The organism is Mycobacterium sp. NGS33, assembly GCF_059812885.1.
In genome coordinates, this window is sequence record NZ_JCALDN010000024.1 from 1 (window position 1) to 56357 (window position 56357).

At 70.1% G+C, this 56357-nt stretch carries 55 protein-coding genes (1 of these 55 running past the window's edge); 16 read left to right on the forward strand and 39 right to left on the reverse strand.

What is annotated here, in order from left to right; genetic code table 11:
• The 3 genes from AC5Y5B_RS23265 to AC5Y5B_RS23275 all read left to right on the forward strand — a co-directional run.
• On the forward strand, positions 1 to 959 hold a 959-nt coding region (locus tag AC5Y5B_RS23265), incomplete at its 5' end, for an alpha/beta hydrolase (protein ID WP_500006925.1).
• A gap of 10 nt (positions 960 to 969) precedes the next feature.
• Positions 970 to 2466 (forward strand): flavin-containing monooxygenase, encoded by a 1497-nt coding sequence (locus AC5Y5B_RS23270; protein ID WP_500006927.1) that lies wholly within the window; start codon positions 970 to 972, stop codon positions 2464 to 2466.
• Between the two features lie 16 nt (positions 2467 to 2482).
• Positions 2483 to 3055 carry a pyridoxamine 5'-phosphate oxidase family protein gene (locus AC5Y5B_RS23275; protein ID WP_500006930.1) on the forward strand — a complete coding sequence of 191 codons (573 nt, stop codon included), beginning with the start codon at positions 2483 to 2485 and terminating at the stop codon, positions 3053 to 3055.
• Here the strand turns inward: AC5Y5B_RS23275 and metK are convergent.
• The 5 genes from metK to mihF form a co-directional block, all read right to left on the reverse strand.
• A complete protein-coding gene (metK, locus tag AC5Y5B_RS23280; RefSeq protein WP_500006933.1) occupies positions 3039 to 4250 on the reverse strand; it encodes a methionine adenosyltransferase in 1212 nt (403 codons plus the stop codon). The two genes, AC5Y5B_RS23275 and metK, sit on opposite strands and share 17 nt — an antisense overlap.
• A 96-nt stretch (positions 4251 to 4346) precedes the next feature.
• Positions 4347 to 5603, reverse strand: coding sequence for a bifunctional phosphopantothenoylcysteine decarboxylase/phosphopantothenate--cysteine ligase CoaBC (gene coaBC, locus AC5Y5B_RS23285; protein ID WP_112635545.1), 1257 nt, complete (start codon positions 5601 to 5603; stop codon positions 4347 to 4349).
• 21 nt (positions 5604 to 5624) lie between these two features.
• Entirely contained in the window at positions 5625 to 5951 is a 327-nt protein-coding gene (gene rpoZ, locus AC5Y5B_RS23290; RefSeq protein WP_067142516.1) for a DNA-directed RNA polymerase subunit omega, read from the reverse strand.
• A gap of 67 nt (positions 5952 to 6018) precedes the next feature.
• Positions 6019 to 6690, reverse strand: a complete 672-nt coding sequence (gene gmk / locus AC5Y5B_RS23295) for a guanylate kinase (RefSeq protein ID WP_112635547.1) — start codon at positions 6688 to 6690, stop codon at positions 6019 to 6021.
• An 88-nt stretch (positions 6691 to 6778) separates the two neighbouring features.
• Positions 6779 to 7093: an integration host factor, actinobacterial type gene (gene mihF / locus AC5Y5B_RS23300; RefSeq protein ID WP_007171927.1), complete on the reverse strand. Its 315-nt coding sequence runs from the start codon at positions 7091 to 7093 to the stop codon at positions 6779 to 6781.
• 898 nt (positions 7094 to 7991) lie between these two features.
• Between mihF and AC5Y5B_RS23305 the strand changes: the two genes are divergently transcribed.
• Entirely contained in the window at positions 7992 to 8414 is a 423-nt protein-coding gene (locus AC5Y5B_RS23305; protein WP_289176425.1) for a TOBE domain-containing protein, read from the forward strand.
• Positions 8415 to 8427: 13 nt separating this feature from the next.
• On the opposite strand, the gene pyrF is transcribed toward AC5Y5B_RS23305, so the two are convergent.
• The 8 genes from pyrF to AC5Y5B_RS23345 form a co-directional block, all read right to left on the reverse strand.
• On the reverse strand, positions 8428 to 9252 hold the full coding sequence (gene pyrF, locus AC5Y5B_RS23310) for an orotidine-5'-phosphate decarboxylase (RefSeq protein ID WP_289176426.1): 825 nt from the start codon (positions 9250 to 9252) through the stop codon (positions 8428 to 8430).
• Positions 9249 to 12599, reverse strand: coding sequence for a carbamoyl-phosphate synthase large subunit (carB, locus tag AC5Y5B_RS23315; protein ID WP_112635389.1), 3351 nt, complete (start codon positions 12597 to 12599; stop codon positions 9249 to 9251). The genes pyrF and carB overlap by 4 nt, the downstream gene beginning before the upstream one ends.
• Positions 12599 to 13732, reverse strand: a complete 1134-nt coding sequence (gene carA / locus AC5Y5B_RS23320; protein ID WP_112635387.1) for a glutamine-hydrolyzing carbamoyl-phosphate synthase small subunit — start codon at positions 13730 to 13732, stop codon at positions 12599 to 12601. Before carA ends, carB begins: the two co-directional genes overlap by 1 nt.
• A complete protein-coding gene (locus tag AC5Y5B_RS23325; protein ID WP_112635385.1) occupies positions 13729 to 14229 on the reverse strand; it encodes a PH-like domain-containing protein in 501 nt (166 codons plus the stop codon). The genes carA and AC5Y5B_RS23325 overlap by 4 nt, the downstream gene beginning before the upstream one ends.
• Positions 14226 to 15530: a dihydroorotase gene (locus AC5Y5B_RS23330; protein ID WP_112635383.1), complete on the reverse strand. Its 1305-nt coding sequence runs from the start codon at positions 15528 to 15530 to the stop codon at positions 14226 to 14228. Before AC5Y5B_RS23330 ends, AC5Y5B_RS23325 begins: the two co-directional genes overlap by 4 nt.
• Entirely contained in the window at positions 15527 to 16495 is a 969-nt protein-coding gene (locus AC5Y5B_RS23335; protein ID WP_112635381.1) for an aspartate carbamoyltransferase catalytic subunit, read from the reverse strand. Before AC5Y5B_RS23335 ends, AC5Y5B_RS23330 begins: the two co-directional genes overlap by 4 nt.
• The gene (pyrR, locus tag AC5Y5B_RS23340; protein ID WP_112635380.1) at positions 16492 to 17076 is read right to left on the reverse strand and encodes a bifunctional pyr operon transcriptional regulator/uracil phosphoribosyltransferase PyrR; all 585 of its coding nucleotides are present in this window, start codon (positions 17074 to 17076) and stop codon (positions 16492 to 16494) included. The genes AC5Y5B_RS23335 and pyrR overlap by 4 nt, the downstream gene beginning before the upstream one ends.
• A 545-nt stretch (positions 17077 to 17621) precedes the next feature.
• Positions 17622 to 18242 (reverse strand): MerR family transcriptional regulator, encoded by a 621-nt coding sequence (locus AC5Y5B_RS23345; protein ID WP_240631879.1) that lies wholly within the window; start codon positions 18240 to 18242, stop codon positions 17622 to 17624.
• 118 nt (positions 18243 to 18360) lie between these two features.
• Between AC5Y5B_RS23345 and AC5Y5B_RS23350 the strand changes: the two genes are divergently transcribed.
• From AC5Y5B_RS23350 to AC5Y5B_RS23360, 3 genes are read left to right on the forward strand one after another with little or no spacing between them, the layout of a single operon-like run.
• Positions 18361 to 18792, forward strand: a complete 432-nt coding sequence (locus tag AC5Y5B_RS23350) for a hypothetical protein (RefSeq protein WP_500006948.1) — start codon at positions 18361 to 18363, stop codon at positions 18790 to 18792.
• A gap of 32 nt (positions 18793 to 18824) precedes the next feature.
• Positions 18825 to 20039 carry a serine hydrolase domain-containing protein gene (locus AC5Y5B_RS23355; protein WP_500006950.1) on the forward strand — a complete coding sequence of 405 codons (1215 nt, stop codon included), beginning with the start codon at positions 18825 to 18827 and terminating at the stop codon, positions 20037 to 20039.
• A gap of 1 nt (position 20040) precedes the next feature.
• Positions 20041 to 20580 (forward strand): GNAT family N-acetyltransferase, encoded by a 540-nt coding sequence (locus AC5Y5B_RS23360; protein WP_500006952.1) that lies wholly within the window; start codon positions 20041 to 20043, stop codon positions 20578 to 20580.
• On the opposite strand, the gene AC5Y5B_RS23365 is transcribed toward AC5Y5B_RS23360, so the two are convergent.
• The 6 genes from AC5Y5B_RS23365 to AC5Y5B_RS23390 are packed head-to-tail and all read right to left on the reverse strand — an operon-like array spanning position 20581 to position 27312.
• Positions 20581 to 23295: a fumarate reductase/succinate dehydrogenase flavoprotein subunit gene (locus AC5Y5B_RS23365; RefSeq protein ID WP_500006953.1), complete on the reverse strand. Its 2715-nt coding sequence runs from the start codon at positions 23293 to 23295 to the stop codon at positions 20581 to 20583.
• On the reverse strand, positions 23292 to 24044 hold the full coding sequence (locus tag AC5Y5B_RS23370; protein ID WP_500006954.1) for an ABC transporter ATP-binding protein: 753 nt from the start codon (positions 24042 to 24044) through the stop codon (positions 23292 to 23294). Before AC5Y5B_RS23370 ends, AC5Y5B_RS23365 begins: the two co-directional genes overlap by 4 nt.
• On the reverse strand, positions 24041 to 24913 hold the full coding sequence (locus tag AC5Y5B_RS23375; protein ID WP_500006955.1) for an ABC transporter permease: 873 nt from the start codon (positions 24911 to 24913) through the stop codon (positions 24041 to 24043). The genes AC5Y5B_RS23370 and AC5Y5B_RS23375 overlap by 4 nt, the downstream gene beginning before the upstream one ends.
• Positions 24910 to 26298 (reverse strand): ABC transporter substrate-binding protein, encoded by a 1389-nt coding sequence (locus tag AC5Y5B_RS23380; RefSeq protein ID WP_500006957.1) that lies wholly within the window; start codon positions 26296 to 26298, stop codon positions 24910 to 24912. Before AC5Y5B_RS23380 ends, AC5Y5B_RS23375 begins: the two co-directional genes overlap by 4 nt.
• A gap of 25 nt (positions 26299 to 26323) precedes the next feature.
• Entirely contained in the window at positions 26324 to 26554 is a 231-nt protein-coding gene (locus AC5Y5B_RS23385) for a 4Fe-4S dicluster domain-containing protein (protein WP_324686874.1), read from the reverse strand.
• A complete protein-coding gene (locus AC5Y5B_RS23390; protein ID WP_500006960.1) occupies positions 26551 to 27312 on the reverse strand; it encodes a GntR family transcriptional regulator in 762 nt (253 codons plus the stop codon). The genes AC5Y5B_RS23385 and AC5Y5B_RS23390 overlap by 4 nt, the downstream gene beginning before the upstream one ends.
• Positions 27313 to 27541: 229 nt before the next feature.
• On the opposite strand from AC5Y5B_RS23390, the gene AC5Y5B_RS23395 reads away from it, so the two are divergent.
• Both AC5Y5B_RS23395 and AC5Y5B_RS23400 read left to right on the forward strand, forming a co-directional pair.
• Entirely contained in the window at positions 27542 to 28369 is an 828-nt protein-coding gene (locus AC5Y5B_RS23395) for a COG4705 family protein (protein ID WP_500006962.1), read from the forward strand.
• The gene (locus tag AC5Y5B_RS23400; protein ID WP_112635072.1) at positions 28369 to 29037 is read left to right on the forward strand and encodes a response regulator transcription factor; all 669 of its coding nucleotides are present in this window, start codon (positions 28369 to 28371) and stop codon (positions 29035 to 29037) included. Before AC5Y5B_RS23395 ends, AC5Y5B_RS23400 begins: the two co-directional genes overlap by 1 nt.
• On the opposite strand, the gene AC5Y5B_RS23405 is transcribed toward AC5Y5B_RS23400, so the two are convergent.
• A complete protein-coding gene (locus AC5Y5B_RS23405; RefSeq protein ID WP_112635078.1) occupies positions 29019 to 30401 on the reverse strand; it encodes a sensor histidine kinase in 1383 nt (460 codons plus the stop codon). The genes AC5Y5B_RS23400 and AC5Y5B_RS23405 overlap by 19 nt on opposite strands.
• 139 nt (positions 30402 to 30540) lie before the next feature.
• On the opposite strand from AC5Y5B_RS23405, the gene AC5Y5B_RS23410 reads away from it, so the two are divergent.
• A complete protein-coding gene (locus AC5Y5B_RS23410; RefSeq protein ID WP_112635071.1) occupies positions 30541 to 30825 on the forward strand; it encodes a hypothetical protein in 285 nt (94 codons plus the stop codon).
• A 4-nt stretch (positions 30826 to 30829) separates the two neighbouring features.
• Here the strand turns inward: AC5Y5B_RS23410 and AC5Y5B_RS23415 are convergent, their stop codons facing one another.
• From AC5Y5B_RS23415 to AC5Y5B_RS23440, 6 genes are all read right to left on the reverse strand, one after another.
• Positions 30830 to 33694, reverse strand: a complete 2865-nt coding sequence (locus AC5Y5B_RS23415) for an aminotransferase class I/II-fold pyridoxal phosphate-dependent enzyme (RefSeq protein WP_112635070.1) — start codon at positions 33692 to 33694, stop codon at positions 30830 to 30832.
• A 92-nt stretch (positions 33695 to 33786) separates the two neighbouring features.
• Positions 33787 to 34176 carry an antitermination protein NusB gene (locus tag AC5Y5B_RS23420; protein WP_112635069.1) on the reverse strand — a complete coding sequence of 130 codons (390 nt, stop codon included), beginning with the start codon at positions 34174 to 34176 and terminating at the stop codon, positions 33787 to 33789.
• Positions 34173 to 34682 carry a transcription antitermination factor NusB gene (nusB, locus tag AC5Y5B_RS23425; RefSeq protein WP_112635068.1) on the reverse strand — a complete coding sequence of 170 codons (510 nt, stop codon included), beginning with the start codon at positions 34680 to 34682 and terminating at the stop codon, positions 34173 to 34175. The genes AC5Y5B_RS23420 and nusB overlap by 4 nt, the downstream gene beginning before the upstream one ends.
• On the reverse strand, positions 34679 to 35242 hold the full coding sequence (gene efp, locus AC5Y5B_RS23430) for an elongation factor P (protein WP_066863465.1): 564 nt from the start codon (positions 35240 to 35242) through the stop codon (positions 34679 to 34681). The genes nusB and efp overlap by 4 nt, the downstream gene beginning before the upstream one ends.
• A gap of 127 nt (positions 35243 to 35369) precedes the next feature.
• On the reverse strand, positions 35370 to 35594 hold the full coding sequence (locus AC5Y5B_RS23435) for a hypothetical protein (RefSeq protein ID WP_133259302.1): 225 nt from the start codon (positions 35592 to 35594) through the stop codon (positions 35370 to 35372).
• A 49-nt stretch (positions 35595 to 35643) separates the two neighbouring features.
• The gene (locus tag AC5Y5B_RS23440; RefSeq protein ID WP_112635067.1) at positions 35644 to 36753 is read right to left on the reverse strand and encodes a M24 family metallopeptidase; all 1110 of its coding nucleotides are present in this window, start codon (positions 36751 to 36753) and stop codon (positions 35644 to 35646) included.
• Between the two features lie 33 nt (positions 36754 to 36786).
• On the opposite strand from AC5Y5B_RS23440, the gene AC5Y5B_RS23445 reads away from it, so the two are divergent.
• Complete coding sequence (locus AC5Y5B_RS23445) at positions 36787 to 37497, forward strand: B-4DMT family transporter (protein WP_205869221.1); 711 nt, start codon at positions 36787 to 36789, stop codon at positions 37495 to 37497.
• Here the strand turns inward: AC5Y5B_RS23445 and aroQ are convergent.
• The 4 genes from aroQ to aroC are packed head-to-tail and all read right to left on the reverse strand — an operon-like array spanning position 37494 to position 40747.
• Positions 37494 to 37940 carry a type II 3-dehydroquinate dehydratase gene (gene aroQ, locus AC5Y5B_RS23450; protein WP_112635066.1) on the reverse strand — a complete coding sequence of 149 codons (447 nt, stop codon included), beginning with the start codon at positions 37938 to 37940 and terminating at the stop codon, positions 37494 to 37496. The genes AC5Y5B_RS23445 and aroQ overlap by 4 nt on opposite strands.
• The gene (gene aroB / locus AC5Y5B_RS23455) at positions 37933 to 39021 is read right to left on the reverse strand and encodes a 3-dehydroquinate synthase (protein WP_112635065.1); all 1089 of its coding nucleotides are present in this window, start codon (positions 39019 to 39021) and stop codon (positions 37933 to 37935) included. The genes aroQ and aroB overlap by 8 nt, the downstream gene beginning before the upstream one ends.
• Positions 39018 to 39542 carry a shikimate kinase gene (locus AC5Y5B_RS23460; protein WP_112635064.1) on the reverse strand — a complete coding sequence of 175 codons (525 nt, stop codon included), beginning with the start codon at positions 39540 to 39542 and terminating at the stop codon, positions 39018 to 39020. Before AC5Y5B_RS23460 ends, aroB begins: the two co-directional genes overlap by 4 nt.
• Entirely contained in the window at positions 39542 to 40747 is a 1206-nt protein-coding gene (gene aroC, locus AC5Y5B_RS23465; protein ID WP_500006972.1) for a chorismate synthase, read from the reverse strand. Before aroC ends, AC5Y5B_RS23460 begins: the two co-directional genes overlap by 1 nt.
• A gap of 146 nt (positions 40748 to 40893) precedes the next feature.
• Here aroC and AC5Y5B_RS23470 point away from each other — a divergent pair, with 146 nt between their 5' ends.
• Positions 40894 to 41967, forward strand: coding sequence for an LLM class flavin-dependent oxidoreductase (locus AC5Y5B_RS23470; protein ID WP_112635806.1), 1074 nt, complete (start codon positions 40894 to 40896; stop codon positions 41965 to 41967).
• Between the two features lie 4 nt (positions 41968 to 41971).
• Here the strand turns inward: AC5Y5B_RS23470 and AC5Y5B_RS23475 are convergent, their stop codons facing one another.
• The 6 genes from AC5Y5B_RS23475 to AC5Y5B_RS23500 all read right to left on the reverse strand — a co-directional run bounded on the left by AC5Y5B_RS23475 (position 41972) and on the right by AC5Y5B_RS23500 (position 48205).
• Positions 41972 to 42409 carry a prepilin peptidase gene (locus tag AC5Y5B_RS23475; RefSeq protein WP_112635816.1) on the reverse strand — a complete coding sequence of 146 codons (438 nt, stop codon included), beginning with the start codon at positions 42407 to 42409 and terminating at the stop codon, positions 41972 to 41974.
• 10 nt (positions 42410 to 42419) lie between these two features.
• Positions 42420 to 43250, reverse strand: coding sequence for a shikimate dehydrogenase (locus AC5Y5B_RS23480; RefSeq protein WP_112635804.1), 831 nt, complete (start codon positions 43248 to 43250; stop codon positions 42420 to 42422).
• Positions 43225 to 44472 (reverse strand): endolytic transglycosylase MltG, encoded by a 1248-nt coding sequence (locus tag AC5Y5B_RS23485; RefSeq protein ID WP_289176430.1) that lies wholly within the window; start codon positions 44470 to 44472, stop codon positions 43225 to 43227. The genes AC5Y5B_RS23480 and AC5Y5B_RS23485 overlap by 26 nt, the downstream gene beginning before the upstream one ends.
• A complete protein-coding gene (gene ruvX / locus AC5Y5B_RS23490) occupies positions 44465 to 44983 on the reverse strand; it encodes a Holliday junction resolvase RuvX (protein ID WP_289176431.1) in 519 nt (172 codons plus the stop codon). Before ruvX ends, AC5Y5B_RS23485 begins: the two co-directional genes overlap by 8 nt.
• Positions 44984 to 47686, reverse strand: coding sequence for an alanine--tRNA ligase (gene alaS, locus AC5Y5B_RS23495; protein WP_500006976.1), 2703 nt, complete (start codon positions 47684 to 47686; stop codon positions 44984 to 44986). It abuts the gene before it with no gap.
• 129 nt (positions 47687 to 47815) lie between these two features.
• The gene (locus tag AC5Y5B_RS23500) at positions 47816 to 48205 is read right to left on the reverse strand and encodes a secondary thiamine-phosphate synthase enzyme YjbQ (RefSeq protein WP_205869162.1); all 390 of its coding nucleotides are present in this window, start codon (positions 48203 to 48205) and stop codon (positions 47816 to 47818) included.
• Between the two features lie 163 nt (positions 48206 to 48368).
• Between AC5Y5B_RS23500 and AC5Y5B_RS23505 the strand changes: the two genes are divergently transcribed.
• Both AC5Y5B_RS23505 and AC5Y5B_RS23510 read left to right on the forward strand, forming a co-directional pair.
• Positions 48369 to 48989, forward strand: a complete 621-nt coding sequence (locus tag AC5Y5B_RS23505) for a hypothetical protein (protein ID WP_205869160.1) — start codon at positions 48369 to 48371, stop codon at positions 48987 to 48989.
• Between the two features lie 153 nt (positions 48990 to 49142).
• Positions 49143 to 49766 carry a hypothetical protein gene (locus tag AC5Y5B_RS23510; protein ID WP_112634276.1) on the forward strand — a complete coding sequence of 208 codons (624 nt, stop codon included), beginning with the start codon at positions 49143 to 49145 and terminating at the stop codon, positions 49764 to 49766.
• Between the two features lie 8 nt (positions 49767 to 49774).
• Here the strand turns inward: AC5Y5B_RS23510 and AC5Y5B_RS23515 are convergent, their stop codons facing one another.
• Entirely contained in the window at positions 49775 to 50110 is a 336-nt protein-coding gene (locus AC5Y5B_RS23515) for a hypothetical protein (protein ID WP_500006977.1), read from the reverse strand.
• A complete protein-coding gene (locus AC5Y5B_RS23520; RefSeq protein ID WP_500006978.1) occupies positions 50107 to 51477 on the reverse strand; it encodes a replication-associated recombination protein A in 1371 nt (456 codons plus the stop codon). Before AC5Y5B_RS23520 ends, AC5Y5B_RS23515 begins: the two co-directional genes overlap by 4 nt.
• Before the next feature lie 154 nt (positions 51478 to 51631).
• Here AC5Y5B_RS23520 and AC5Y5B_RS23525 point away from each other — a divergent pair, with 154 nt between their 5' ends.
• Together AC5Y5B_RS23525 and AC5Y5B_RS23530 are read left to right on the forward strand one after the other, a co-directional pair.
• Positions 51632 to 52582 (forward strand): hypothetical protein, encoded by a 951-nt coding sequence (locus tag AC5Y5B_RS23525; protein WP_500006980.1) that lies wholly within the window; start codon positions 51632 to 51634, stop codon positions 52580 to 52582.
• Positions 52583 to 52732: 150 nt separating this feature from the next.
• Entirely contained in the window at positions 52733 to 55366 is a 2634-nt protein-coding gene (locus tag AC5Y5B_RS23530; RefSeq protein ID WP_500006982.1) for a circularly permuted type 2 ATP-grasp protein, read from the forward strand.
• 108 nt (positions 55367 to 55474) lie between these two features.
• On the opposite strand, the gene AC5Y5B_RS23535 is transcribed toward AC5Y5B_RS23530, so the two are convergent.
• Positions 55475 to 56357, reverse strand: partial view of a zinc-binding metallopeptidase family protein gene (locus AC5Y5B_RS23535; protein WP_500006983.1) — the 3' portion only. Its footprint extends 173 nt past the window's final position; the window shows 883 of its 1056 coding nt (coding positions 174-1056); the start codon falls outside the window, past its right edge; its stop codon occupies positions 55475 to 55477.

Sequence of the window (56357 nt, forward strand, 5' to 3'; positions counted from 1 at the left end):
GCGAGCCGTCCATCGCCCGCCCCGGCATCGATGCGACCTTCAAGGCGTTGCTCGACGCCTACCCGATGACATTCCGCGAGGCCGACGGCGTCGAGGTCGCCCGCAAGCGGCTCAAGCTGCTCAAGGTGCCGCCGACGATGCTGCCGGACCTGCGGATCGAGGACCGCACCATCGCCCACGGCGGGCGCACCGACATCCCGGTGCGCATCTACTGGCCCGACAGCGAGCTGCGCCCGCTGCCGGTGGTCGTCTTCTACCACGGCGGCGGGTTCTGCCTGGGCGACCTGGACACCCACGACCCGGTCGCCCGCGCGCACGCCGTCGGCGCCGAGGCCATCGTGGTGTCCGTCGGCTACCGGCTGGCCCCGGAGAATCCGTTCCCGGCCGGTGTGGACGATTGCTGGGCGGCCCTGCAGTGGGTCGGCGAGCACGCCGCCGAGCTCGGCGGCGACCCGCAGAGCATCGCCGTGGCCGGAGACTCGGCGGGCGGCAACCTCGCCGCGGTGGCCGCGCTGTTGGCCCGCGATCACGGCGGGCCGGCGCTGCGTTTCCAGCTGCTGTGGTACCCCACGGTCACCGCCGACCGGTCCCTGCCGTCGCACACCGACAACGCCGAGGCGCCGGTTCTGAACCGGGACGTCATCGACGCGTTCCTGTCCTGGTACGTGCCCGACCTCGATCTGACCGACCCGAAGGCGCTGCCCACCACCATGGCCCCCGCCAACGCCGCGGACCTGTCCGGGCTGGCGCCCGCCTACATCGCGACCGCCGAACACGATCCGCTGCGCGACGACGGCGCCCGTTACGCCGAGCTGCTGGGCGCCGCGGGCGTGCCGGTCGAGCTGACCAACGAGCCCACCCTGGTACACGGATTCGTCAGTTTCGCCCTGGTGATACCCGCCGCCGCCGAGGCCACCGAGCGCGGCCTGGCGGCGCTCCACAAGGCGCTGCACCCCTAGGCAGGCAACGATGGCCCCGCACGACGACGAAACCCCCGACTATCACACGCTGATCATCGGCGCCGGCTTCTCCGGCATCGGTGCGGCCATCAACCTCGACCGGGCCGGGCTGCCCGACTACCTGGTGATCGAGGCCGGTGACGGGGTCGGCGGCACCTGGCACTGGAACACCTATCCCGGTATCGCCGTGGACATTCCGTCGTTCTCCTATCAGTTCTCCTTCGAGCAGAGCCGGCACTGGTCGCGCACCTACGCCCCGGGCCGGGAGCTCAAGGCCTACGCCGAACACTGCGCGGACAAATACGGCATCCGGTCGCGAATCCGGTTCAACACCAAGGTGCTAACCGCCGAGTTCGACGACGAGCGCCGCCTGTGGCGGGTGCAGACCGACCCGGCCGGAGAAATCACCGCGCGGTTCCTGATCAGCGCCTGCGGCGTGCTGACGGTGCCCAACCTGCCCGACATCGACGGCGTGGACTCGTTCGGCGGCATCACCATGCACACCGCGCGGTGGGATCACGGCCAGGACCTGCGCGGCAAGCGCGTCGCGGTGATCGGCACCGGCGCCTCGGCCGTGCAGGTGATTCCCGAGATCGCGCCAATCGTCTCGTCGCTCACCGTCTTTCAGCGCACCCCGATCTGGTGTTTCCCGAAGTTCGACGTGCCGCTGCCCGCGCCGGCGCGCTGGGCCATGCGAATCCCCGGCGGCAAGTTCCTGCAGCGCCTGCTCAGCCAGGCCTACGTCGAGCTCACCTTCCCCATCTCGGCGCACTACTTCACGGTCCTCCCCCTGGCCAAGCGGATGGCCTCGCTGGGGAAATCGTATCTGCGGCAACAGGTTCAGGATCCGGCCGTGCGGGAACAGCTCACCCCGAAATACGCGGTCGGCTGCAAGCGCCCCGGTTTCCACAACGGCTACCTCGCCACCTTCAACCGCGACAACGTGCGGCTGGTCACCGAACCGATCGACAAGATCACCCCCGACGCCGTGGCCACCACCGACGGGGAGAACCACGAGATCGACGTGTTGATCCTGGCGACCGGCTTCAAGGTGATGGACCCCGACAACGTGCCCACCTTCGCGGTGACCGGAAGCGGCGGAAAGTCGTTGAGCCGGTTCTGGGACGAGCACCGGTTGCAGGCCTACGAGGGCGTCACCGTGCCCGGTTTCCCCAACCTGTTCACGGTGTTCGGTCCCTACGGTTACGTCGGCTCTTCGTATTTCGCGCTCATCGAGGCGCAGACGCATCACATCGTGCGGTGCCTCACGCGGGCCAAGCGCGTCGGCGCCACCCGCGTGGAGGTCAGCGAGGAAGCCAACGACCGCTACTTCGCCGAGATGATGCGCCGGCGGCCCCGCCAGATCTTCTGGCAGGACAGCTGCCGGCTGGCCAACAGCTACTACTTCGACAAGAACGGCGACGTGCCCCTGCGTCCGGGCACCACCCCGGAGGTGTACTGGCGCAGCCGGCGGTTCAATCTGGACGACTACCGATTCACCGGTTAGCCGCTACGCTGCACACGTGGCGAAGGAATTTTCTGACATCGACGAGCCGCTTCGCGACTTCATCCGCGAACAGGCCGTGTTCTTCGTCGCCACCGCGCCGTCCGAAGGCGGACGAATCAACCTGTCCCCCAAGGGATATCGCGACACCTGCGCGGTGCTCGACGAGCACACCGTGGCCTACCTGGATCTGTTCGGCAGCGGCGTGGAGACGGTCGCCCACCTGCGCGACAACGGCCGCATCACCGTCATGTTCTGCTCGTTCACCCGCAACTCGCGCATCCTGCGGCTGTTCGGCACCGGACGGGTTATCCGCCCCGACGACGCCGAATTCGCCGAGCTGATACGGCATTTCGGCGATCATCACGCCGGGGTCCGCACCATCATCGTGGTCGATGTGGAGCGGATCGCCGACGCGTGCGGATTCGCGGTGCCCTACTTCGAGCTGGTCGACGAGCGGCCCGTGCTCGACGCGGCGCACCGCAAGGTGACCGATGACCAGTACGGCCGGCTGATCAACCGCAACCGGCGCAGCATCGACGGGCTGCCGGCGCTCGAGGCCGACCACCCGGCGCCTAGATCGCGCGCTTGAGGTCGTCGACCTTGTTCAGCTGCTCCCACGGCAGCTCGACGTCGGTGCGGCCGAAGTGCCCGTAGGCGGCGGTCTGCGCGTAGATCGGCCGCAGCAGGTCCAAGTCGCGGATGATCGCGCCGGGCCGCAGGTCGAACACCTCGGGCACGATCTTTTCGATCTTGACCGGGTCGACCGTCGCGGTGCCGAACGTCTCGATGAACAGCCCGACCGGGGCGGCCTTGCCGATGGCGTAGGCCACCTGCACCTCGACCCGCTCCGCCAGCCCGGCGGCGACGATGTTCTTGGCCACCCAGCGCATCGCGTAAGCCGCCGACCGGTCCACCTTGGACGGATCCTTGCCGGAGAAGGCGCCACCGCCGTGACGGGCCCATCCGCCGTAGGTGTCGACGATGATCTTGCGGCCGGTCAGGCCCGCGTCGCCCATCGGGCCGCCGAGGACGAACTTGCCGGTCGGGTTGACCAGCACCCGCGTCGCCGACGAGTCCAGCGTGTCGTGGGCCAGCTCGTCCAGCACGGTCTTGAGCACGTGCTGGCGGATGTCGGGATCGAGCGTCTTCTCCAGGTCGATGCCGTCGGCGTGCTGGGTGGAGACCACCACGGTGTCCAGCCGCACCGGGACGTCGTCCTCGTACTCGATGGTGACCTGCGTCTTGCCGTCCGGGCGCAGGTAGGGCAGCGTGCCGTTCTTGCGGACCTCGGTCAGTTTGCGCGACAGCCGGTGGGCCAGCGCGATCGGCAGCGGCATCCGCTCGGGGGTGTCGTTGATCGCGTAGCCGAACATCAGGCCCTGGTCGCCGGCGCCCTGGGCGTCCAGCGGGTCCGCGGCGCCCTCGACGCGCGCCTCGTGGGCGGTGTCGACGCCCTGGGCGATGTCGGGCGACTGCGCGCCGATGCCGATGTTCACGCCGCAGGAGGCGCCGTCGAAGCCCTTGTCCGACGAGTCGTAGCCGATGTCGAGGATCCGCGCGCGAACCGTGTTGGTGATGTCGGCGAACGCCTCTTTGGCCGTCGTCGTCACCTCGCCCACCACGTGCACCTGTCCGGTGGTGACCAGCGTCTCGACCGCGACACGTGAGCGGGGGTCCTGGGCCAGCAGGGCGTCGAGGACGGAGTCGCTGATCGCGTCACAGATCTTGTCGGGATGTCCCTCAGTCACCGACTCACTGGTAAACAGGCGACCCTTTTCGCTCACAATGCCAATCCTTCCAATTAGTTAGTTAGCCGAATTATATCGGCTGGCGTCGGCCCGGCCAGCACCTGCCCCAGTGCCGAGAAGAACTCGACCGTTCTACCCGCTGCCCCCGTGCAGGAACGCGGCGATCGCATCCACGATACGACTGGCCATCAATGTCTTGGACCCGTGCTGCAGCGCGGACTCGGTCCCGTCGGCCGCCAGCAGCCAGCCGTCGTTGTTGTCCACCTCGAAGGCCCGGCCGTCGCCGACGGCGTTGACGACCAACAGGTCACAACCCTTGTTGCGCAGCTTCGCCCGGGCGTGGAACAACACGTCGCCGTTGGCGTCGCCGGTCTCGGCGGCGAACCCCACGATGGCGCGCATATGGGGCAGCTCGCCGTTGGCGCGCGCCCGCACGGCACCGGCCAGCACGTCGTCGTTGCGGACCAACTCGATCGTCGGCGGCCCCTCGACACCCTTTTTGATCTTGGCGGCCGCAACCTGGGCGGGCCGGAAGTCGGCGACCGCGGCGGCCATCACCAGCACGTCCGCCTCGGGCGCGTGCTTGGCCACGGCCTCGCCCAGTTGCTGGGCCGAGCTGACGTGCACCACCTCGACCCCGGCGGGGTCGATCAGCCCGGCGGTGTGCCCGGCGATCAGCGTGACCTCGGCGCCGCGCTGGGCGGCCACCCGCGCCACCGCGTAGCCCTGCTTGCCGGAGCTGCGGTTGCCGATGAAGCGGACCGGGTCGACCGCTTCCCGGGTGCCGCCGGCGGTGACCAGCACCTTGCAGCCGGCCAGGTCGTAGGGCAGCGCGTCGTGGCGGTCGAGCAGCAGGTGCGCCAGGGTGGTGATCTCCTCGGCTTCGGGCAGCCGGCCCGACCCGCTGTCCGTCCCGGTGAGCCGCCCGGCGGCCGGTTCGAGCACGACCGCCCCCCGGCGGCGCAGCGTGGCGACGTTGTCGACGGTGGCCGGGTGCAACCACATCTCGGTGTGCATCGCCGGGGCGAACAGCACCGGACAGCGCGCGGTGAGCAGGGTGGCGGTCAGCAGGTCGTCGGCCCGGCCGTGCACGGCCCTGGCCAGCAGGTCCGCGGTGGCGGGCGCCACCACGACCAGGTCGGCCTGCTTGCCCAGCTGGACGTGCGGGACCTCCGGCACGTCGGTGAAGACGCCGGTGTGCACCGGCTGGCCGGAGAGCGCCTCGAACGTGGCGGCGCCGACGAACCGCAGCGCGGACTCGGTCGGGATGACGCGGACCGAATGACCGGCCTCGGCGAGCTGGCGGACGACGGTGCACGCCTTATAGGCGGCGATACCGCCGGAGACGCCGACGATGACGTTCTTCGCGATCCGATCGCGGTTGTCCACAGCGCGCCCGGCCCGGCCCTGTTACTCGCCCTCGGTGTGCTCGAGCAGGTCGCCGTGGATCTCGCGCATCGCGATCGACAGCGGCTTTTCCTGCAGCCCCGGCTCGACCAGCGGACCCACGTATTCGAGGATGCCCTCGCCGAGCTGGTTGTAGTAGTCGTTGATCTGGCGGGCCCGCTTGGCGGCGTAGATCACCAGCGCGTACTTGCTCGAGACGCGGTCCAGCAGCTCGTCGATGGGCGGGTTGGTGATGCCCAGCGGGGTGTCGTAGGCGCCTTGTCCCCCGGCGGACGGATCGAACCGGTCGGGGACGGCGGCCAGCGCCGCGTCGGACTGCGGAATACTCACTTAGGTCAATCTCCTGGCGGATTGGAGCGGCTCGTCACCGCTGCAGAGGTGTTGAAAAATTCGGTGGTCAATCGTGCTGGGATGTGGTCCGGCTTTTGGTTTGGCCGGACGGATCAGGCCGGTCCGGCGCAGTTCCCACCAGCAAGGATACCAATTCGGAGCACGCTGACTCCAATTGACTGTTCACGACCACCCGGTCGAAGTCGTTTTGGGCCGCCATTTCGGTGCGGGCCGTCTCCAGTCGCCGCTGCATGACCTCCGGCGTCTCGGTGCCGCGGCCGATGAGCCTGGCCTCGAGATCTTCCCAGCTGGGCGGCGCGAGAAAGACCGCGAGGGCCTCCGGCATCGCCTTCTTGACGGCTCTGGCTCCGGCCAGGTCGACCTCGATGAGCACCGGGAACCCGCGGGCCATGGCGGTCCGGACCGGCTCGGCCAGGGTGCCCGACCGGTGCAGCCCCGAGTGGATTTCGGCCCACTCCAGCAGCGCACCCTCGTCGATCAGCTGCTGGAAGCGGGCGGGGGTGACGAAGTGATAGTCGACGCCGTCGACCTCGCCGGGCCGCGGCGCCCGCGTCGTGGCCGAGACGGAAAAATGCAGGTCCGGGACCCGCTCGCGCAGGCATCGGACCACGGTCGACTTGCCCACCGCGGAGGGACCGGACAGCACGACCACACGTCCGTCACCTGATGGTTCAGGACGTGTGCCGCGCTGGACGTCCGGTCCCCCGCCGGGGCTCACGGGCGCCCCTTGGGGGGTGCGCCCGCGGCTCGGGTCGGATTGCCCGCCTTCTCCTCAGGCCATTCGGCCTGCATCGTCGGCGGCCGGGTTAGGAGCCGAACTTTTCCAGCAGGGCCTTGCGCTGACGATCGCCGAGGCCGCGCAGGCGGCGGGTGGGGGCGATCTCCAACTCAGTCATGATTTCCTGCGCCTTGACCTTGCCCACCTTGGGCAACGCCTCGAGAAGCGCGGAAACCTTCATCTTGCCCAGGACTTCGTCGGTCTCGGCGTCCTTGAGCACCTGGGTCAGGTTGGTGCCGCCCCGCTTCAGGCGGTCTTTGAGCTCTGCTCGCGCTCGACGTGCGGCAGCCGCCTTCTCCAACGCGGCCGCGCGCTGCTCGTCGGTCAACTGGGGAAGGGCCACGATTCCTCCGTATCTGATCAATCAATTTCAATCGATCTCTTTTTGTCTCGCCGGTACTTCTGCCAGCGCAGACGACCGTACTCAGGCCTTCTGACGAAATCTAACCCGACCCCCTGCTTACGGGGACAAACTCCCAGCATGGACCGGCGCCTGGCACGCCAAAGCGGCGCTTCCCGGGGCGTCGGCGACGGCCCTCTTCGGGGTGGGCGGGGCGGGGTTTTTCGGGCCGGTTCCGCCCCGGATCGAGCCGTCTAGCTGCGGTTTTGGCGGCTGGGGGCGGCGCGCGGCGGCGTGGCCGGGCCGTCCGGAAACGCGCCGGCGGGCGGCCGCGGCGCCCGGTGCGAGGGATCACGGATTTGTTGCGGCGTGTCGCGCGTGTCGCGCCGGTGGTCAAAGGGCAGGCCAACGCCGCCGTTCGGCCCGGTCACCGGTCTCGGCGGGCGCCGAGCAGCCCGGCTCGGCCGCCATCGGTGCGCCGGGCGGGTGCGCGCCGGGCGCCCAGCAACGCGGCGCGCCGCGCCCCGGCTCGCCGGAATCGATGTCGGCGGCGCCGGCGGCGCAGGCCCGCGCGGCGCGACAGGCCCCGTCCGGTCAGGGCGCGTCGATCCGGTGCCGCGAGCGAACCGCGGGGAATGCCAACGGGATCCGCCCGGCCCGGCGCCACGATGACCTGTCACCAACCCTCAAGGGCCGCAGCGTCGTTGACCTACCGCGGTGGGCCGCCGCCTGCGGCTGGTGTCGGCGCGTTCGGCTGCCGTTCGCCGCGGAATCCGACAGATGACGTGGCTATCTCCGCACCCACGGACCAATGCCCTCTGCGCTTCCGTAACTGCGGGCGCGGGCGTCGCCCGGGGGCATTTCAGCTAATCGGCGAGCCGGAATCCGATACGATCGAGAGGTGTCCAACCTGCGAATTCGCCAGGCGGCTGAGCTGCTCGGCGTCAGCGACGACACCGTGCGGCGCTGGATCAACCAGGGCACATTGGCGGTCAGCCTGGACGCCGCCGGCCGCAAGGTGATCGCCAGCGAGGACCTCGCCCGCTTCTCCCGCACCAACGCGCCCGCCCCGCCGGCGGACCCGCTCAGCATCGGCAGCTCGGCCCGCAACCGCTTCGTCGGCCTGGTCACATCGGTGGTCAGCGACAAGGTGATGACGCAGGTCGAGATGCAGTGCGGCCCCTTCACGGTCGTGTCGCTGATGAGCACCGAGGCCGCCGAGGAACTGCAGCTGCGTCCCGGCAGCGTCGCGGTGGCCGTCGTCAAAGCCACCACCGTCATCGTCGAAACCGCGCGGCCCAGCACCGCGGTCGCGTCGGATTAGCCGCAGAACCCGCTCACACCGCCAGGTAGGCGACCGCGTCCAGCATGCGATCGGCCGCCGCGCGTAGCTCCGCCACGCCCGGGCCGGCCCGCAGCACCTCGCGGGCGACCGCGGGCAGCAGCTGGCCGGGTTCCGCGCCGCCCAGCCCGCCGAGCGCCTCGGGTCGCCCGCCCTGGACGCCGAGCCCGGGCACCAGCACCGGGCCGCCCAGGGCGCTGAGATCGGGCGCCTGCAGGACCGTCGCGCCGACGACCACGCCGACGTATCCCGGCCCCGATCCGGTGGCGGACCGATTCACCACCGCCGCCTGGTCGACCACCAGCTGGGCCACCGTGCGGCCGTCGAAGGCGGCGCGCTGCACGGTCGCCCCCTCCGGGTTGGAGGTGGCCGCCAGGACGAACACCCCGCGATCGTGCGCGGCGGCGGCTTCCAGCAACGGCCGCAGCGAGCCGAACCCCAGGTAGGGCGTGGCCGTCACGGCGTCGGCGGCCAGCGGCGAATCACCCGCCCAGGCGGCGGCATAGGCCGCCATCGTGGTGCCGATGTCGCCGCGTTTGGCGTCGGCCAGCACCAGCACGCCGGCCGACCGCAGCGCCGCGATGGTGCGTTCCAGCACCGCGAACCCGGCGGCGCCGTAGGCCTCGAAGAACGCGACCTGGGGCTTGACGACGGCGAGTCCGGAAAACGCCTCGATGCAGAAGTCGCAGAACGCGGCCAGCCCGTCGGCGGTGGTGGGCAGGCCCCAGGCGCGCAGCAGCTCCGGGTGTGGGTCGATGCCCACGCACAACGGGCCGCGTTCCGCTTTCGCGGCCGCCAGCCGGACGCCGAAGCCGGTCACCGCGCGCCCTTGTCCGACATCTGGCTGTGCAGCTCTTGCAGGCTGCGCACGCCGATGTCGCCGCGGATGCCCGCTTCGATGCCCTGGACGGCGGCCGAGGCGCCCTGCACGGTGGTGACGCACGGGATGTTGACCGACACTGCGGCCGAACGGATTTCGTAGCCGTCGATGCGTGGCCCGGAATTGCCGTAGGGCGTGTTGATCACCATGTCGATCTCGCCGGCCTTGATCGCGTCGACCGCCGACATCTCCGGGCGGCCCGGCTGCGGGTCCTCGAAGTGCTTGCGCACCTCGTCGCATGGAATCCCGTTGCGGCGCAACATCTCCGCGGTCCCCTCGGTGGCCAGCACGCGGAAGCCCAGGTCGGCCAGCCGCTTGACGGGGAACACCAGCGAGCGCTTGTCGCGGTTGGCCACCGACACGAAGATGGTGCCCTGGGCCGGTAGCGATCCGTAGGCGGCGGTCTGGCTCTTGGCGAACGCGCTGCCGAAGTCGCGGTCGATGCCCATCACCTCGCCGGTGGATTTCATCTCCGGGCCCAGCAGCGAGTCGATGCCCGAGCCGTCGGCCCGGCGGAACCGGTGGAACGGCAGCACGGCCTCCTTGACCGCGATCGGGGCGTTCTGCGCCGCGTGGGCGCCGTCGCCGGACTCCGCCAGCAGCCCCTCCTGCCGAAGCTGGGAAATCTTGGCACCCAACATGACCCGGGCGCAGGCCTTGGCGAGCGGGATCGCGGTGGCCTTGGACACGAACGGCACCGTGCGGCTGGCGCGCGGGTTGGCCTCCAGGACGTAGAGCACGTCGTCCTTGAGCGCATACTGCACGTTGAGCAGCCCCACCACCCCGATGCCGTGCGCGATGGCCTCGGTGGCGCGGCGCACCTTCTCGATGTCGCTGCGGCCCAGCGTCACCGGCGGCAGGGCGCAGGCCGAGTCGCCGGAGTGGATGCCGGCCTCCTCGATGTGCTCCATGATGCCGCCGATGTACACCTCGGTGCCGTCGCACAGCGCATCGACGTCGATCTCCACCGCGTCCTCGAGGAAGCGGTCGACGAGCACCGGGTGCTCAGGTGAGAGCTCGGTGGCGCGGGTGATGTAGCCGCGCAGCGTCTCCTCGTCGTAGACGATCTCCATGCCCCGGCCGCCCAGCACGTAGGACGGCCGCACCAGCACCGGGTAGCCGATGTCTTCGGCGATCCGCCGGGCCTGGTCGAAAGTGGTTGCGGTGCCGTACTTCGGCGCGGGCAGGCCGGCCGCGGTGAGCACGTCACCGAAGGCGCCGCGGTCCTCGGCCAGGTCAATGGCCTCCGGCGGGGTGCCGACGATCGGCACGCCGGCGTCGGCGAGGCGCTGCGCGAGCCCGAGCGGGGTTTGGCCGCCGAGTTGCACGATCACCCCGACGACACCCGGGCCGTCGCCGGCGGACTGCTGTTCGGCGCGGAACACCTCGAGGACGTCCTCGAAGGTCAGCGGCTCGAAGTACAGCCGGTCGGCGGTGTCGTAGTCGGTGGACACCGTCTCCGGGTTGCAGTTGACCATCACGGTCTCAAAACCGGCCTGGGACAACGTCGTTGCCGCGTGCACGCAGCTGTAGTCGAATTCGATGCCCTGCCCGATGCGGTTGGGTCCCGACCCGAGGATCAGCACCTTGGGCCTCTCGGTCTGCGGCGCCACCTCGGTCTCGGCGGCGGGGTCCAACTCGTAGCTGCTGTAGTGATACGGCGTCTTGGCCTCGAATTCGGCCGCGCAGGTGTCGACGGTCTTGTACACCGGGTGCACGCCGAGGCGCTCGCGCAGCGAGCGCACCCCGTTCTCGCCGGCCAATTCCGGTCGCAGCGCGGCGATCTGGCGGTCCGACAGCCCGCTGTGCTTGCCCCGGCGCAGCAGGTCGGCGTCGAGCACCGGGGCGGCGATCAATTCCGCGCGCAGCGCGATCAGCTCACCGATCTGCGCGACGAACCACGGGTCCACACCGCTGGCGTCGGCGACCTGCTCCACCGACGCGCCCAGCCGCAGCGCCAGTTCGATGTCGTAGAGCCGGCCCTCGGTCGGCGTCCGCAGCCGGGTCAGCACCGCATCGAGGTCGCCGTCGGGGTCGGGTTTGGTCCAGAAACCCGCGCGGGTGGTTTCCAGCGACCGCATCACCTTGCCGAGCGCCTCGACGAAGTTGCGGCCCAACGACATTGCCTCGCCGACGGACTTCATGGTGGTGGTCAGGGTGGGGTCGGCGCCCGGGAACTTCTCGAACGCGAACCGCGGCGCCTTGACCACCACGTAGTCCAGGGTGGGCTCGAAGCAGGCCGGCGTCTCCTTGGTGATGTCGTTGACGATCTCGTCGAGGGTGTAGCCGATGGCCAGCTTGGCGGCGATCTTTGCGATGGGAAACCCGGTGGCCTTGGACGCCAGCGCGCTGGACCGCGACACCCGCGGATTCATCTCGATGACGATCAGGCGGCCGTCGACGGGGTTGATCGCGAACTGGATGTTGCACCCACCGGTGTCCACCCCGACCTCGCGCAGGATCGCGATGCCCAGGTCGCGCATCCGCTGGTATTCGCGGTCGGTCAGCGTCATCGCCGGCGCGACGGTGACCGAGTCACCGGTGTGCACGCCCATCGGGTCGAAGTTCTCGATCGAGCACACCACCACGACATTGTCGTTGCCGTCGCGCATCAGCTCGAGCTCGAATTCCTTCCAGCCGTAGATCGATTCCTCGATCAGCACGTTGGCGCTCGGGCTTTCGGCCAGCCCGGCGCCGGCCATCCGGTCGACCTCCTCGACGGATCGCGCCATCCCCGATCCCAGGCCGCCCATGGTGAAGCTGGGCCGCACCACAACCGGCAGGCCGAGCTCGGAGACCGTCTCGCGGACCTCTTCCATGGTGAAACACACTCGGCTGCGGGCGGATTCACCGCCGACCTTGGCCACGATGTCCTTGAACATCTGCCGGTCCTCGCCGCGCTGGATGGCGTCGAAGTCGGCGCCGATGAGTTCGACGCCGTAGCGCTCCAGCGCCCCGTTCTCGTAGAGCGCCACCGCGGTGTTCAGCGCGGTCTGCCCACCCAGGGTGGCCAGCAGCGCGTCGATCTTGTTGCCGCGCTGCGCCTGCTGGGCAAAGATCTTCTCCACGAAGGCGGCGGTGATCGGCTCGACGTAGGTGTGGTCGGCGTACTCCGGGTCGGTCATGATGGTGGCCGGATTGGAGTTCACCAGGCTGACTTCCAGGCCCTCGGCCCGCAGCACCCGGCAGGCCTGCGTGCCGGAGTAGTCGAACTCGCAGGCCTGACCGATGACGATCGGCCCGGAGCCGATCACCAGCACGTGACGCAAGTCGGTACGGCGCGGCACTACCGCCCCCTTCCGCGGTTTGGGGCCGCCATCAGGTCGATGAATTGGTCGAACAGGTACTCGGCATCGTGCGGGCCGGCCGCGGCCTCCGGGTGATACTGGACCGAGAAGGCCTGCCCGTCAGCGAGTTTGACGCCCTCGACCACTCCGTCGTTGGCGCAGGTGTGGCTGACGATCGCCTGGCCGAACGGCGTGTCGAAGGACTGGCCTGCCTCGCCTTCGAGCGCGAAGCCGTGGTTTTGCGCGGTGACCGCCACCCGCCCGGTGGCGTGGTCGATCACCGGGATGTTGATGCCGCGGTGACCGAACACCAGCTTGTAGGTGGACAGCCCCAACGCCCGGCCCAGGATCTGGTTGCCGAAGCAGATGCCGAACAACGGGATTCCGGCGCCCAGCACCTCGCGGGTGACCTCGACGATGTGATCCGCGGTGGCGGGGTCACCGGGGCCGTTGGACAAGAACACCCCGTCGGGCCTGATGTCGGCGATCTGTTCGTAGGTCGCCGAGGACGCCAGCACGTGGGTGCGGACGCCGCGGCGGGCGAAGTTGCGCGGCGTGTTGGTTTTGATGCCCAGGTCCAGCGCGGCGACCGTAAACCGCGGTGACCCTTCGGGTTCCACGATGTAGGTGTCGGGCGTGCTGACCTCGCCGGCCAGGTCGGCGCCCAGCATCGACTGCTGGCCGCGCACCCGCTGCACCAATTCGTCGACATCGGCGAGCGCGTCACCGGAGAACACCCCGGCCTTCATCGAACCGCGGGTGCGCAGGTGCCGCACCACCGCGCGGGTGTCGATGCCGGCGATGCCGACGATCTGCTGGCGGACCAGTTCGTCCTCCAGGGTTCCGGTGGCCCGCCAGCTGGACGGGCGCGGCGAGGGGTCGCGCACCGCGTAGCCGGCGACCCAGATCTTGTCGCCGCGACTCTCGGCGTCCTCGCCGTTCCAGCCGGTGTTGCCGATCTGCGGCGCGGTGGCCACCACGATCTGCCGGTGGTAACTGGGATCGGTCAGCGTCTCCTGGTAGCCGGACATGCCGGTGGAAAACACCGCCTCGCCCAGTGTTTGGCCGACCTTGCCGAACGGTGTGCCGGTGAAGACGCGGCCGTCCTCGAGTACCAATTGCGCCTTGCTCACGCAGCTCCCTCCTGATGCGCCGATTCGAGCCACTCGTCGTAATCGCCGCGGCTGTTCGCCCGGAACCCGGTGTCGATCTCGACGCCCGACGGCAGCCGCCAGCGGATCGCCAGAATCCCGATCCGGCCCGTCATTCGGCGCTCCATCCGGATCTCGGTGATCGAGTCTTGCGGAATCCAAATCGGTTGCGCCCGTATGCGATCCACCATGATGCCGCCGGCATAACGGGTGAGCACCGCCTTGCTCCGGTATCCCAGATCGCCGGCCGCGATCCGCTCGTGCCAGCCCGGCGCCATCATGGAACCGCAATAATGTCCCCGGGTGGTGATGGTCGCCGCCCCCACGTTGTCCGGAATCTCGGGCAACGCCCCGATCAGCTCCGCCTGTTGCTGTGAGCGACGATGCCACGTCCGCATCATCAGCTGGATCACCACCGTGAGCACCACCACCACCACGGCCGCGAAGATCAGCGACCCCACCAGGGTGCCCGAATTCATGCCGGGGACTTCCCGTCTCGGGCGGTGACCTTGCCGCGCAGCAGCGTGGCGGTCACGGTGGCGGGCAGGGTCATCGCCTCGTAGGGCGTGTTGGCCGAGCGACTGGCCAGGTTGGACCCGGCGACGGTCCACGAGCCCGCGGGATCCACCACCGTAAGGTTGGCGGGCTCCCCCACCTCGAGCGGCCGGCCGTGGTCGGGCAGGCGCGCGATTCGTGCCGGATTTTCGCTCATCACCCGGGCGACGTCCCGCCAGGTCAACAAGCCGGGGGTGACCATCGTCTGCACCACGATCGACAGCGCCGTCTGCAGCCCCAGCATGCCCGGCCGTGCCGCGGAGAACTCCACGCACTTTTCGTGTTCGGCGTGCGGCGCGTGATCGGTCGCCACACAGTCGATGACGCCGTCGGCCAGGGCTTGGCGCAACGCCACCGCGTCGGCGGCCTCGCGCAGTGGCGGGTTGACGCGGTTCTGCCCGTCGTAACTGGTCAGCCTGCTGTCGTCGAGCATCAAGTGGTGCGGCGTGACCTCGGCGGTGATCGAGATCCCTTGCTCCTTGGCCCATTTCACGATCTCGACGGTGCCCGCGGTGGAGGCGTGGCAGATGTGCACCCGGGCGCCGGCGTCACGGGCCAGCAGCGCGTCGCGGGCCACGATCGATTCCTCGGCGGCCCTGGGCCACCCCGCCAGGCCCAGCCGGGCCGCGGTCGGTCCTTCGTGGGCGACGGCGCCGACGGTCAGCCGCGGCTCCTCGGCGTGCTGGGCGACGAGCACGCCCAGCCCGGTGGCGTATTCCAGGGCGCGGCGCATCACCAGCGGGTCGTGCACGCAGATGCCGTCGTCGGAGAACATCCGCACCTGCGCGGCCCCGGCCGCCATCATGCCCATCTCGGTGAGCTCCTTGCCGGCCAGCCCGACGGTGACGGCGCCCACCGGGTGCACGTCGACCAGGCCGACCTGCTGGCCCCGGTGCCACACGTGGTCGGTGACCACCGGGCTGTCGGCGACCGGGTTGGTGTTGGCCATCGCGAACACCGCGGTGTAGCCGCCCAAAGCGGCTGCGGCCGAGCCTGTTTCGATGTCCTCGGCGTATTCACGCCCCGGTTCGCGCAGGTGGGTGTGCAGGTCCACCAGGCCGGGCAACAGCACCTGGTCGGTCGCATCGATGACGTCCAGGTCCTCCTCGACGCGTCCGGCCGTGGCCAACCCGGGCCCGATCTCGGCGATCTGACCGTCGTCGATCAGCACGTCCGTCCGATCGCCTTCGCCGTACAACAGCACCCCGCGCAGCAGCACGCTCACGCCGCACCCTCTTCTCCGGCTAGTTCGGTGCCGACCAGCACATGGAACAGCACCGCCATCCGCACGTGCACGCCGTTGGAAACCTGTTGCAGCACGGCCGATTGCGACGAGTCGGCCACCGACGAGGCGATCTCCATGCCGCGCAGCATCGGCCCGGGGTGCAGCACCACGGCGTGGCCGGGCAGCAGCGCCTGGCGGCGATCGGAAAGCCCGTAGAGCGAGGAGTATTCGCGCACCGACGGGAAGAACCCGCCGTTCATCCGCTCGGCCTGCACCCGCAGCATCAGCACCGCGTCGGCGGCGGGCAGCTCGGCGTCGAAGTCGTTCGACACCGTGACCGGCCAGCCCTCGACGCCGACCGGCAACAGCGTCGGCGGCGCCACCAGGACCACCTCGGCGCCCAGGGTCGCCAGCAGCATGACGTTGGAGCGGGCGACCCGGCTGTGCAGGATGTCACCCACGATCACGACGCGGCGGCCTTCGATGCCGCCGAGCCGCTGGCGAAGGGTGAGCGCGTCCAGCAGCGCCTGGGTCGGGTGCTCGTGGGTGCCGTCGCCGGCGTTGATCACCGACGGTCCGCCCTGAGAGGCCATGTCCTTCGCGCCGGTCCACTCGGCGAGCAGGTGCGCGGCGCCGGACGCGGGGTGCCGGATGATCAGCGCGTCGGCGCCGGCGGCGCGCAGCGTGAACGCCGTGTCGCGCAGCGACTCCCCCTTGCCCACCGACGATCCGGACGCGCTGACGTTGATCACGTCGGCGCTCATCCACTTGCCGGCCACCTCGAAGGACACCCGGGTGCGGGTCGAGTTCTCGTAGAACATCGTGACGATGGTGCGGCCGCGCAGGGTCGGCAGCTTCTTGATCTCGCGGCCCACCAGCGCCTCGGCGAACCGGTCGGCGTCGTCGAGGATGGCGGTGGCGTCGTCCCGGCTCAGGTCCCCGGCGGCCAGCAGATGGCGCGTCATCGTGAGATCACCACCCCGTCGTCACCGTCGTTCTCCCTCAGCAGCACGTGCACGCTCTCGCCGCGCGAGGTCGGGACGTTCTTGCCCACGTAGTCGGCGCGCAGCGGCAGCTCGCGGTGGCCGCGGTCCACCAGCACCGCCAGCTGCACCACCCGCGGCCGGCCCACGTCGCGCAGCGCGTCCAGCGCGCACCGTACCGAGCGGCCGGAGTACAGGACGTCGTCGACCAGGATCACCAACGCGTCGTCGATGCCGCCGGCCGGGATCGAGGTGGCCTCCAGCGGCCGCGGCGGTTTCTGCATCAGGTCGTCGCGGTAGAGGGTGATGTCCAGGGCGCCGTGGCCGACCTCGACACCGCTGTATTCGCCGATGTTGGTGGCGAGCCGCTGGGCCAGAATCACACCGCGGGTCGGGATGCCCAGCAGCACCACCCGCGGCGCGTCGGGACCGTCCAGCGCGGTCTTTTCGATGATCTGATGTGCAATGCGGGAAATGGTGCGGCCCACGTCGGCCGCCGACATCAACTCCCGGGAATCGCTGGCTTTGAAACCGGGAAAGCCGGTGTCGCCCGCAGCACCCATACGAAACTTGACCTCCTTCTCCGCCTCGCCGGACGGATCGTTAAAGGATGTCGACTGCAGGGCAGCGTAGCACCTAATTTTGCCGGTGCCGCCGCGAGGCGCCCGCCGCGCCTGCGCCGCTCACCGCGCTAGTCACACGGGCCCCACCAGTCCCGGGCGCGGGGCACAGAACGGCCCTCCGGCGCGGCCTACTGCGGAGGCGGAGGAGGCGGCGGCGGAGGCAGCGGGCGGCGTGGGTTGATGGGCCCACAGTTCAGCCCGATTTTGCAGTCCCAGTTGCTTGCCTGAGGCTGGGGTGTGTCGCAGCAAACGTCGTCCGGCGATGTGGGCGTCGGTTCCACGGTCGTCACCGGGTCCGCCATGTCGGTGTGCGGCACATTGGCGCCGTTGACACCAGCGAGGGCGAACACGGCGACGCCACCGCACGCCGCGGCTAATTTGCTGGCCCATCGATTGGCCATAGCACCCGATTCTAATTTCTTCGCGCCGAATGTACAGAGGCTTTGTGCCGCGATCCCATTGCGGAGGCAGCGCAATTCCCGCCGTTAGCCGGCGGCCGAGCCATCCTCGGCCAGGCGTTGTGCGGTCAGCCCGGCATGCGCGATGCGGCGCAGCGCCGCGAGGATCGGCTCGTAGAAGATCGTCCCGAGGACGGCGTATTCGATTGCCGCCGTTGGGGGTTCCAGCGGCATCTGCTCGATGTCGTACTCGGCGATGGCGCTGATGTGCGGGGCGTACGCGCGCAACCGATCCTCGGTCATCGGCACGCCCGCGTCCTCGGCATCGGCGAGGGCACGGTCGAGCTGCGCCACCGCGGGAAGATCGCCGGGCACCTCGAAGCCAAGCGTTGCCAGCGCGGCCCGGGCCCGTGCGCAGTCACCGTCACCCGGGGGTGCAGCGGGGCGTGACAGCGCCGCCGTCGCCGCGCCCAGCGTCGCGAACAGCGATCGCCCCGGGTGGTCGATGAGGTCGACGACGGACCTGATCTGGGAGATCGACAGGCCGAGCGCGGACAGAGCCCTGATCAGCGCGATGCGTCGGACGTGCGGCTCGTCGTAGTGGGCGCGGGTCGAGCTGACGGCGCGGCCCGGCATCAGTACGCCCTCGCGTAGGTAGAACTTGATCGTCGACACCGACACCTGGGTGCGACTCGCCAGCTCCGACATCAGCACGGGAGCGCTCCTTCAATAGTCGTGCCCGAACACCTTGACATTAGATACTTTTACTACCCACTATTGGATAGTAGAAGTATCTAATCGTCCTCGATGTGTACAGGGAGCTTTTATGAGCACCTCGCTGATCACTCCAATCATGAGCATCACGCTGGGGGCGACCATCGTCTCGGTCGTCACCATCGCGTCCGGCGGCGTCTTCTTGCTGCGGGTCGTCACCGGCAACCACGAAGCCAACGGACTGCAGAAATCGTTTTTCCGAGCGGGCCATGCGCACGCCGGCGTGCTCGTGCTGCTGGGCTTGGTGCTCACGGTGGTGGGCAACGCCGCGGGCGCGAGCCCCGCTTGGGCAAACGGCGGGGCGATCGCCGTGCTGCTGGCCGCCATCATGATGCCCGCGGGATTCTTCCTGTCGGTGCTCGGTCGCGACCCGGCGCGCCCGAACCGGATGATCGCGAGCGTGTGGCTCGGGGCGACGCTGCTGGTTGCGGGCGTCCTCACCTCCGGGGTGGCCACCCTGATCGCGGGCATCGACCGAATCTGAGGGCCGCCCGACCGGCCCGCTACCCTGACCAGGTGAATCGCTCGTCCCTCGACGGCAATGCCGCCTCCATCCGCGAAGTGTGCGACGCCGGCCTGCTCGCCGGTGCGCTCACCATGGTCTGGCAGCGCGGAGATGTCCTGCAGGTCAACGAGATCGGCTACCGCGACGTGGATGCCGGCCTGCCGATGCGGCGCGACACGCTGTTCCGGATCGCGTCGATGACCAAGCCGGTCACGGTCGCGGCCGTGATGAGCCTGGTCGACGAGGGCAAGCTGACGCTCAAGGACCCGGTCGTGCGCTGGGCGCCGGAGCTGGCCGGCCTGCGGGTGCTCGACGATCCGGCGGGCCCGCTGGACCGCACCCACCCGGCGAACCGGGCCATCTTGATCGAGGATCTGCTCACCCACACCAGCGGGCTGGCCTACGGCTTCTCGGTGACCGGGCCGATCGCCAAGGCCTACGTGCGGCTGCCGTTCAACCACGGCCCGGACGCGTGGCTCGCCGAACTGGCCAAGCTGCCGCTGGTGCACCAGCCCGGCGACCGGCTCACCTACAGCCACTCCATCGACCTGCTGGGCGTCATCGCCTCGCGCATCGAGGGCAAACCGTTCAACCAGGTGCTCGACGAACGCGTCCTCGGCCCGGTCGGCATGCCCGACACCGGATTCTTCGTGTCCCCCGAGGGACGCCGCCGCGCGGCGACCATGTACCGGCTCGACGGGCAGGGCCAGCTGCACCACGACGCGATGGGGCCGCCGCACATCACCCCGCCCTCCTTCTGCAACGCCGGCGGTGGGTTGTGGTCGACCGCCGACGACTACCTGCGGTTCGTGCGCATGTTGCTCGGCGACGGGTCCATCGACGGCGTGCGGGTGCTCTCCCCCGCCTCGGCCCGGCTGATGCGTACCGACCGGCTTACCGACGCACAGAAGCGCCACGACTTCCTCGGGGCGCCGTATTGGGTGGGCCGCGGCTTCGGCCTGAACCTGTCGGTGGTGACCGATCCCGCCAGGAGCGCGCCGCTGTTCGGGCCGGGCGGGCTGGGAACGTTCAGCTGGCCGGGCGCGTACGGGACGTGGTGGCAGGCCGACCCGACGGCGGATCTGGTGCTGCTGTACCTGGTGCAGAACCTGCCCGACATGTCCGCGGACGTGGCGGCGGCGGTCGCCGGCAACACATCGCTGGCGAAATTGCAATCGGCGCAACCGAAATTCGTCCGGCGGACCTATCAGGCGCTCGGCCTCTGACATGCCCGAGTACCCACCCGACCGCATCAGCGGGCCGCGGCTGTCGCTGCGCCCGCCCACGCTCGACGACGCCGGGGCGCTGTTCCAGCGGGTCGCCCGCGATCCGCAGGTCACCAAGTATCTGCTGTGGGCGCCGCACCCCGACGTGGCCGCCACGCGGCGCGTGATCACCGAAAAGCTCAACGCCAGCGCGGACGAGAAAACCTGGGTCATCGAGTCGCGGCACCGCGGGGAGGTGATCGGGCTGGCCAGCTGCCGGCGCACCGCGCCGCACTCGGTCGAGGTCGGCTACTGCCTGGGCCAGCGCTGGTGGGGCAAGGGGCTGATGTCGGAGGTGCTCGGCATGCTGCTGGCCTCCCTCGACGCCGACCGCGAGGTGTATCGGGTGTGGGCCACCTGCAGCGTGGACAACACGCGCTCGGCGCGACTGCTCGAGCACGCCGGCTTCTTCTTGGAGGGGCGGCTGGCCCGCCACGCCGTCTACCCGACCATGGGGCCCGAGCCCCAGGACAGCCTGCTCTACGCCAAGATTCTTCGCTGACTAGCGGCGCGGCCCCGCGCCGTCGACTTCGAGCGCCCGCCGCCCGTAGGCCCGCACGTCGGCGTCGCCGTCCTTGAGCGCGATGCCCAGCGCGTCCCGGGCGGTCGGCTCACCGGCCCACCGGGTCAGGCTGAGCACGGCCGCCTTGCGCACGTCCAGGTGGGCGTCACCGAGCGCCTCGGACAGTTCCGGAATCGCGAAATCCACCGGCGCGCCGGCCAGCGCGCGCGCCGCGCCTTCGCGCACCTGCCAGGCCGGCGCCCGCAGCGCCTGCTTGATGGCGGCGTAATCCTGCTCGGCGCAACCCAATTGGCCCATCGCGGCCAGCGCGGCGGCGCGAACCAACGGGTCGGAGTCGGCGACGAGCCGGCGCACCGCGCGGCCAGCTGGGTCCGCCGCCCCGCGCAGCGTCGCCAGCCCGGCCGCCGCGGCGATGCGGACCTCGCGGTTCTCGTCGTCCGCGGCGGCGACGACCCCCGCCACGTCGTCGACGGACACCAGCGCGCGCACCGCCTCGATGCGCACCCGGTGGTCGACGTCCTCGAGGGCGCGACGGTAGTGCGCGGCGTCGCCGGACCGGCGGGCGGCCAGCACGTACACCGACGCGGCGCGGACCACCCGATCGGCCGACTCCAGGTGCTGCCGCACGCTTTCCGGCTCGGGCAGGACCTCGACCAGCTCGCGGATCCCGTCGGCGCCGGTGCGCCGGACGGTCGCGTCGTCGTCGTTCAGGGCGGCCACCAGCGCAGGCGCATACCCGTCGGGGATGTGCTCGGTCAGCGTCGACACCGCGGTGCGGCGCACCCCGGGATCGGCGTCGGCAAGGTAGGGCTTCAGGTCCGCCATCGTGGGCTCCTCGAGCGCCAGCACCTCGGCGATGCGCGGCGAGGGCGGCTCGAATGCCGTTGTGGCCGAGTTGACTCGGGACACGGCGGTGGCCGGCGCCTGACCGCCGACCAGCGGCGGCTGCTCGACCGGGTACACCCTCTGGTCGGTGGGCGGCAGGCCGTCCAGCTCCGGGACCGGCACGAAGTACGGCGCCACCGGCCGCTTGAGGAACACCATCTCACCGCCGTCATCCTTGCGCAGGTTCAGGTGATAGCCCCACTGGTTGTCGTCACGGCCCGGCAGGTCGGCGCGATCGTGATACAGGCCCCAGCGCGATTCGGTGCGGGTGTGCGACGAGCGGGCGGCCATCTCGGCGCAGTCCCGGATGAACGACACCTCCACCGCCCGCATCAGCTCGTGCGGATTGCGGGCGCCCATCTCGGCGATCTCGGCGCTCATCCGCTCGAAGGTGCGGATGGCCAGCGACAGCTTGGCCCCGGTCTTGGGGGGCGCCACGTAGTCGTTGACGAAGCGGCGCAGCTTGTATTCGACCTGCGGCTGCGGCGGGCCGTCGGGATGGCGCAGCGGCCGGTAGATCAGCTCGTGCGCCTCACGCACCTGGTCGTCCGGAAGTTGCTGCGGTGCAGCCACTTCGGCCAGGGTCGAGGCGGCGTGCGTGCCGGCCAGATCGCCGAAGACGAACGCCCCGATCATGTAGTTGTGCGGGACGCAGGCCATGTCGCCGGCGGCGTAGAGTCCCGGCACCGTGGTGCGGGCGTGCTCGTCGACCCACACCCCGGAGGCGGAATGCCCGCTACACAAGCCGATCTCGGAGATGTGCATCTCGATGTCGTGGGTGCGGTAGTCGTGGCCGCGGTTGGCGTGGAAGGTGCCCCGGGTGGGCCGCTCGGTGGTGTGCAGGATGTTTTCCAGCGCGGTCAGCGTCTCGTCGGGCAGGTGCGACACCTTCAGGTAGATGGGACCGCGCGCGGAGTCGATCTCGCTTTTCACCTCGGCCATCATCTGCCCCGACCAGTAATCGGAGTCGACGAACCGCTCGCCGTGCGCGTTCACCTGATAGCCACCAAAGGGATTCGCCACGTACGCACACGCCGGGCCGTTGTAATCCTTGATCAGCGGGTTGACCTGGAAGCACTCGATGCCGGACAGCTCCGCGCCCGCGTGGTAGGCCATCGAGTAGCCGTCACCGGCGTTGGTCGGGTTCTCGTAGGTGCCGTACAGGTAGCCCGAGGCGGGCAGGCCGAGCCGGCCGCACGCGCCGGTGGCCAGGATGACCGCCTTGGCGCCGACCGTGACGAATTCGCCCGTGCGCGTGTTCAGCGCGGCCGCGCCGACGGCCCGCCCGCCGTCGACCAGCACCCGCACCGGCATCAGCCGGTTCTCGATCTGGATCTTCTCGCGCATCGACCGCTGCCGCAGCACGCGATACAGCGCCTTCTTGACGTCCTTGCCCTCGGGCATCGGCAGCACGTAGGAGCCCGAGCGGTGCACCCGGCGCACGGCGTATTCGCCGTGCTCGTTTTTCTCGAACTTCACCCCGTAGCGCTCCAGCCGCTGCACCATCGCGAATCCCCGGGTGGCGGTCTGATACACCGTGCGCTGGTTGACGATTCCGTCGTTGGCCCGGGTGATCTCGGCGACGTAGTCCTCGGGTTCGGCCTTGCCGGGGATCACCGCGTTGTTCACGCCGTCCATGCCCATCGCCAGCGCGCCGGAGTGGCGCACGTGGGCCTTCTCCAGCAGCAGCACCTGCGCGCCGTTCTCGGCGGCCGACAGCGCCGCCATGGTGCCCGCGGTGCCGCCGCCGATGACCAGCACGCCACAGTCGAGGCGGGTCGGGGCCGCCGGGTCGGGAATCTGCATCATGCCGCCACCGCCGAGTGATTCAGCGCCGCAATGACTTCGGCGCGCACCGCGGCGCGCTGCCGATCGACGCGCGGCTCCGGCACGTCGACCAGGGTGCGCAGCGACTGGCCGGCCTTGCCCAGCACGGCGATGCGATCGCCCAGCAGCAGCGCCTCGTCGACGTCGTGGGTGACGAAGACGATCGTCGTCGGATGGGCCCGCCAGGTGTCGATCAGCAAGCGCTGCATGGCCGTACGGGTCTGGGTGTCCAGCGCGCCGAACGGCTCGTCCATCATCACCGCGCGCGGCGCCCCGGCCAGCCCGCGGGCCAGCTGGACGCGCTGGCGCATGCCGCCGGACAGGCTCTTGGGCAGATAGTCACCGAAGCCGGTCAGCCCCAGTTCGGCGATCCAGCGGTCCGCCTCGGCGCGCCGGCCGGCGCGCGAGACCCCGCGCAGCCGCAGCGCCAACTCGATGTTCGAGCGCACGGTGCGCCACGGCAGCAGGGCGTTGTCCTGGAACACCATGCCGCGGTCGCCCGAGGTGGTCGTCACCTCGTCGCCGTCGGCGACGATCCGGCCCTCGTCGGGCCGCAGCAGCCCCGCCAACGCCCGCAGCACCGTCGACTTCCCGCAGCCCGAGGGCCCGGTGAGCACCAGGATCTCCCCGGGCCGCACCGTCAGGCTCAGCCCGTCGATCACGGGTTCCCCGGTGTAGGACAAGCGAACTCGATCGAGTTCCAGACTCACCCCGGCCTGTGTGAACGTCATCGCTGCTCCTCCTCCGCGCGCGGCAGCCACCCGGTCACCCGGCGGCCGACGAGCTCGACGGCCGCTGCCGTCGCGAAGCCCAGCACGCCGATGGTGATGATGCCGACGAACACCTGGGGGTAGGCCAGCACCGTGTAGTCCTGCCAGGTGCGATAGCCGATCCCGAGTCGGCCCGAGATCATCTCGGCGGAGATCACGCAGATCCACGCCACGCCCATGCCGACGGACAGGCCGCCGAACACCCCCGGCAGGATGCCCGGCAACACCACCTGTTTCAGCACGTCCCACCGGCCGCCGCCCAGCGTGCGCACCGAGTCCTCCCACAGCGTGGGCAGCGCGCGCACGGCGTGCCGCGTGCTGACCAGGATCGGGAAGTACGCCGCGAGGAAGGTGATGAACACGATGCCGGCCTCGTCGGTCGGGAACAGCAGGATCGCCACCGGCACCATCGCGATGGCCGGAACGGGTCTGACCAACTCGGTCAGCGGGCCAAAGGTGTTGGCGAGCAACCGGGATCGGCCCAGCAGCACGCCCGTCGCGACCCCGACCACGGCGGCCAGGCCGAATCCGGTGAGGATGCGGATCAGCGACTGCGCCAGGTCAAGCCAGTACTCGGAGGTCCCCAGCCGGCGTCCCAGCGCGTGCACGATCTCGGTGACGGTGGGCAGCGTGTCGAAGCGCAGCAGCAGCCGCACCTTATCGGCGGTGAGCGCCTGCCACAGCCCGATCGCGGCGGCCACCGACGCGAGCCGCAGCAGCCGCCACTGCCAGGGCGAGCCGGCGCGGCGGGGGGTCACCGCCGCACCGCCCGTGTCGGCGACGTGCGCGGACACCGGGGCTGCCGGGTCGCCGGTCAGATACGCGGTCATACCGAACCTCCAAGGGCCTGTTCGTAATTGACGAGGGTGCCGCCCGGGTGCGCGGCGAGGTAGCGGTGCGCGCCGGCCGGCGTTCCGAACGGCAGGTAGCTCTGGCCGTCGCGCACCCAGACCGCCTTGTCGGCGAACCACCGGGTGCCCAGCTCCGCGTCGGGAACATAGGCGGCGCGGACTTTCGCGCCGCGGGCGGCCGCGTCCCGCACGGCCCGCAGCAGGCTGGTCGGGTTGGCGACCGTTTGGGTGGAATCGGCGCCGTCCAGCCAGAGCTCGCTGGCCAGCGCGGGATCCCCGCGCAGCGCGGACGGGTTGGCGGTCGCGGCCCGGGCCGCGTCGTAGTTCAGGCCGCGTGCGCCGAACACGGTGCGCAACGGCCCGTCCTGGACGAAGCCGGACACGTCGAGGTCGGCGAAGTCGCCGATCGACTTCAGGTAGGGCACATCGTTTTTCAGCGCCTCGACCAGTGCCGGTTTGAGTGTGGTGTCGAACGAGGTACCGCCGGGTCCGTTGTAGAGGTACACCACTTCCTGCGGCAGGCCACTTTCCCGGGCGACGATGCGGGCGGCCTCCAGCGGCTTGGCGTTGAGGAAATCGGTAGCGTCCAGTTGCGCCTGCAGGAAGGCGCCGAGCACCTCCGGATGAGACGCCGCATACGAGCGCCGCACCACCACCCCGTGCAGGGTGGGCAGGTTCAGTTCGGCGCCGTCGTACAGCAGTTTGGCCTTACCCTGGAACACCAGCAAGCCCGGCCAGGCGACGAACTGGGAAAGGCCTTGCACCTGACCGGATTCCAAAGCGGAGGCGCCCACCTGCGGCTGCTGGTTGAGCACTTCCACGCCCGTGATCCCGGCCCGGTCGAGCGCCCGCATCAACGTGCCGTGACCGGCCGAGCCCACGCTGGCCGAGACCTTGGCGCCGGCCAGGTCGCTCAGCGTGGTCGCTAACGAGCCGGGCGCCACCACCACCATGTTGAGGGCGCCCTTGGGGTTGTAGCCGGTGATCGAGACGATCTCGGTTTTCGCCAGCGGGTTGGCCTGCGTCTTGGAGCCGTTGATCAGCATCGGATAGTCACCCATCGAGCCGATGTCGATCTTCTCCGCGAGCATCTGCGCGGTGATCGGCGCGCCGGTGTCGTAATCCTGCCAGCGCACCGCGTATTTCGTGCCGGTGCGGGTGGTGATGTCGGCCAGGCGACGCTCCAGGTAGCCCTGCGCGCGCAGCAGCGTCCCCGCGGTGACGGTGTTGATGGTCTTGGACTGGTAGCCCACCACCACGTTGACTACACCGGCGGACTGCGACAGGGATTCCAGTGAGCAACCGGAGGCGAGCGCGGCGATCGCGATCATCACCGACGCCAGCGCAATGGCGCGTCGTTTCATCGAAGATCCTGGGATTGAACGCTTTTCAGCGAAGGAGGTAGGGCATGTTGACGGTGACGGCACCGGTGGGACAGCGCGCCGCGCAGGGACCGCAGTACCAGCACTCATCGACGTGCATGTAGGCCTTGCCGGTGTCGGGGTTGATGGCCAGCGCATCGAGGGGGCAGACCTCCACGCACAGCGTGCAGCCGTCGATACACAGCGACTCGTCGATGGTGACCGGCACGTCGGCGCGGTTGTTGTTGATCAGCGTCATCGATTGCTCCTCATCGGCTCGGCTCTCATGAGATTGCCGCGCATGGTGATTCGGTCGCCGCGCATCCGGATGTACTCCAGGTCGACGGGTGTGCCGTCGGCCAGGCTGGTGAGTCGCTCCAGCATCAGCAGCGCCGCGCCGTCGGGCAGCTGCAGCGTGGCCGCCGAGTGCGCGTCGGCCGGGATGGCCTCGAGCGCCAGTGCCGCCGACCCCAGCCGCTGCCCGCTCACCTGCTCGATGAGCGCGAACAGGTCGTTGGTCTCCAGCGCATGGTTCAGCACCTCGCGGCCGATGTCCGGGGCGAGGTAGGTGAGGTCCAGGCTCAGCGGCAGCTCGCCCAGGTACCGCAACCGCTCGACGAACACCGCCTGCTCACCGGGCTGCAGCCGCAGCCGGCGTGCCACCGACGGCGGCGCGGTGACCGGCATCGCGGCGCGCACCTCGTTGCGGACCTCACCGAGGTCCTTGAACGTCTCCTTCAGGCCCAGCAGCGCGTCCAGGCCGTGGTCGTACTTGCGCTGCGCGACGTGCGTGCCCACCTTCGGCCCGCGGTCGATCAGCCCCTCGTGCTTGAGGACGGCCAGCGCCTCGCGAATGGTGTTGCGCGAGACCGAGAATTCGGCGGCCAAGTCCTGTTCGGCGGGCAGGCCCGCCGGATAGGCGTCGGCGTGGATCTGCTGGCGCAGCACGTCGGCGACCCGGCGGGCACGGTCGGCCCTGGGTCCTGCAATCGGTACGGGGTGCGCCACGGCAGTCACGCTAGTGCAGCTCAGGGCCGCTTTCCGGGGCGCCGATGCGCGACCGTGGCCGCGCCAGGGCGTATTGCGCCGGGCGGCGTTCGGGCCCCACCAGCACAAACCGCCGCCCGCCGCGTCATTGCGCCACCTGCGAGAACCCGCCGGCTTTGTGATCCCGGTGAGCAGAACCTGCCGCGGGCGTCGCACTCGGGAATTCCGTGTCGGGCACCGATAGCGGAAGATGACGTGCATGACTGACGTCTCGAAGCACACGCTGACCAAGGTGCCCGCCGTCACCCTGGGCTTCTGGGTCATCAAGGTGTTGGCGACGACGTTGGGCGAGACGGGTGGCGACACCGTCACGATGACCCTCAATTGGGGCTACGCCGCCGGGGTCGCGATTTTCGGCGTCGCGCTGGTGGCTCTGGTGGCGGCCCAGATCCTGGCCAACCGGTTCCATGCGGTCCTGTACTGGGCGACGATCGTGGCCTCGACGACCTTCGGCACCGTGCTGGCCGATTTCGCGGACCGCTCGCTGGGCATCGGGTACACGGGCGGATCGCTGGTGCTGCTGGCGTGCCTGCTGGCCACCCTGGGACTGTGGCGATGGTCGCAGGGCACCGTATCGGTCAGCACCGTCTCGACGCCCAAAGTGGAGGCCTTCTACTGGGCGACCATCACGTTTTCGCAGACGCTGGGCACCGCGCTCGGGGATTGGCTGGCCGACACCCGCGATTTCGGTTACGAACGCGGCGCGCTGGTGTTCGCGGCCGGCCTGGCGGTGGTCGCCGCCCTGTACTTCTGGACCTCGATTTCCCGCGTCACGCTGTTCTGGGTCGCGTTCATCCTCACCCGGCCGCTGGGGGCGACCGTGGGTGACTTCATCGACAAGCCCGTCGCGGACGGCGGCCTGGCGTGGAGTCGCCCGCTGGCCTCGGCGGTGATCGCGGCGCTCATCGCGGTGCTCCTCGTGATCATCCCGCAGCGTCCCGGCCGGCACCCCGGCCGGCCCGAAGACGATGCGCCACAAGCCCAGCCGGACAGCGGCGCCGAGCGCTCGGATCGGGACGCGCGCTGATGAGAGTCCTGCTCGTTGAGGACGAACCACGGCTGGCCGCGACCCTGACCAGGGGGCTCAAGGCGGAGGGGTTCGTCGTCGTGGCCGCCGGCAACGGTGTCGACGCCCTGCGGGAGGCCACCGAAAACGCTTTCGACGTCATCGTTCTCGACATCATGCTGCCCGGCCTCAGCGGCTATGAGGTGCTGCGCCGGATGCGGTCGCACAACGTATGGACGCCGGTGCTCATGCTGACCGCCAAGGACGGTGAGTACGACGAGACCGATGCCTTCGATCTGGGCGCGGATGACTATCTGACGAAGCCGTTCTCGTTCCGGGTGCTGGTGGCGCGGCTGCGGGCGCTGGTTCGCCGCGGCGCACCGGCGCGCCCGGTGGTACTCAAAGCGGGGTCGCTGGCGCTCGATCCCGCCCGGCACACCGTCAAGCGGGGCTCGACGCCGATCGCGCTGACTCCCCGCGAGTACGGGGTGCTCGAATACCTGATGCGCAACATGGACGTGGTGGTGACCAAGGCCGAGATACTGCAGAACGTGTGGGATGCCCACCATCACGGGCCGGACAACGTCGTCGAGGTCTACGTGGGCTATCTGCGCCGCAAGATCGATGTTCCCTTCGGTACCAACACGATCGAGACGATCCGGGGGGTCGGCTACCGGTTGGTGTGCTGAGACCCCTGCCGCGGCAACGTCACAACCATGGTGGTTCCCCCGCTGGGCCCGTCGTCGATGGCGACCGCGCCCCCATGCGCGGCGACGACCTCGGCGACGATCGCCAGCCCGAGCCCGGTTCCTCCCCCGCTGCGCGCCCGGTCGGAGTCCAGGCGCACGAAACGTTCGAACACCCGGTTGCGGTCGGCGGGGGCGATGCCGGGGCCGTCGTCGCTGACGGTCAGGACCGCCGTCGCGTCGTCGCCGCGGACTTCGATGGCGACACACGAAACCGCGTGGCGGACAGCGTTTTCGACGAGGTTGCGGATCATCCGCGACATGGCCACCGGGTCGGCGTCCAGACGCACCGGGCTCATGTCGGTGTGGATCACGCACTGCGCGTCGCGGCGGGCCCGGTCGGCCTCGGCCCGCACCAGGTCGTCGAGTGCCACCGGCTCCCTGCGCCGCAGCAGCCGCTGCTCGTCGGCGCGGGCCAGCAGCAGCAGGTCCTCGATCAGGGTGTGCATGCGCTGCGCCTCGGGCAACAGGGTGTTGACGGCGAGCTCGGCGTCGAGCAGGTCGGGATGGGCCTCGGCCACCTCCAGCCCGGAGATGATGGTGGCCAGCGGGCTGCGCAGTTCGTGGGACGCGTCGCCCACGAAGCGTTGCTGCTCGCGGTGACCCGCTTCCAGCCGCGAGAGCATCTCGTTCATGGTGACGGCCAGGGCCGCGATCTCGTCATGGCTGTCGGGCACCGGAACCCGCCCGGCCAGATCGGATGTCGAGATGTCGGCCACCCGGGTCCGGATCGCGTCCACCGACTGCAGCGAGCGGCGCACCAGCCAGTAGGTCGCCCCCGCCACCACCGCGACGATCACCGGCGCGCTGCCGGCCAACACGATCGCCAGGGCCCGCGCGGTCCCCTCGACCGCCTCGCTGCCCCCTCCCACCAGCACCGTGTAGACGCCGGATCGGGTCGCCACCTTTTGGCCGCTGACCCGCATGTCGTCGCCGGCCACCGCGTCGTCGGGCAAACCGCGGCGCAGAGTGAAGTCGAACTGGTCCGGCGAGACCAGCGGTGTCTTCGGCGCCGAGCCGGATCGTCTGACCACGGTGCCGTCCGGGCCGATCAACTGGGTCGCGACCACCCGCTGGTCGGTGGTCAGCAAGTGGTTGTCGAGGTCGTCGAGCGAATCGGACTGCAGCGCCTTGGTGATATCGCGGACCCGTTCGGCGGCGGCGTAATCGACGCCCGCCAGCAGCGACCGGTACAGGATCGCGTCCAGTCCCGCGCCGGCGACGCCCAGCGCGCACAGCACGACGATCGCCGACACCGCCGCCGAGCGGGCCGAGATGCCCAGGTGCGGCAGATGCCGCGGGCGCAGCCGCCCGCGGGGCCGAGCCTCCCGACCACCGAATATCCGCACGCCGTCGATTCTCGCAGGGCCGCGGCCCCGCGCAGAACACCGAGCTCAGCGCGCTCTCAGCGCCCTCTCAGGGCCGCCGTCCTAGGCTGACGGTGTCATGTCTGGTACCGCACGCTCTTCGCGTCGTCGCGACCGTGTGACCACCCGGTTGCTGGTCAGCGCGGCAGTGCTGTTCGGCACGGGCGTGCTGGTGGCGGCGCCGGCCGGCGCCGACCCCAGCCCGTTCGGCACCCTCAGTTCGAGCTGCAACGAAACGGCCCCGGCGGGCCGGGACGCGCTCATCCAGGGAATCCGGCGGGGCATCACCGACTGGTCGCCCGGCGCACCGCACACCTCGGCGCGCACCACGTGCGCCGCCCAGCCGCCCGCGAAGACCGGCTGATCGCTCAGCCGCTGTCGGCGACCGACGGCACCGCGGGGGCGCCGTCGGCCCCGTTGTTGCGCGCTCCGTTGGTTGCCGACGCGTCCGAGGGCAGCTCGAAGGCCGCGGTCACCGAACCCACCGCCGCCATCGCGGCGTTGCGTTGCGCCTCCATGCGCGCCAGCGCCGTCTCGGTGAACACCGACAACCCGAGATCGGGGTTGTATCCGTGGATTTCCTTGACGTCGAGCTGGGCCAGGAAGTAGACGATCTCCTTGGACACCACCTGACCGGGGACCAGCACCGGGAAGCCCGGCGGGTAGGGGACCACGAACGTGGTCGACACCAGGGTCTTGCCCTCGGCCAGTCGTCGCCCGGCCATGCCGATCAGCACGTGTTCGCGGTCGGACTCCTCGTATCCGGCGTAGAACGCCGAGCGCATGTCGCCGAATTTGCACTCGTCGACGGGCCGAAACGCCATGTCGAATTCGCTGAAGTCGGGCAGATGCGGCAGATCCTCGGTGATCTCCTCGACATGACGTTCTTGCAGCGCGCGGTCGGCGACGCTGGCCGCCTTCTGGATGCGGTCGAAATCGATTGCCACCCTTCGCAACACGTCGAGCAGATAGTGCACGCTCGACCACGTGACGCCGATCGTGAAGATCAACAGCACGCTGTTGATCGACGTCTTGTTGATCTGGATGCCGAATCGTTCCATCAGGATCTTCTCGCGGAAGTCGTAGCCGTTCATCCCGGTCGCGCCGACGAACAGGGTCACGCGGGTGGCGTCCAGCACGAACTGGTCGGAGCGCCACGCCTCGTTCCACTCGGCCAGCGCCCCCTGCCTGACCTCGCGGTAGGAGCTCACCGAGGACTCCCGGAATTCCTCTGGCACCAAATCGGATTCGTCGAGGATGCGGAACCACTTGCTGATCAGCCGGTCCTTGCGCACCCGATGCCGGAAGACCAGCGCCATGTCGTAGACCTGCCGGACCAGCTGGAAGCCCTCGATGTCGACCTGGCGGCGCGCCAGGTCCAATGAGGCCAGCAGTTGCTGGTTGGGTGATGTCGACGTGTGGGTCAAAAACGCCTCACCGAACGAATCGCGGGTGAGCGCGTTGAAATCCTGGTCGCGCACATGGATCATCGACGCCTGCCGAAGCGCCGACAGCGATTTGTGGGTGGAATGGGTGGCGTAGACGCGGACCCGCGCGGTGGCCGGGTCGGGCATCAACTCGCGCTCGATCCACTCCGACCGGTCGACGCCCTCCATGGTGGCGGCCCATTTCCGGTATTCCTCAACGTATTCCGGCGAGGCGAGCATCTGCTCGAGGCGTTCGGCGGACACCATCGCCGTTCGCTGCCGGGCCCACGGAACGGCCGTGGCGAACGCGTACCACGCCTCGTCCCACAGGAAGCAGATGTCCGGCTTGATCGCCAGCACCTCCTGCATGACCTGCAACGGGTTGTAGACGACTCCGTCGAAGGTGCAGTTGGTCAGCAGCAGCATGCGCACCCGGTGCAGCTGCCCGGCCGCCTCCAGGTCCAGCAGCGTCTGCTTGATGGTGTGCAGCGACACCGCGCCGTAGATCGCGAACTGCGGCAGCGGGTAGGCGTCCAGATACAAGGGGTAGGCGCCGGCCAGCACCAGCCCGTAGTGGTGCGACTTGTGGCAATTGCGGTCGATCAGCACGATGTCGCCCGGCCGCGTCAGCGACTGCACGACGATCTTGTTGGCGGTCGACGTCCCGTTGGTGACGAAGTAGGTGTGGTCGGCGTTCCACGTCTTGGCTGCCTTGTCCATCGCCTTTTTGATGTTGCCGTGCGGATCGAGCAGCGAGTCCAGACCGCCGGAGGTGGTGGAGGTTTCGGCCATGAAGATGTTGCGGCCGTAGAACTCCCCCATGTCCTGCAGCGACCTGGAGTTGAAGATGCTGGCGCCGCGCGCCACGGGCAGGGCGTGGAATTGGCCGACCGGCGCCGCGGCATACGCCCGCAGCGCATCGAAAAACGGTGTGGCGTAACGGTTCCGCAGACCGGCGAGGACCGTGCTGTGCAGATCGGTGACGTCGTTGAGCCGGTAGAACGTCCGGTCGTAGACGTCGGGCTCGGTGTCGTCACCGGCCGCGATCGACTCGTCGGTGAGCAGATACAGGTCGATGTGGGGCCGCAGCTCCCTGATCCATTCGCCGCACTCCACCCAGTAGTTGGCCCGGTCGGGGATGCCGTCGCCGGCGTCCTCGTTGGGTCCGAGGAGCGTGTTCATCAGCGGCAGCCGGTCGCGGGACCGCAGCGGCAGGTCGTCGCGGATGATCGCGGCCTGGATCTCCCCGTTGAGCGCGACCGCGGTGATGGCGTCCTCGACGCTGGGAACCACCAGGATCTCGAACTGCACGTCGTCAGACGGTGCGCGCAGCGCGCGCAGGCACTCGGCCAGGCTGTCCGGCGCGGTGCTGGGGGCGTCGTCGGCGAGCAGCACCGTGTAGAAGTGCTGCTGTTTGGCCTGGGCCACCAGTTCCTGGTCGTCCAGGGGTGCCGACGTGTCGAAAAGCCCTGCGCGGTCGCCATATTCACTCAGCAACCGCACGGCCAGGGAGACCTCTTCGGTGAGCCGCACCGTGGACAGGCTTTCCAGGTGGGCGCGGAAGATCGCCAGATTCGCCGCACCGGGGTACAGCCAGTACCGCTCGTAGGCGGCGATGCGGTCCATCAGGCGTTTCACCCGGGCCACGTCGTGGGTCTTGTCCAGCCCGGCGAGGTCGACCTCGGCGAGGTGACGGCAGGCGTCGTCGAGCAGGTTCCAGGTGTCGACCCGCGCGTAGGAGGGGTTGGCCACGGCCGCCAGGGCCGACACCCGAAGTCGTCGCGGCTGGGTGCTGTATCGAATCATGACCTCACCTGTTCTTCGTTCGCCGCCGCTGACGTGCCGCTCGTATTGTCAACCCGCCGCGGCATGCCCGTGGTCGTTTCACCCCAGCTTGATCAGCGATCCGCCTCGTCGTCACTTTCCACCACACGGCGATTACCCCGGCCGCCGTCCACCCATCGCAGCATCGGCAACTCCCAGCGGCGCGCCGGCAGTTCGGTGACATCGGACAGCGAGCGCACCACGCCCTGCGTCAGCCCCATGATCGCCGCCATCACCGGCAACAGCGGCTGCAGCGGCTTGGCGGCCGAGCGCACCGTGCTGATGCGGCGGGCGAGGACCACCCGTTCGACGCAGTGATACAGCCAGGCGCCGACCCCCAGCGCGAAGATCGAGAGCACCGAGGCGACGACGGTCAGGTGGAAGGCGGCGCAGATCACCGCGCCCAGCACCACCGCCGCGGCCAGCGCGGCCGCAACGAGCAGGCGCAGCTCCAACCGGGTCATGGCTGCGGTCCGGGGCCCTCCGGGGTTGCCGCGACGTCGGGATCCCGCGCGCCCCGGACCGCCTCGGCGGCGGCCCGGATCTGCGGCGTCACCAGCATGACGTGGCCGAGCACCCCGTTGACGAAGCCGGGCGAATCATCGGTGGACAGCTCCTTGGCCAGCTGGACGGCCTCGTCGACGGCCACCGGCTCGGGCACGTCGTCGGCGTACAGCAGCTCCCAGACCGCGACCCGCAGGATCGCGCGGTCCACGGCGGGCAGCCGGTCCAGCGTCCAACCCTGCAGATGCGAGCTGATCAGGTCGTCGATGTGCGCGGCGTGCTCGCCGACGCCCCGGGCCGCCGCGGCCGTATACGGCTGCAGGGGCGCGATCTCGGGGTTGGTTTCGGCGAGCCCGGTGCGCACGTCGACCACCTCCGCCGGGCTCAGACCGCGGGCCTCGGCTTCGAACAACAGGTCGACGGCGCGTTTGCGGGCCTGATGGCGTCCCCTCACGGGCCTACTCACGCGTTGATGCGGCCCAAGTAGCTGCCGTCGCGCGTGTCCACCTTCAGCTTGTCGCCGGTGTTGATGAACAGCGGCACCTGGATCTCGGCGCCGGTCTCCACCGTGGCCGGCTTGGTGCCCGCGCTGGAGCGGTCGCCCTGCAGGCCGGGCTCGGTGTGGGTGACCTCCATCTCGACCGACACCGGCAGTTCCAGGTACAGCGGTGACCCGTTGTGGAACGCCACCTGCACCGGCAGACCCTCCAGCAGGAACCGGGCGGCGTCGCCGACCAGCGACTCCGGCAGCGGGTGCTGCTCGTAGTCCTGGCTGTCCATGAACACGAAGTCCGAGCCGTCGCGGTAGAGGTAGGTGGCGTCGCGCCGGTCGACGGTGGCGGTCTCCACCTTGACCCCGGCGTTGTACGTCTTGTCGACGACCTTGCCGGAGAGCACGTTCTTCAGCTTGGTCCGCACGAAGGCCGGGCCCTTGCCGGGTTTGACGTGCTGGAACTCGACGATCTGCCACAGCTGGCCGTCGATCACCAGCACCAGTCCGTTCTTGAAATCGGCAGTGCTTGCCACGGTTCGGTATATCTCCTCGGGGATGGACAGTCGGCTGCGCGGCTGTCTGTGACTTGTCGGCCAGTTTAGAGCGCCGCCGGGCGCGGCCTCGCGGGCCGGGGTCGGCGCGGTGACGGGCCAAACCCCGTCAGCGGCGCACCGGTTCGGAGCCCATCGCGGTGCGCTCGTCGGGCGAGGGCAGCGGCTTGACCATGGTCAGCAGCGGGAAGTGGACGGTGACCCCCCCAGCGAACGGCATGCGGATCGCGAAGTACACGATCTGCATCTCGAGCCGCGTCTCCCGAAGGGGCTGGGCGTACATGTCCCACCGGAAGTCTCGGAGGCGCGCCAAACCCCGTGCCACCCCGTTCACCCACCCGACTGTACTCGCGGGGGCAAGCCCCCCGGAGGACCTGCGAGGGCTACCCCAGGACGGCCAGCTCCTTGGGGAACTTGGTCAGCAATTCCGGCGGCTTGCCGCTGGCCGGCTGGGGCACGACCAAGGTGTCCTCGATGCGCACCCCGCCGCGGCCGGGCAGGTAGACCCCGGGTTCCACCGTCACCACCGATTCGGCCAGCAGCGTGCCGGTGGACGTGGTGCCGATGCCCGGCGCTTCGTGGATCTCCAGGCCCACGCCGTGGCCCAGGCTGTGGCTGAACTGCTCGCCATAACCGGCGTCGGCGATCACCTGGCGGGCCGCGGCGTCCACCTCGCGCAGGTCGGCGCCGGCGTGCAGCGCCTCCCGGCCGGCCCGCTGCGAGTCGGCGACCAGCTGGTAGATCTCCAGCTGCCAGTCGGCGGCCTTGCCGAGCACGAAGGTGCGGGTCATGTCGGAGTGGTAGCCGCCGACCAGCGCGCCGAAGTCGATCTTCACGAAATCTCCGCTGGCCAGCACGGCGTCGGTGGGGCGATGGTGCGGGATCGCCGAATTCGGCCCGGCGGCCACGATGGTCTCGAACGAGATCGCCTCGGCGCCGTGGTCGAGCATCAGGGCCTCCAGCTCGCGGCTGACCTCGCGTTCGGTGCGGCCGGGCCGCAGGCCGCCACGCGCCACCAGATCGCTCAGCGCGGCGTCGGCCGCCTCGCAGGCCAGCCGCAGCAGCGCGACCTCGCCGGCGTCCTTGACCTCGCGCAACGCCTCGACGGTCCCGGCGGCCTTGACCAACTCGGTGGCCGCTTTGCGGTCGTCGAGCTCGCGGGTCAGGGCGTCGAACCCGTCGACGGTCACCACGTTGCTTTCGAAGCCCAGCTTCTGCGCGCCCGCCTCGGCGGCCTGCGCGACCAGGTAGCGCCCGAGCGCCCGTTCGATGGCGACGTCGAGGTCCGGCGCCTGCTCGGCGGCCTGGGTTCGGTACCGCCCGTCGGTGGCCAGCACGGGGCCCCGATCGTCGGCGAACACCAGCAACGCGCCGTTGGATCCGGTGAAACCGGTGAGGTAACGGACGTTCACCAGGTCCGTGACCAGCAGCGCATCCAGTCCGCCCGCCTCGAGTCGCGCTTTGAGCCTGTCTCGACGCTGTGAATGTGTCACAGGTCTTGACGGTACTCGCTACGCTTTTGGGCCATGAGTAACTGGATGCTGCGCGGATTGGTCTACGCCGCGGCGATGGTCGTAGTCCGATTGTTCCAAGGTGCACTGATCAACGCGTGGCAGACGAACGCCGGGTTGTTCAGCGTGGTGCTGCTGCTGCTGTTCATCATCGGCGTGGCCGCGTGGGGGGTGCTCGACGGCCGCCGTGACGCCATCGCCAACCCGGATCCGGACCGCCGCGGCGACCTGGCGATGACGTGGCTGCTGGCCGGCCTGCTGGCCGGTGTCCTCAGCGGCGCCGTGTCCTGGCTGATCGCGCTCGTCTACAACGGCCTGTACACCGGCGGGCTGCTCAACGAGATCACGACCTTTGCCGCCTTCACCGCGCTGTGCGTCTTCCTGCCCGGGATCATCGGCGTGACCATCGGGCGCTGGCGGGTGGACCGCAATCCCCCGCCGCGGCGGCCGGGCACCGACGATGAGCGGGCCGATACCGACGTGTTCTCCGCGGTGCGCGGCGACGACGCCCCCACCGGCGAGATCCCCGCGCAGGCGTCCGGCGCACAGGGCGAGGCGCGGGCCGGGTCGGTCGCCACGGCCGAGCGCGAGGCGCCCACCGACACGGTGGCCACTACCGAATCCCCGACCGAGACGATCGCCAAGCCCGAGGACGACCCGAAGACCGAGGTGATCCGCACCGGCGAGGAGCACACCACGCCGGGCACCGAACACGACAAGGGCTAGCTGTTGGCGCCGGGCTCCCCGGCCAGATAGCGCAGGGCGAGCAGGTAGCCCTGCACCCCCAGGCCCACGATCACGCCGGTGGCGACCGGGCTCAGATAGGAATGCCGCCGAAATTCCTCGCGCGCATGGACATTGGAGATGTGCACCTCGATCAGGGGCTCACTGAGCTCGGCGCAGGCGTCGCGCAGCGCCACCGAGGTGTGGGTGAGCCCGCCGGCGTTGAGGATCACCGGTTCGCCCGCGTCGGCGGCCGCATGAATCCAGTCCAGCAGTTCGGCTTCGCTATCACTTTGCCGCACAACGGCTTTGAGGCCCAGCGCGTCGGCCTCCCGCTCGATCAACGCGGCCAGCTGATCGTGTGTCGTGTCGCCGTACACGTCGGGCTCCCGCCGACCGAGCCGGCCCAGGTTCGGGCCGTTGAGGACGTTGACGGTCTTACTCATGGGCCACTCCCGCGTAGGCCGCCGCCAGCAGCGCCGGGTCGGGTCCGGCCAGCCGGCCCGGCTTGCCCAGCCCGTCGAGGACCACGAACCGCAGCACGCCGGCGCGCGATTTCTTGTCTCCCGCCATGTATTCCAGCAGCTGCGGCAGCGCGTCGGCGTCGTAGCTGACCGGCAGGCCGAGCGCGGCCAGGATGGTGCGGTGGCGTTGCGCGGTGGCGTCGTCGAGCCGGCCGGCCAGCCGCGCCAGCTCGGCGGCGAAGACCAGGCCCACCGACACGGCGGCGCCGTGGCGCCACTGGTAACGCTCGCGGCGCTCGATGGCGTGCCCCAAAGTGTGTCCGTAGTTCAGGATTTCGCGCAGCTCCGACTCTTTCTCGTCGGCGGCCACCACCTCGGCCTTGACGGCGATCGCGCGGCGGATCAGCTCCGCCAAGACGTCCCCCGACGGGTCGACGGCGGCCCGCGGATCGGCCTCGATGAGGTCGAGGATCACCGGATCGGCGATGAACCCCGCCTTGACGATTTCGGCCATCCCGGCCACAAGTTCGTTGTGCGGCAACGTCTTCAGCGTGTCGAGGTCGACCAGGACGGCGTGCGGCTGATGGAACGACCCGACCAGGTTCTTGCCCGCGTCGGTGTTGATCCCGGTCTTGCCGCCGACGGCCGCGTCGACCATGCCGAGCAGCGTGGTGGGCACGTGCACGATGTCGACGCCGCGCAGCCAGGTGGCCGCCGCGAATCCGGCGACGTCGGTGGCCGCGCCGCCACCGAGGCTGACCAGTGCGTCCTTGCGTCCGATCCCGATGCGGCCCAGCACTTCCCACAGGAAGCCCACGACCGGAAGATCTTTGCCCTCTTCGGCGTCCGGGATCTCGATGCGATGCGCGTCAACCCCCTTGTCCGCCAACCGGCTTCGGATCACTTCGGCGGTCTCGGCGAGCACCGGTTGATGCACGACGGCCACCTTGTGCCGGTTGCACAAAAGTTCGTCCAGCTCGCCGAGCAAGCCGGTGCCGACGATCACCGGGTACGGCGGGTCGACGGCCACCTCGATGGTGACCGGATCACCGGGGCGGGTCATGTCGCGGCCCCCGCGGGGGCCTGCAACCGCGAGACGATGTAGCGCACCACCGCGCCGGGGTTGCGCCGGTTGGTGTCGACGCGGATGGTCGCGGCCCGCCGGTACAGCGGGCTGCGTTCGGCCATCAGCGCGCGGTACTTGTCGGCGCGATCGGGCCCGGCCAGCAGCGGGCGCACCGCGTTACCGCCGGTGCGCCGCACGCCTTCGGTGGCGCTGATCTCGAGGTAGACGACGGTGTGACCGGCGAGCGCCTCCCGCACCCCCGGGCTGGTGACGGCGCCGCCCCCGAGTGACACCACGCCGTCGTGATCGGCCAGCGCGGCGCGCACCACGTCCTCCTCGATGCGCCGGAATTCCGGCTCGCCGTCGGTGGCGAAGATGTCGGCGATGCGGCGCCCGGTCTGCTGCTCGATGGCCGCGTCGGTGTCCAGGAAGTCGACCCCGAGCGTCTTGGCCAGCCGCCGGCCGATCGTGGACTTGCCCGAGCCCGGCAAACCCACCAACACCGCCTTGGGCGCCATTACCCGGTACCCCGGGCGGCCGGCGACTCCCGCTCGGCGACCGCCCGCCGGTAGGACTCGACGTTGCGGCGGGTTTCGGCCAGCGAATCGCCGCCGAACTTCTGCAGCGCCGCGCGGGCCAGCACCAGCGCCACCATGGCCTCGACCACCACGCCGGCGGCCGGCACCGCGCACACGTCCGAGCGCTGGTGGATCGCGACGGCCTCGTCGCCGGTCGCCATGTCGACGGTGGCCAGCGCCCGCGGCACCGTGGAGATGGGCTTCATCGCGGCGCGCACCCGCAGGGGCTGGCCGTTGGTCATGCCGCCCTCGAGGCCGCCCGCGCGGTTGGTCGAGCGGACCACGCCGTCGGGGCCCGGATACATCTCGTCGTGGGCGCGGCTGCCGCGGCGGCGCGCCGTCTCGAAGCCGTCGCCGACCTCGACGCCCTTGATCGCCTGGATGCCCATCACGGCCGCGGCGAGCTGGCTGTCGAGCCGGTTGTCGCCGCTGGTGAACGAGCCCAGCCCGACCGGCAGGCCAAGGGCCACCACCTCGACCACGCCGCCGAGGGTGTCGCCGTCCTTCTTGGCGTCCTCGATCTCGGCGATCATCGCCTCCTCGGCGGCCTTGTCGTAGGCGCGCACCGGGCTGGCGTCGATCGCGGGCAGGTCGCCCATGCCGGGCGGCGGCCCAGCATAGGGGGCCGAGGGGCCGATCGAGATGACGTGCGAGAGCACCTCGACGCCCAGCGCCTGGCGCAGGAACGACCGGGCGATGGTGGCCGCCGCGACGCGGGCCGCGGTCTCGCGGGCGCTGGCCCGCTCGAGCACCGGGCGGGCGTCGTCGAAGCCGTACTTGAGCATGCCGGCGTAGTCGGCGTGGCCGGGCCGCGGCCGGGTGAGCGGCGCGTTGCGCGCGCTGTCGGCCAGCTCGCCCGGGTCGACCGGGTCGGCGGCCATCACGGTCTCCCACTTCGGCCATTCGGTGTTCCCGATCTCGACGGCAATGGGCCCGCCGAGGGTGACACCGTGACGCACCCCGGACAGCACGCTCACCGCGTCCCGCTCGAACGCCATGCGGGCGCCGCGGCCGTAGCCGAGGCGGCGGCGGGCCAGCTGTTCGGAAATGTCGAGGGAGGTGACCTCCACACCGGCGACCATGCCTTCGAGCACGGCCACCAGCGCGCGACCGTGCGACTCCCCAGCAGTGATCCAACGCAACACGGGTCCCATTGTCCCATGGGCACCTGCGCTGACTTAAATCCGCGCGGCGGTCGCGAGACTTTCATCCGCGGTGATTCCTGACCTGACCACGAGTTACGCCGCGATGCCGGCGGGGGCGCCGCGCTGATCTGCCACCATGTTGTCCGGTGGGTCAATTTCTCTGGTACATACCGAATACCGTCGAGCCGGGCCATCGCGGCGACGACACCGTCGACGGCTGGGGAAGCCTGGACTACTCGGTCGATCTGGCGCAGCGCGCCGAGCAACACGGCTGGCAAGGTGCGCTGATCGGCACCGGCTGGGGGCGGCCGGACACGTTCACGGTCGCGACCGCGATCGCCGCGCGCACCACCAACTTCGCGCCCCTGGTGGCGGTGCGCCCGGGCTACTGGCATCCGGCGCATTTCGCCAGCGCGGCGGCGACGCTGGACCGGCTCAACAACGGCCGGCTGCTCATCAACGTCGTCAGCGGCGCCGACGACCCGGCCGCCTACGGCGACCCCGAGGTCGACAAGGCGCGCCGCTACGACCGCACCCGCGAATTCATCCGCTTGGTCCGCCGGTTGTGGACCCAGGACGACGTGACCTTCCGCGGCGAGTTCTACCGCGTCGAACACTCGACGCTGCAGCCGCGCCCGCTCGGCGCGGACGAAGGCCGGTCCCCGAAGCTCTACTTCGGCGGAGCGTCGGCGGCCGCCGAGCAGGTCGCGGCGACCGATGCCGATGTCCAACTGTTCTGGGGTGAGCCGCTGGACGGGATCGCCGAACGCATCGACAGGCTGAAGTCGTTGTCCGACAAGCTCGGTCGCGAGCACGCGCCGCTGGAGTTCGGCCTTCGGGTGACCACGCTGGTGCGCGACACGTCCGAGCAGGCCTGGCGCGACGCCGAGGCGAAGGTCGCCAAGCTGGCCGGCACGCCGACCATGCTGCTGCTGCACGACCCGGCGGGATCCGCGGGCCAGCGGCGGCTGACCGATCTCGCCGGGCGCGGCGAAGTGCTCGATTCCTGCCTGTACACGACGCCGAGCAAGTACGGCGGCGAGGGCGCCGGGACGACATGGCTGGTGGGCTCGGCCGCCGAGGTCGCCGCCGCGCTGCGCAAGTACGCCGACCTCGGGGTCACGCATTTCGTCCTGTCGGACACCCCGTACAAGTCGGAGACCGTCCGGCTCGGCAACCAGCTGTTGCCGCTGTTGCGCCCGACGGCCGCCGCGGACTGAGCGCTCAGAGCAGCGCCAGCCCCACCCCCGCCGCGCTGGCCAGACACATCGACGGCCCGTGCGGCACCGAGCCCGTGCGGTCGGCACCACCGGGAACCCGGGCCACCATCCCCAGCGCCGCCGTCAGCAGCGGCGCGCCCAACGCCGCCAGAAACCAGGCGCCGGCGCCGAAGCAGCCGGTCAACGCGCCCAGGCCGAGGGCCAGCTTGACGTCACCGGCGCCCATTGCGCCCGGCGACGCGCAGTGCACCGCGAGATAGATCGCGGTCAGCGCCCCGGTCCCGGCCAGCGCCGACGGGCCGCGGCCGGCCAGCGTCGCGGCCGCCAGAATCATCGCGGCCCCGGTCAGCGTCAGCGCGTTGGGCAGGCGGCGTTCCCGGATGTCGTACCCACTCAGCGCCGCCAGCCAGGCCAGCACCAGGAACGCCGCAGCGACTCGCATGCGCGGCACGCTAATCCGGCGCGGCCACCGCGCAAGTCATGGCCTCGCGCGGCGCGGGCCGCCCGGTGAACTGCTCCACCTGCGCGAAAGCCTGATGCAGCAGCATCTGCACACCGCTGATCACCCGGCCGCCGGCGGCGCTCACCGTGGCGGCCAGCGGCGTCGGCCACGGGTCGTAGACGGCATCCAGCAGCACGCCGATGCGTCCGAAGGTGCCGGCATAGCGGGCGGCCACGTCCGCCGGGATGGTGCTGACCAGCACCTCGGCGCCCGCCACCTCGTCGGCGAGCACCTCGCCGTCCAGGTCGCAGAACCGGGTCGGCACGCCCAGGTCGTCGCCCAGCTGCACCAGCCGGGCCGCCTTGTCGGGGTTGCGGGCCACCACGGTGATGCCGGCGACGCCCAGCTGCGCCAGGCCGGCGACGGCCGCCGGCGCGGTGCCCCCCGATCCACAGACCAGCGCCCATCCCGACGCGCTGCCCAGCGCCCCGGCGACCCCGTCGATGTCGGTGTTGTCGGCCCGCCAGCCGGTCGGCGTGCGGACCAGGGTGTTGGCCGAACCCACTCGGCGCGCGCGCTCGGTGCGCTCGTCGGCGAACCGCAGGGCGGCGAACTTGCCGGGCATGGTCACCGACACCCCAACCCATTCCGGGCCGAGGCCGCCGAGGACGCCGGGCAGCTGCTCGGCGTCGCATTCGATGCGCTCGTAGGTCCAGTCGGCCAGGCCCAGCGCGCGGTAGGCGGCCAGGTGCAACTGCGGGGATTTCGAGTGGGCGATCGGCTTGCCGAGCACGGCCGCCTTGCGGGGCGCCGAGCTAGCGGGGGGTGCTGTCGAGGACACCGTTGTGCTTAGCCAGCTCGATGTTGGCCAGATGCTGTTGGTAGTCGCGGGTGAACAGCGTCGTGCCCTGCGCGTCGATGGTGACGAAGTACAGCCAGTCGCCGGGCTGCGGGTGCTCGGCGGCGTTCAGCGCGTCGGTGCCGGGCGAACAGATCGCGGTGGCCGGCAGGCCCTGCGACACGTAGGTGTTCCACGGCGTCTTCTGGGCCCGGTCGGCGTCGCTGGTGGCCACCTCGCGGCGGTCCAGCGGGTAGTTGACCGTCGAGTCGAACTCGAGCGTGTGGTGGGCGTGCAGCCGGTTGTAGATGACCTGCGCAACCTTGGCGAAGTCCTGGGAGTTGGATTCCTGCTGCACCAGGGACGCCACCACCAGGATGTCGTAGGGCGACAGGCCCAGGGCCTGGGCGGTGTCCACCAGCCCGGACTTGACGTACTCCTCGGCGCCGGCGCCGACCAGGGTGGCCAGGATGGCCTCGGGCGACGCCGACGGATCGATGTTGAAGGTGCCCGGCCCGATCAGGCCTTCGATGCGGCGGTGGTCCTTGCCGAGCTCGCCGACGGGTTCGGTCGCCCATGGCGGCACCGCCAACGCCAGGGCGGAACTGTTGGTGGCGGCCGCCCGCAGGCCCTGCGCCGGAACGCAGTGCGTGTCCCCGTCCAGGTCGACGCAGGTGGCACGCGAGATCAGCGTCAGGATTCCCGGCGTCACCACGTTGGTCTTCATGTCGGTGGTGTCGTCGAGCTGGCGGCCCTCGGGGATGACCAGCCGGCCCACCCGGCTCTTCGGGTCGGTCAGCCGCGCGACGGCGTTGGCGGCCGGGATCTCGGTGCGCATCCGGTAGAAGCCCGGCTGGATCGCGTTGATGGCGCTGTTGCCGTGTGCGGCGTTGACGAACGCCCGCACGGTCTTGATGACCTGCTCTTTTTGCAGCGTCTCGCCGATGTTGGTGGTCGAGTCACCGGCCTGGACCTGAATCACCAGGTCCCGCTTGCCGCTGCCGGTGTAGTCGTCGCCGGGCCCGAACAGCGTGTGCCACAGCTTGCCGCCCACCAAGACGCCGGCGAGCACCACCACGACGACGAGGGCGAGCACGATCTTGCCGGCGAAGCGCCGCCGCCGGCGGCCCCGCTCGGCCTTGCGGGCGACGCGGCCGGGCTTGCGCCCCGGCGGCGCGCCCACCGCCTCGGGCTCGGCCCGTTCCCGCCGTGCGCTGTCAACCATCGCTGAGCTCCCCCGCCGTCGCCGCGCGGCGCTGATCCAGCCAACTCTGCAGGATCGCCACCGCCGCGGCCTGATCGATCACCGCACGCTGTTCTTTGGCCCGCACCCCGGCCGCGCGCAGCGAGCGCTGGGCGGCCACGGTGGTCAGCCGCTCGTCGGCCAGCCGCACCGGAACGGGAGGAACGCGGCGGGCCAGTGCTTCCGCCAGCTTGTCGGCCACCTCGATCGCGTCCAGCGCCGACGGGCCGGTGCGATCGGCCAGCGTGCGCGGCAGTCCGACCACCACCTCGACGGCCTCGTATTCGGCGACCAGCGCGACCAGCCGCCGCAGGTGCTTGCCGTTGCGGTCGCGGCGCACGGTCTCCACCGGGGTGGCCAGGATGGCGTCGGGGTCGCTGCAGGCCACGCCGATGCGCACGCTGCCCACGTCGATGCCGAGCCGTCGTCCCCGGCCCGGGTCCTGGTCGGGATCTCCGGGCCGGTCAGGCAGGCGGTGCTGTGTCAAGACCACTCAATCGACCCGCGCTATCACGGCGATCTCGGAACGTACCGCGTCGAGCGCCGCGTCGATGCCGGCCGGATCCTTGCCGGATCCCTGCGCCAGGTCCGCCTTTCCCCCGCCGCGGCCGTCGACGGTCGCCGCGAGCTGCTTGACCAGGTCGTTGGCGCGAAGCCCCAGGTCCTGGGCGGCCGGGTTGGCGGCGACGGCGTAGGGCACCGACCCGCCTTCGCCCTCGGCGATCAGCGCGACCACCGCCGGATCGCTGCCCAGCTTGCCGCGGATGTCGCCGACCAGCGAGCGCAGATCGCCCGCCGTCATCCCGCCCGACATCCGTTGCGCCACCACCCGGACGTTACCGATGCGCTCGGCGCCCGTCGCGGCGTTGGTCGCGGCGGCCCGCGCCCCGGCCAGCCGGGCGCGTTCGAGTTCCTTTTCCGCCGCCTTGAGCCGCTCCACCAAGTTGGCCACCCGGGCGGGCACCTCGTCGGAGGGCACCTTGAGCGACGACGCCAGCCCCGCCATCAGCGCGCGTTCCTTGGCCAGGTGCCGGAACGACTCCAGCCCGACGTAGGCCTCCACCCGGCGCACCCCGGAGCCGACCGAGGATTCGCCCAGGATGGTCACCGGCCCGATCTGGGCCGAGTTGTGCACGTGGGTTCCCCCGCACAGCTCCAGCGAGAAGGGGCCGCCGATCTCCACCACCCGCACCTCGTCGGGGTAGGCCTCGCCGAACATGGCCATCGCGCCCATCGCCTTGGCCTTCTCCAGCTGCTCGGTGAACGTGTGCACCTCGAAGTCGGCCTGCACGGCCTGGTTGGTCACCTCTTCGACCTGGGTGCGCTGTTCCTCGGACAGCGGGCCCTGCCAGTTGAAGTCGAATCGCAGGTAGCCCGGGCGGTTCAGCGACCCGGCCTGAACGGCGTTGGGGCCCAGCACCTGTCGCAGCGCCGCGTGCACCATGTGGGTGCCCGAGTGGCCCTGGGTGGCGCCGCGGCGCCACTGCGGGTCGACCGCCGCGACGACGGTGTCGCCTTCCACGAATTCACCGGACTCGACGTTGACCCGGTGCACCCACAGGGTTTTGGCGATCTTCTGCACATCGGTGACCGCCGCGCGGGCCGTCTCGCCGGCGCCCGTTCCGCTGATGGTGCCCTCGTCGGCGATCTGGCCGCCGGCCTCCGCATACAGCGGCGTGCGGTCCAGCACGAGTTCGACCCGGTCGGCACCCTCGGTGCCATGGGTGACCACCGGGACCCGCTTGCCGTCCACGAAGATGCCCAGAATCCTTGCCTCGGAAGTCAATTCGTCGAAGCCGGTGAACTCGGTGGGTCCGGCGTCGACCAGTTCGCGGTAAGCGGTCAGGTCGGCGTGGGCGTGTTTGCGCGCGGCGGCGTCGGCCTTGGCGCGGCGGCGCTGTTCGGCCATCAGTTCCCGGAAGCCGACCTCGTCCACGTGCAGGTCGGCCTCGGAGGCCATCTCCAGCGTGAGCTCGATGGGGAATCCGTAGGTGTCGTGCAGGGTGAAGGCGTCCGAGCCCGAAATCGCCTTCGCGCCTGAGGCTTTGGTGGTGCCGGCCACCTCGTCGAACAGCTTCGAGCCCGCCGCCAGCGTGCGGTTGAACGCGGTCTCCTCGGCGACGGCGATGCGCTTGATCCGGTCGAAGTCGGTGACCAGTTCGGGGTACGACGGCCCCATCGCGTCGCGCACCGTGGCCATCAGGTCACCGACGATGGGCCCCTCGATGTCGAGCAGCCTGGCCGAGCGGATCACCCGGCGCAGCAGCCGGCGCAGCACGTAGCCGCGGCCGTCGTTGCCGGGCGTGACGCCGTCGCCGATCAGGATCGCCGCGGTGCGGCTGTGGTCGGCGATCACCCGGTAGCGCACGTCGTCGTCGTGGTTGCCCGCGTCATACCCGCGGGGCGCCCGCGCGGCGGCGGTGTCGATGAGCGGGCGCAGCAGGTCGGTTTCGTAGACGTTGTGCACGCCCTGCAGGATGAAGGCGACCCGCTCCACCCCCATGCCGGTGTCAATGTTCTTGCGCGGCAACGGCCCCAGGATCTCGAAGTCGGCTTTGCCGGTGCCCTCGCCCCGCTCGTTCTGCATGAACACGAGGTTCCAGATCTCGATGTAGCGGTCCTCGTTGGCGATCGGGCCGCCCTCGACGCCGAACTCCGGCCCCCGGTCGTAGTAGATCTCCGAGGACGGGCCGCACGGGCCGGGGATGCCCATCGACCAATAGTTGTCCTCCATGCCGCGGCGCTGGATGCGGTCCTCGGGCAGCCCGGCGATCTCCTGCCACAGCTGCACGGCCTCGTCGTCATCGAAAAAGACCGTCGTCCAGATGCGTTCGGGATCCAGCCCGTAGCCGCCCTGCTCGACGCCGTTGGTCAGCAGGGTCCAGGCCAGCTCGATGGCGCGGCGCTTGAAGTAGTCGCCGAACGAGAAGTTGCCCGCCATCTGAAAGAACGTGTTGTGCCGGGTGGTGATCCCGACCTCGTCGATATCGGGAGTGCGGATGCACTTTTGGATGCTGGTGGCGGTCGAGAACTCGGGCGTGCGCGCGCCCAGGAAGTAGGGCACGAACTGCACCATGCCCGCGTTGACGAACAGCAAGTTGGGGTCGTCGAGGATCACCGAGGCGCTCGGCACCTCGGTGTGGCCCGCCTTCACGAAATGATCAAGAAACCGCTTCCTGATCTCGTGTGTCTGCACTTTCCAGCCCGCTTCTTTCCGTTACTTCGACGTCTAACTCCCAGCCTATTCGCCGGGTGTGAGACGCCCATCTAACGACGCATTTCGACCGCTCACAGTACCTGGCCCGGTGCCCCGGGCACCCGGCCGCTAACCCTGCAGAAAGCTCAGTCGCACCGAGCGTTGCGAGTTGTCCCGGTTCAGGTCGACCAGGACGATGCTCTGCCACGTGCCCAGCATCGGCTCCCCGCCCGAGACGGGAACCGTCACCGACGGTGCGACGAGCGCCGGCATCACATGGTCGGCGCCGTGACCCTCCGAGCCGTGCGCGTGCCGGTACCGGTCGTCGCGCGGCAGCAGCCGCTCCAGCGTGTCGACCAGGTCGTCGTCCGAACCGGCGCCGGTCTCGATGATGGCCACCCCCGCCGTGGCGTGCGGGACGAACACGTTGCACAGGCCGTCCCCGCGCGACCGGCAGAACCCGCGCACCGCGTCGGTGAGATCGACGATGCGGCGGCGCGAAGTGTCCACGTCCAACACATCGGTATGCACCCGGCCAAGCCTACGGCGCGCCCGTCGCGAGCAGCCAATCGTTTGTGAGCGCGGCCACAGTTGGGCATTGCGGGTGCCCACCGGCAGGAGGAAGGTAGGTCAGACCGGTGGCGTCACCGGGGCGCTGCCCCGAACAAAGAGGGGGTGGATCGTGTACGCACGCTCTACCACAATTCAGGCGCAACCCTCGTCCATCGACGCCGGAATTGCGCATGTTCGCGATGAGGTCATGCTCGCGCTGCAAGGTATGCCGGGGTGCGTCGGAGTATCCCTTTTGGTCGACCGTCGTTCGGGCCGGTGCATCGCCACCAGCGCCTGGGAAAGCGATGAGTCCATGCGCGCCAGCGGTGACACCGTGACGCCGATCCGTGATCGGGCGGCGGAAAGGTTCGGGGGCACGGCGAACGTCGAGCAGTGGGAGATCGCGGTGCTGCATCGCGACCACCGCGCGCCCGACGGCGCGGGCGTGCGTGCGACTTGGGTCCGGGTGCCGCCGGAAGGCATGGACCAAGGCATCGAGTACTACAAGTCGTCCGTCCTGCCCCAGCTCGAGAGCCTCGACGGGTTCTGCAGCGCGAGCCTTCTGATCGACCGCTCCTCCGGGCGTGGCGTGTCCTCCGCGACGTTCGACAGCGTCGATGCGATGGAGCGGAACAGGGAACAGGCGGGTGCGCTGAAGAACTCCTCGATGCAAGAGGCGGGTGCCGAGGAACTCGACGAAGCCGAGTTCGAGCTAGCGCTAGCGCACCTCCGGGTGCCCGAGCTGGTCTGATCGAGATGCGGCGACGGACCGGCCGAACCAGGCATTCGGCCGGCCGCCGGCCCGCGCCCCCAAACCATTGCGGCGCGCAACGGGCAGGAGGAAGGTAACTGGTGGGACCGGTGGCGCCACCGGGGTGCCGCCCCTACACAGAAGGGGTCGACCGTGTACGCACGTTCCACCACCATCCAGGCGCAACCCCTGTCGGTCGACATCGGAATTGCGCACGTTCGCGACGTCGTCATGCCCGCCCTCACCGAGATCGACGGGTGCGTAGGGCTGTCGCTGTTGATCGACCGGCAATCCGGCACCTGCATCGCCACCAGCTCGTGGGAGACCATCGAGGCGATGCGCGGCAGCGCCGAGCGGGTCGCGCCCATCCGGGACCGGGCCGCGCTGATGTTCGACGGCAGCGCCCGCGTGGAGGAATGGGACATCGCCCTGCTGCACCGCGACCACCCGTCCCGCCAGGGCGCGTGCGTGCGCGCCACCTGGCTCAAGGTGGTGCCGGATCAGCTGAACCGGTCGCTGGAGTTCTACCGGTCCTCGGTGCTGCCCGAAATGGAAAACCTCGACGGGTTCTGCAGCGCCAGCCTGCTGGTCGACCACCCCGCCTGCCGCCGGGCCGTCACCTGCTCCACATTCGACTCGATGGAGGCGATGGCCCGCAACCGCGACCGCGCCAGCGAACTGCGCAGCAGGCGGGTGCGGGAGCTGGGCGCCGAGGTGATCGACGTGGCCGAGTTCGAGCTGGCCATCGCCCACCTGCGGGTGCCCGAGCTGGTCTGACGGCCGGCTTACGGCAGGGTGTCGCCGGGGAAGCCGCGGCAGGCGTGCACCTCGTAGGTGAACACGCCCGCGGCCACCCCCGGGTCCTCGGTCATGATCGCGGTGGTCTCGTCGACCGTCGCAGCGAACACCCCGACGCCGCAGACGTCGGATTCGTCGCTGACCGGCAGGACCACCGCGAGCACGCCGTCGTCGCGCAGCCCGAAGTTGCGCCGGCCGTGTTCCCAGATCACGCCCACCGACGACTCGTCGCCGAATCGCGGGCCGCGCCTGAGGATGACGACGCTGTACGACTTGGCGGTGGGCAGCAGCCGGCCCATCTCCTCGTCGGTGAAGACTTTCATGACCGTCCCCTCTTGTTGCGGATGATCGCGCGCAACCGGTCCAGCCGGCCGGCCATTTCGCGCTCACCGCCACGGCCGGTGGGCCGGTAATAGTCGACACCAACCAGCTCGTCGGGTGGATACTGTTGCGCGACAACGCCATCCGGGTGGTCATGCGAGTACTTGTAGCCCTGCGCGTTGCCCAGCCCGGCCGCGCCCGAATAGTGGCCGTCGCGCAGATGGGGTGGGACCAGTCCGGCCTTGCCGGCCCTGATGTCGCTCATCGCCGCCCCCAGCGCCGTGGTGACCGCGTTCGACTTCGGCGCGGTGGCCAGATAGATCGTGCAGTGCGCCAGGGTCAGTTGCGCCTCCGGCATGCCGATCAGCGCGACGGTCTGCGCGGCCGCCACCGCCACCTGCAGCGCGGCCGAGTCGGCCATGCCGATGTCCTCACTGGCCAGGATCATCAGCCGGCGCGCGACGAACCGCGGGTCCTCCCCGGCGATGAGCATGCGGGCCAGATAGTGCAGGGCGGCGTCGACGTCGGAGCCGCGGATCGACTTGATGAAGGCGCTGATGACGTCGTAGTGCTGGTCGCCGTCGCGGTCGTAGCGGACGGCCGCCTCGTCCAGGGACTGCTCGACGGCGGCGACGGTCAGCTCGCCGCCGGGCTCGGCCGCCCGCACGGTTTCAGCGGCGACCTCCAGCGCTGTCAGCGCGCGCCGCGCGTCGCCCGCGGCCAGCCGCACCAGCAGGTCGACCGCGTCGGGCGCGACGGCGATCTGGCCGCCCAGGCCGCGCGGGTCGTCGATCGCGCGCCGCACCACGGTGCGGATGTCGTCGGCGCTCAACGGCCGCAGTTGCAGGATCAGCGAGCGGGACAGCAGCGGCGCCACCACCGAGAAGCTGGGGTTCTCCGTGGTCGCCGCGACCAGCAGCACCACCCGGTTCTCCACGGCCGACAGCAGCGCGTCCTGCTGGGTCTTGGAGAACCGGTGCACCTCGTCGATGAACAGCACCGTCTGCTCGCCGGACAGCAGCGCCCGGCGGGCGGTGTCGATCACCGCCCGAACGTCTTTGACGCCGGCCGACAGGGCCGACAGCGCCTCGAACCGGCGGCCGGTCGCCTGCGAGATCAGCGCGGCCAGCGTCGTCTTGCCGCTGCCGGGAGGCCCGTACAGGATGGCCGACGCCACGCCCGAGCCCTCGACCAGGCGGCGCAGCGGAGACCCGGGCGCCAGCAGATGGTCCTGGCCGACCACCTCGTCCAGCGATGCGGGACGCATCCGGACCGCCAGGGGCGCACCGCCCGACACGCCCAGCCCGTGATCGGTGGGCCGCGGCGCGCCGGGGAGGTCAAACAGACCGTCGGACACGGCTTCAGGCATACCACGACGGGCCGACGCCCGCGCCGGTCCAGGCACGCGGTCCGCAATCCGGGCGGCCACGGCCCATCTTTGCTAAGTTCCGGTTGCCGAGTTCCGCGGGCGTTCCCTCCTAGGAAACTTCGCCACACGCGGAAATCCGACAGCAAGGACGGACATGAGCCAACCTCCCGAGTATCCAGGCACCCCGGCAGACCCGCAGGGCACCAATCCTCCCGGCTACCCGCCGCCCTCCTACGGCACACCGCCCCCGCCTCCCCCGGGCTACGGCCCGCCCCCGGGTTACGGCGCACCGCCGCCCCCGGGTTACGGTCCGCCGCCGGGTTACGGCGCGCCCCCGCCCGGCTACGGGCCACCGCCCGGCTACGGCGGGCCGCCCGCGTTCAGCGTCGGCGACGCGTTCGGCTGGGCCTGGAACGCGTTTTCCAAAAACCCTGTGGCGCTGATCGTTTCGGCCCTCGTCTACGGGGTGCTGTTCGGCATCGCCTCGGCCCTGATCGGACTGAGCCAAAGCGTGGGCGACACCACGAGCAGCTCCGACGACGACTACTTCACCTTCACCGCGAACCTCAACGGCGGTGGGCTGGCACTGCTCATCCTCGGCTATCTCGTCGCCTACCTCGTCGGGGCGTTCGCCCAGTCCGCATTCCTGTCCGGCTGCCTGGATCTGGCCGACGGGCGCCCAGTCACCATCGGCTCCTTCTTCAAGCCACGCAACTTCGGCACGGTGTTCCTGGCCGCGCTGCTCGTCGGCATCCTCACCTCGATCGCCTCGGCGCTGTGCGTCCTGCCCGGGCTGATCCTGGGGATCTTTGCCCAATTCACCATCCCGTACGCCATCGATCGATCCGAACAGCCGATCAAGGCGCTCACGTCCAGCTTCTCCACCGTGACAGCGAACTTCGGCAACGCCCTGCTGGTCTGGCTGGTCGAGGTGGTCCTGTTCTTTGTGGGCGCGCTGGTGTGCGGAGTCGGCCTGCTGGTGGCGGCCCCGGTCGCCTCCCTGTTCGGGATCTACGCCTACCGCAAGTTCTCCGGCGGGCAAGTGGCCCCGGTGCCGCAGGCCGGATACCAGTCCGGACCCCCGCCGGGGCCCGCGCCGGCGTAGCGCCGCGCGCAGGTTGTCGGATTACGGCCCGTCAGCCGCTGGCGCGGTGCGCTGCGCCGGGTCGGCGCGTGTGATGGGATCGGCGATGATGAGCATCGAAGCCGCGCTGGGGCACCGCGCCGGCCACACCTTTGATCGGCCTGCGCGGACATGACCTTCGGCACCGGCGCACCGCCGGCGGCGGGCACCGCGCGCTACGACGCCGACCGCCTGTTGGCCGGCTACCGCGCCGCGCGCGCCCAGCAAGCGCTGTTCGATCTGCGGCACGGCCCGGCCAGCGGCTACGACGAATTCGTCGACCGGGACGGCAACGTCCGCCCCGCCTGGGCCGAACTGGCCGACGCCATCGCCGAGCGCGGTCGCGCCGGGCTGGACCGCCTGCGCTCGGTGGTGCACGACCTGATCGACAACGACGGCATCACCTACACCGACGTCGCACCCGGCGGCCGTGGCCAAGAACCCAGGCCCTGGCAGCTCGACACCCTGCCCATCGTGCTGTCCGCGGCCGACTGGGAGGCGCTCGAGGCCGGCCTGCTGCAACGGTCGCGGGTGCTCGACGCGGTGCTGGCCGACCTCTACGGGCCGCGCAGCCTGCTCACCCACGGGGTCCTGCCCCCGGAGCTGCTCTTCGGCCATCCCGGATACGTGCGCGCGGCCAACGGAATCGAAATCCCGGGCCGCCACCAGCTTTTCATGCACGCCTGCGACGTCAGCCGTCGACCGGACGGCGCCTTCGTCGTCAACGGCGACCGCACCCAGGCCCCGTCGGGCGCCGGGTACGCGCTGGCCGACCGGCGCGTCGTCGCGCACTCGATTCCCGACCTCTACGAACGAATCGCGCCGCGGCCCACGACACCGTTCGCCCAGGCGCTGCGGCTGGCGCTGATCGACGCGGCACCCGATGACGCCCAGGACCCCGTGGTGGTGGTGCTCTCGCCGGGCATCTACTCCGAGACGGCGTTCGATCAGGCCTATCTGGCCACCCTGCTGGGCTTCCCGATGGTGGAGAGCGCCGACCTGGTGGTGCGCGACGGCATGTTGTGGATGCGCTCGCTGGGCACCTTGAAACGCGTCGACGTCGTGCTTCGCCGCGTCGACGCCGACTTTACCGATCCGCTGGACCTGCGCGCCGACTCCCGGCTCGGGGTGGCCGGTTTGGTGGAGGCGCAGCACCGCGGGACGGTGACCGTGGTCAACACCCTGGGCAGCGGGATCCTGGAAAACCCTGGGCTGCTGCGCTTCCTGCCCGCGATGGCCGAGCACCTGCTGTCCGAAACCCTGCAGCTGCCCACCGCGCAGGTCTATTGGGGCGGCATCGCCGGCGAACGCTCACACCTGCTGGCCAACCTGTCATCGCTGTTGGTCAAGTCCACGGTCGGCGCGGAAACCCTTGTCGGCCCTACGCTTTCGTCGCGCCAGCTGACGCGGTTGGCCGCACGCATCGAGAAGATGCCGTGGCAGTGGATCGGCCAGGAACTGCCGCAGTTCTCGTCCGCGCCGACCGATCACGGCGGCGTGTTGTCGTCGGCGGGCGTCGGCATCCGGTTGTTCACCGTCGCCCAGCGCGGCGGCTACGCGCCCATGATCGGCGGCATCGGTTATGTGCTGGCCCCCGGGTCCGGCGCCTACACGCTGAAAAGCATTGCGGCGAAAGATGTCTGGGTGCGTCCCACCGAACGGGCCCGGGCGGAGGCGATCAGCCTTCCCACGCCGGAGGGCCCGGCGAAGACGGCCGCGGGCACCTGGGCTGTCAGCTCGCCGCGCGTGTTGTCCGACCTGTTCTGGATCGGCCGCTACGGCGAGCGCGCCGAAAGCATGGCGCGGCTGCTCATCGTCGCCCGCGACCGGTTCCACGTCTACCGCCACCATCAGCACAGCGAGGAAAGCGAATGCGTGCCGGTGCTGATGACGGCGCTGGGCCGCATTACCGGAACGCCCGACAGCGACGGCGACCACGCCGAGATGATCGCCATCGCGCCGTCCACGCTATGGTCGCTCACCGTCGATCCGTACCGGCCCGGCTCCCTGGTGCAATCGGTCGAGGGTTTGGCGCTGGCCGCGCGGGCGGTGCGCGACCAGATGTCCAACGACACATGGATGGTGCTGGCCGCGGTGGAGCGCGCGCTCGCGCTGGAAAGCGAACCGCCGGACTCACTTTCGGAGGCCGACGCCCTGCTCACCGGTGCGCAGACCCAGACGCTGGCCGGGATGCTGACGCTGTCGGGGGTGGCCAACGAGTCGATGGTGCGCGACGTGGGCTGGACGATGATGGACATCGGCAAGCGGATCGAACGCGGGCTGTGGCTGACGGCGTTGCTGCGGGCCACCCTGACCGTGGTCCGCGGTGCCGCGGCCGAACAAACCGTCATCGAGTCCACCCTGGTGGCGTGCGAGTCCTCGGTCATCTACCGGCGCCGCACGGTGGGCAAGGTCAGCGTGGCCGCCATGGCCGAACTGATGTTGTTCGACGCGCAGAACCCGCGGTCGTTGCTGTACCAGTTGGAGCGGCTGCGGCTCAATCTCAAGGACCTGCCGGGCTCGTCGGGCTCGTCGCGCCCGGAACGGCTGGTGGACGAGATCGGCACCCTGCTGCGGCGATCCCATCCCGCCGCGCTCGAACGGGTCAGCGACGACGGCCGCCGCGCCGAGTTGGCGGAGCTGCTCGATGCCGCGCATGGCGAGCTGCGCAACCTGGCCGAGGTCATCACCACCACGCAGCTGACACTGCCCGGCGGCATGCAGCCGCTGTGGGGTCCCGGGGTGCGCCGGGTGATGCCGGCCTAGCCGCACGACGATGCAGCCCGCGAAGCGGGGTGAGGAGGAGTGGGGCAATGCGGCTAGCCGCACGACGATGCAGCCCGCGAAGCGGGGTGAGCAGGAATGCGGCAATGGCTAGCCGGCGATCGCGGCGGGTCCCCTGGCCTCCGAGGTGATCTCGTCGATCACGGTGTGAATGAACTTCATCTTCTCCAGCACGGCGGCCGGCAGCACGAACGGGTAGAGGTCGTCGTGGCCCATCGAACGGTTCACCATGTTCAGCGACCACGACAGCGGCAGCCACATGTCGATGATCGTCTGAAAAGCGCTGGGCCCCAACACGGGCCGGTCGAAGGTCGCCGTCGCCGGTGCGAATCCGCACCAGGCCGAGGTGTCCAGCGCGTCGCGGATGTGCAGGTAGTGCGCGAACGTCTCGGCCCAGTCCTCGGCGGGATGCATGGTCGCATACGACGACACGAAGTCGTCCTGCCAGCCCTGGGGCGGGCCGTCGCCGTAGTGGCGGTCCAGCGCCGCCTGGTAGTCGGCGTCGGGATCGCCGAACAGCTCGTTGAACTGTGCGAGGTATTCGGTTGACGGGGCGATCAACCGGTAGAAGTAGTAGTGCCCGATCTCGTGGCGGAAATGCCCGAGCAGGGTGCGGTAGGGCTCGTCCATCTCGACGCGCAGCTGCTCGCGGTGCACGTCGTCGCCTTCGGCCAAATCCAGTGTGATGACGCCGTTGTCGTGTCCGGTCATCACCTTCTCTTTGGCGCTGGACAGCAAATGGAACGCCAAGCCCTGCTGGGGATCCGCGTCGCGGCCGATGATCGGCAGCTTCAGCTCGTGCAACTCGACGATCAGCCGGCGCTTGGCCGCCTCGGCGCGGGCGAACTCGGCCAGCCCGGCGGTGTCGGCGTCGTTGGGCCGCACCGTGGTCAGCGAGCACGACTCGCACAGCCGGCCGTAGTCGTTCTTCGGCACCAGCCAATTGCATTCGGCCAGATGGAGATTGCCGCAC

Excerpts from the sequence above, each read along its gene's own strand:
- AC5Y5B_RS23520 (WP_500006978.1), bottom strand. The coding sequence starts at position 51,477 with ATGCCTGAAGCCGTGTCCGACGGTCTGTTTGACCTCCCCGGCGCGCCG.
- AC5Y5B_RS23460 (WP_112635064.1), bottom strand. The coding sequence starts at position 39,542 with ATGGCGCCCAAGGCGGTGTTGGTGGGTTTGCCGGGCTCGGGCAAGTCC.
- AC5Y5B_RS23380 (WP_500006957.1), bottom strand. The coding sequence starts at position 26,298 with ATGAAACGACGCGCCATTGCGCTGGCGTCGGTGATGATCGCGATCGCC.
- aroB (WP_112635065.1), bottom strand. The coding sequence starts at position 39,021 with ATGACCCGCCCCGGTGATCCGGTCACCATCGAGGTGGCCGTCGACCCG.
- AC5Y5B_RS23530 (WP_500006982.1), top strand. The coding sequence starts at position 52,733 with ATGACCTTCGGCACCGGCGCACCGCCGGCGGCGGGCACCGCGCGCTAC.
- AC5Y5B_RS23475 (WP_112635816.1), bottom strand. The coding sequence starts at position 42,409 with ATGCGAGTCGCTGCGGCGTTCCTGGTGCTGGCCTGGCTGGCGGCGCTG.
- AC5Y5B_RS23370 (WP_500006954.1), bottom strand. The coding sequence starts at position 24,044 with ATGACGTTCACACAGGCCGGGGTGAGTCTGGAACTCGATCGAGTTCGC.
- AC5Y5B_RS23325 (WP_112635385.1), bottom strand. The coding sequence starts at position 14,229 with ATGAATTCGGGCACCCTGGTGGGGTCGCTGATCTTCGCGGCCGTGGTG.
- AC5Y5B_RS23365 (WP_500006953.1), bottom strand. The coding sequence starts at position 23,295 with ATGATGCAGATTCCCGACCCGGCGGCCCCGACCCGCCTCGACTGTGGC.
- AC5Y5B_RS23410 (WP_112635071.1), top strand. The coding sequence starts at position 30,541 with ATGTCTGGTACCGCACGCTCTTCGCGTCGTCGCGACCGTGTGACCACC.
- aroQ (WP_112635066.1), bottom strand. The coding sequence starts at position 37,940 with ATGAGTAAGACCGTCAACGTCCTCAACGGCCCGAACCTGGGCCGGCTC.
- AC5Y5B_RS23515 (WP_500006977.1), bottom strand. The coding sequence starts at position 50,110 with ATGAAAGTCTTCACCGACGAGGAGATGGGCCGGCTGCTGCCCACCGCC.
- AC5Y5B_RS23360 (WP_500006952.1), top strand. The coding sequence starts at position 20,041 with ATGCCCGAGTACCCACCCGACCGCATCAGCGGGCCGCGGCTGTCGCTG.
- pyrR (WP_112635380.1), bottom strand. The coding sequence starts at position 17,076 with ATGGGTGCTGCGGGCGACACCGGCTTTCCCGGTTTCAAAGCCAGCGAT.
- AC5Y5B_RS23525 (WP_500006980.1), top strand. The coding sequence starts at position 51,632 with ATGAGCCAACCTCCCGAGTATCCAGGCACCCCGGCAGACCCGCAGGGC.
- AC5Y5B_RS23385 (WP_324686874.1), bottom strand. The coding sequence starts at position 26,554 with ATGACGCTGATCAACAACAACCGCGCCGACGTGCCGGTCACCATCGAC.
- AC5Y5B_RS23485 (WP_289176430.1), bottom strand. The coding sequence starts at position 44,472 with ATGGTTGACAGCGCACGGCGGGAACGGGCCGAGCCCGAGGCGGTGGGC.
- AC5Y5B_RS23395 (WP_500006962.1), top strand. The coding sequence starts at position 27,542 with ATGACTGACGTCTCGAAGCACACGCTGACCAAGGTGCCCGCCGTCACC.
- AC5Y5B_RS23415 (WP_112635070.1), bottom strand. The coding sequence starts at position 33,694 with ATGATTCGATACAGCACCCAGCCGCGACGACTTCGGGTGTCGGCCCTG.
- AC5Y5B_RS23335 (WP_112635381.1), bottom strand. The coding sequence starts at position 16,495 with ATGACGCGCCATCTGCTGGCCGCCGGGGACCTGAGCCGGGACGACGCC.
- AC5Y5B_RS23400 (WP_112635072.1), top strand. The coding sequence starts at position 28,369 with ATGAGAGTCCTGCTCGTTGAGGACGAACCACGGCTGGCCGCGACCCTG.
- AC5Y5B_RS23350 (WP_500006948.1), top strand. The coding sequence starts at position 18,361 with ATGAGCACCTCGCTGATCACTCCAATCATGAGCATCACGCTGGGGGCG.
- AC5Y5B_RS23375 (WP_500006955.1), bottom strand. The coding sequence starts at position 24,913 with ATGACCGCGTATCTGACCGGCGACCCGGCAGCCCCGGTGTCCGCGCAC.
- AC5Y5B_RS23345 (WP_240631879.1), bottom strand. The coding sequence starts at position 18,242 with ATGTCGGAGCTGGCGAGTCGCACCCAGGTGTCGGTGTCGACGATCAAG.
- AC5Y5B_RS23445 (WP_205869221.1), top strand. The coding sequence starts at position 36,787 with ATGAGTAACTGGATGCTGCGCGGATTGGTCTACGCCGCGGCGATGGTC.
- AC5Y5B_RS23270 (WP_500006927.1), top strand. The coding sequence starts at position 970 with ATGGCCCCGCACGACGACGAAACCCCCGACTATCACACGCTGATCATC.
- AC5Y5B_RS23420 (WP_112635069.1), bottom strand. The coding sequence starts at position 34,176 with ATGACCCGGTTGGAGCTGCGCCTGCTCGTTGCGGCCGCGCTGGCCGCG.